Source organism: Streptantibioticus silvisoli, assembly GCF_027947535.2.
GTDB classification, from domain to species: domain Bacteria; phylum Actinomycetota; class Actinomycetes; order Streptomycetales; family Streptomycetaceae; genus Streptantibioticus_C; species Streptantibioticus_C silvisoli.
The window spans coordinates 56,850-114,218 of the sequence record NZ_JAAGKO020000002.1 but is presented as its reverse complement, the minus strand read 5'-3'; the positions used below and the strand labels follow the sequence as shown (position 1 = coordinate 114,218).

Here is a 57,369-nt window from a genome sequence, read left to right as displayed (position 1 = left end):
GCGGAACCCCCGCGAGCGGTCGTTCCGCTCGCGGGGGTCCGGCCGGGCCGATGCCGTCGCCCTGTCGTCACTGCGCCGCCGGCGGATCAGACCCCCGACGTGACCTCGGTCCGCTCCCCCGGCTCTCCGGAGTTTTCCCCGTGACGGCGGTTTCTCACCACCGACGAGAAGTAAGCGGCCGCGATCAGCACGACGCCGACCAGGCCGGTGACGACCTCGTTGACCTCGTACTTGATGGTGACCAGCAGGATGACAGCCAGCGCGCCGATCGCGTAGTGCGCGCCGTGTTCGAGGTAGACGTAGTCGTCCAGGGTGCCCTTGCGGACCAGGTAGACCGTCAGGGACCGGATGTAGAGCGCGCCGATGCCCAGGCCGAGCGCCATCTGGAAGATCTGGTTGGTGATGGCGAACGCGCCGATGACGCCGTCGAAGGAGAACGAGGCGTCGATGACCTCCAGGTAGAGGAAAACGAAGAACGCCGCCTTGCCGGCCAGGCCGACCATCGACTTGCCGTTCTTGCGGCCGCCGTCGGCGCCCGCCGCCGCTTGCGGCCCGTCCTGCCCGGCCGGCTGCTCGCCGTCGTCCCCGTCGTCCTCCTCGTCCTCCAACTGGTCCTCGAAGTAACCGGAGATGCCGCCGACGATCAGGTACGCGATCATGCCGCCGACGCCGGCCAGCAGCACCGTCGCGGTCTTGTCCACGGTGCCGTGGGCGCCGTCCAGCGGGACGGCGGTGGCCACGGTGACGGCGGCGACCAGCAGGGCGATCAGGGCGACGACCACCGAGAGCATGTCGAGCTTGCCGAGCTTGGCCAGCGGCTTCTCCAGCCAGCCGAGCCAGCGGATGTCGCGGTCCTCGAATATGAAGTCGAGGAAGATCATCAGCAGGAAGATCCCGCCGAACGCGGCGATCGCCGGGTGCGCGTTGGTGACCAGGTGCTGGTAGCGGTCCGGCTGGTCGATGGCGACCCGCACCGCCTCGACCGGGCTGATCTTCGCGGTGATCGCCACGATGACGATCGGGAAGAGCAGCCGCATGCCGAAGACCGCGATGAGCACGCCGACGGTGAGGAAGATGCGCTGCCAGAAGGCGTTCAGCTTGCGCAGGATGCCCGCGTTGATCACCGCGTTGTCGAAGGACAGGGAGACTTCGAGCACGGACAGGATCGCCACCACCGCGAGCCCGGTCCACCCCCAGACCAGTCCGGCGAAGACCAGGCCGACCACCGTGATGGCCAACGACCAGCCGAATGTACGGAACAGCACAGTCGATCCAATCCTTGAGGTTCCCCCGCGGTGCTTTCCGCGCAGTTTTGCTAACCGTTGACCCGAAGTCTAGGCCCACCTGCCCGGATGGCTACCCTGAAGGTCCCCTGATTACGTTCCCATGACCCCTGGGAAACCTCAGGGGCGCACCCCGCAGCGACCGCGCGCCGTCAGGAGACGTTGACGCCGAAGTCGAGGGCTATGCCGCGCAGTCCGGAGGCGTACCCCTGGCCCACCGCACGGAACTTCCACTCGCCGTTGTAGCGGTACAGCTCGCCGAAGATCATCGCGGTCTCGGTGGAGGCGTCCTCGGACAGGTCGTAGCGGGCGAGTTCGGACTCGTCGGCCTGGTTGACGACCCGGATGTAGGCGTTGCTGACCTGGCCGAAGGTCTGGGCGCGGGTCTCGGCGTCGTAGATGGAGACCGGGAAGACGATCTTGTCGACCCGCTCGGGGACCGCGGTGAGGTCGACGATGACCGTCTCGTCGTCGCCGCCGGTGCCGCCGACCAGCTCGTCGCCGGTGTGCTCGACCGAGCCCTCCGGGCTCTTGAGGTTGTTGTAGAAGATGAAGTACTCATCCCCCAGCACCCGCCCGGCGGCGCACAGCATGGCGCTGGCGTCCAGGTCGAACTCGGCGCCGGTGGTGGAGCGGGCCTCCCAGCCCAGGCCGATCATGACGTGCGTCAGATTCGGCGCTGCCTTGCTGAGGGAGACGTTGCCCCCCTTGGCGAGCGTGACACCCATGACTGCTTCCTCCCCGGTGGTGCGTGGAACGTGCTCGTGCCCGGCGCCACGTCCGCCTACGCCTGCGGCGCCGCACGCCAGAGACGTTACGCGGCGCCGCGGGGGCGGAGAAGGCGTCGGGCGGGGCCGGGCGCCGGCCGACTCAGACGTTGACGCCGAAGTCCTGGGCGATGCCGCGCAGGCCCGAGGCGTAGCCCTGGCCGATGGCGCGGAACTTCCACTCGGCGCCGTGCCGGTACAGCTCGCCGAAGACCATGGCGGTCTCGGTGGAGGCGTCCTCGGTCAGGTCGTAGCGGGCCAGCTCGTTGCCGTCGGCGCGGTTGACGACCCGGATGTAGGCGTTGCGGATCTGGCCGAAGCTCTGCTGGCGGGTCTCGGCCTCGTAGATCGAGACCGGGAAGACGATCTTGGCGATCTCGCCGGGGACCGAGGTGAGGTTGACGTTGATCACCTCGTCGTCGCCCTCACCCTCACCGGTGAGGTTGTCACCGGTGTGCTCGACGGAGCCGTCGGGGCTGGTGAGGTTGTTGAAGAACACGAAGTGCTGGTCGGACAGGACCTTGCCGTCCTCGCCGGTCAGCAGGGCGCTGGCGTCCAGGTCGAAGTCGCTGCCGGTGGTGGTGCGCGCGTCCCAGCCCAGGCCCACGTGGACCTCGGTGAGATTCGGCGCCTCCTTCGTCAGCGAGACGTTGCCACCCTTGCTGAGGCTGACTCCCACGGTTCCTCCCACGGTCTCGGGGAACGTCACCGGTGCGCCCCCGCGGTACGTATGACGTCTCGTGACGCCGACGCCACGATCCTAATGACCGCTTCCCCGCGAACGCGGCAGCGATGCCTCGCGCCGCGGGGAACGGCCGGGGCGGCTCAGAGGTCGCCGAGCGCCTTGACGTAGTCGTTGAGGTCGCGGGCGTCCGGGATGGCGTTGACGACGCTCCAGCGGACCACGCCCTCCTTGTCGATGACGAAGGTGCCGCGCACCGCGCAGCCCTTGTCCTCGTCGAAGACGCCGAAGGCGCGGGAGGCCGCACCGTGCGGCCAGAAGTCGGAGAGCAGCGGGTAGTCCAGGCCCTCGCGCTCGGCGAATACGCGCAGCGCGAACGGGGAGTCGTTGGAGACGGCCAGCAGCTGGACGTCGTCGTTGACGAACTTCGGCAGCTCGTCGCGCAGGGCGCACAGCTCGCCGGTGCACACCCCGGTGAAGGCGAAGGGGTAGAAGAGCAGGACGACGTGCTTCTCGCCGCGGAAGTCGGAGAGCTTGACGGTCTCGCCGTGCTGGCTCTTCAGCTCGAATTCCGGGGCCTTGGTGCCGACCTCGATGGCCATGCGGGGGTGTCCCTTCGACGGGGGCGGTCAGGTCGGTGCCAGTGTGTCACCACCCCTTGGCGCCGGGTACACGGCCCCGGGCGCGGCAGACCCCCGCCGGGCACAGGGCCCGCCGGGGGTACGCCGGAGATATCGGATGTGGGGGGTTGCCGCGTCTCAGCGCTTGCCGGACTTGGCGGTCTTCGGGGTGACGAGGCGGGTGCCCGACCAGTCCTTCGCAGCGCTGATGCTGCTGGTCTGGGCCAGGCCGGAGGTGGCCGACGCCTCACCGATGTCACTCGGTTCGACATAGCCGTCACGGCCGGTCTTCGGCGTCATCAGCCAGACGAAGGCACCGTCGTCGATCATCGTGGTGGCGTCCACCAGCGCGTCGGTCAGGTCGCCGTCCTCGTCACGGAACCACAGCAGTACCGCGTCGGCCACGTCGTCGTAGTCCTCGTCGACGAGTTCGGTACCGGTGAGCTCCTCAATGGCCTCACGCAGTTCCTCGTCGGCGTCGTCGTCGTAACCGATCTCCTGGACCACCTGTCCGGGCTGGAATCCCAACCGGCTCGCCGGGTTGGTCCGCTCCTCCGCGTGGTCCGCGGTCGCGCTCACGGATTGCCTCCTGTCTTGGGGTGTCTTCTTCGGCCCCGCGTGACGCGGGACCGTGGCCGTAGTCCACACGGACCGGGCGGATCGCGCAAGTACCGGGCTGCCGAGATCGCCGAAACGATGACTATTGGGGCGCTGCCGCCCCAACGGACCCGACAGCCTGTGACCTGGGTCACGGGCAATTTTACCCATTTGCCGCGCGCTGACCCTACCGAGGGTATCCCGGGTTGGGCCGACCGTGCCGGGCTCCCTCGGGAGCCGCCCCACAGGGGCGTAAAGTTGCCAGGTGGCCCACCCCGTCCCCGGCCCGACGTGTATCACGCAGTGGTGGTTACCGCACGGTAGAGATGACGGATCTCGGACCGGCGGTACACGATGGAGGCGGCGCGACACAAAAGAGCAAGACCTATCAGCGAAGGAACAGCGTGGCTTCCGGATCAGATCGCAACCCGATCATCATTGGCGGCCTTCCCAGCCAGGTCCCGGACTTTGATCCCGAGGAAACGGCGGAATGGCTCGACTCGCTCGACGCGGCCATCGACGAGCGCGGCCGCGAGCGCGCCCGCTACCTGATGCTCCGCCTCATCGAGCGGGCCCGCGAGAAGCGCGTCGCGGTCCCCGAAATGCGCAGCACGGACTACGTCAACACCATCGCCACCAAGGACGAGCCGTTCTTCCCCGGCAACGAGGAGATCGAGCGCAAGATCCTCAACGCGACCCGGTGGAACGCGGCGGTCATGGTCTCCCGCGCCCAGCGTCCCGGCATCGGGGTCGGCGGCCACATCGCCACCTTCGCCTCCTCGGCCTCGCTGTACGACGTGGGCTTCAACCACTTCTTCCGCGGCAAGGACGACGGCAAGGGCGGTGACCAGATCTTCTTCCAGGGTCACGCCTCCCCGGGCATCTACGCCCGCGCCTACCTGCTGGACCGGCTCAGCGAGCAGCAGCTGGACGCGTTCCGCCAGGAGAAGTCGAAGGCGCCCTACGGCCTGTCCAGCTACCCGCACCCGCGGCTGATGCCGGACTTCTGGGAGTTCCCGACCGTCTCCATGGGCCTCGGCCCGCTCGGCGCGATCTACCAGGCGCGGATGAACCGCTACCTGACCGCGCGCGGCATCGCCGACACCGAGGACAGCCACGTGTGGGCGTTCCTGGGCGACGGCGAGATGGACGAGCCGGAGTCGCTCGGCCAGCTGTCGCTGGCCTCCCGCGAGGGCCTGGACAACCTGACGTTCGTCGTCAACTGCAACCTCCAGCGGCTCGACGGCCCGGTGCGCGGCAACGGCAAGATCATCCAGGAGCTGGAGTCGCAGTTCCGCGGCGCCGGCTGGAACGTGATCAAGCTGGTGTGGGACCGCAGCTGGGACCCGCTGCTGGCCCAGGACCGCGACGGCGTGCTGGTCAACAAGCTCAACGCCACCCCGGACGGGCAGTTCCAGACGTACGCCACCGAGACCGGCTCGTACATCCGCGAGCACTTCTTCGGCGGCGACCACCGGCTGCGCGCCATGGTCGAGGGGATGTCCGACGACCAGGTGCTGCACCTGGGCCGCGGCGGCCACGACCACCGCAAGATCTTCGCGGCGTACAAGGCGGCCAAGGAGCACAAGGGCCAGCCGACGGTCATCCTGGCGCAGACGGTCAAGGGCTGGACCCTCGGGCCGAACTTCGAGGGCCGCAACGCGACCCACCAGATGAAGAAGCTCACGGTCGAGGACCTCAAGAGGTTCCGCGACCGCCTGCACCTGCCGATCGCGGACAAGGAGCTGGAGGGCGGCTCGCCGCCGTACTTCCACCCGGGCCGCGACTCGGAGGAGATCCAGTACATGCACGACCGGCGCAAGGAGCACCACGGCTACGTGCCGAGCCGGATCGTGCGGGCCAAGCCGCTGGCGCTGCCGGACGAGAAGGCCTACGCGTCGGTGAAGAAGGGCTCCGGGCACCAGTCGATCGCCACCACGATGGCGTTCGTGCGGTTGCTGAAGGACCTGATGCGGGACAAGGAGATCGGCAAGCGCTTCGTGCCGATCGCGCCGGACGAGTACCGCACGTTCGGCATGGACTCGCTCTTCCCGTCGGCGAAGATCTACAACCCGCTGGGCCAGACGTACGAGTCGGTCGACCGCGAGCTGCTGCTGGCGTACAAGGAGTCGCCGAACGGGCAGATGCTGCACGACGGCATCTCCGAGGCCGGCTGCACCGCGTCGCTGATCGCGGCGGGCTCGTCGTACGCCACGCACGGTGAGCCGCTGATCCCGGTCTACGTCTTCTACTCGATGTTCGGGTTCCAGCGCACCGGTGACCAGTTCTGGCAGATGGGTGACCAGCTGGCGCGCGGCTTCGTGCTGGGCGCCACCGCGGGCCGCACCACGCTGACCGGTGAGGGCCTGCAGCACGCGGACGGCCACTCGCAGCTGCTGGCGTCGACCAACCCGGCGTGCGTGGCCTACGACCCGGCGTTCGGGTTCGAGATCGCGCACATCGTGCAGGACGGCCTGCGCCGGATGTACGGCGAGGACAGTGAGGACGTCTTCTACTACCTCACCGTCTACAACGAGCCGATCCAGCACCCGGCCGAGCCGGAGGCGGTGGACGCCGAAGGCATCCTCAAGGGCCTGTACCGCTACCAGGAGGGCCGTGCGGGGGCGATCCCGGCGCAGATCCTGGCGTCCGGTGTCGCGGTGCCGTGGGCGCTGGAGGCGCAGCGCCTGCTCGCCGAGGAGTGGAACGTGCGGGCCGACGTGTGGTCGGCGACCTCCTGGAACGAGCTGCGCCGCGAGGCGGTCGACGTCGAGCGGCACAACCTGCTGCACCCGGAGGAGGAGCAGCGCGTGCCGTACGTGACGACGAAGCTCCAGGGCAGCGAGGGGCCGTTCGTGGCGGTCTCGGACTGGATGCGGTCGGTACCGGACCAGATCGCGCGCTGGGTGCCGGGCACCTGGCAGTCGCTGGGCGCCGACGGGTTCGGTTTCGCCGACACCCGCGGTGGCGCGCGCCGGTTCTTCCACATCGACGCGCAGTCGGTGGTGCTGGCGGTGCTGACCGAGCTGTCCAAGGAGGGCAAGGTGGACCGGTCGGTGCTCAAGCAGGCGATCGACCGCTACCAGCTGCTCGACGTCACCGCGGCCGACCCGGGCGCGGCGGGCGGCGACGCGTGACGCGTACCGCCTGCGGTGTGACCGTCTGACGGTGTCCTGCGGTATGACCGTCTGACAGTGTGACGGGCCAGGCGCCCGTACGAAGCGGCCCCCGTCCCGGGTTCTCCCGGGCGGGGGCCGCGTCGGTTCTGCGGGGGGTCGCCGCAGAAGTCCGGCGCCCGCGGCCTACAGCAGCCCGGTGCGGCCGGCTCCGGCGAGGGCCACCAAGGACAGCAGCAGGTCGAGGGCGCCCAGCACGACCGCCACCAGGGCGGCCACGTGGCGCGACCCGGTCCACCGCCGGCCCATGGCGAACCAGCCGGCCACCATGGCGACCGGGCCCAGCAGGATGCCAAAGGTGAAGAAGCCGGCGACCGCGCAGATGATCCCGATGATGCCCAGCGTGTCCGGGTCGATCCGGTCGACCGGGTTGCCGCCCGTCCCGCGTCCGCTGTGTCCAAAGCCCGCCATGTCTGCCTCCATAAGGTCGTCCAACGGCCTCGACGCGGCGTCTACCCCCGCACGGCGGTGATATGTCGGACGATCAGCCCGCCGGGTGGCGTCAGATGTGCGCGCCGCCGGGGGCCGCGTCGGCGTTGGCGCCGCGCTTGGTGAAGACGGCGACGACCGCGGCGACGGCGGCGACCGCGGCGGCGACGCCGAAGGACAGCGTCATGCCGGAGACGAAGGTGTGGTGGGCGACGCCGGTGATGAGCCGGGCGGCGGCCGGGGTGGTGTTCGGCGGCACCGGGGCGACACCGACGGAGACCGCGCCGGAGGCCTGGGCCTGCTGGGCGGCGGACATCGCGGGCAGGTGGGCGGCGGCCCAGTTGTGCGGCAGGAGGTGGTCGACCCGGGCGGCCATGATCGCGCCGAGGACGGCGGTGCCCAGGCTGCCGCCGACCTGCATGGCGGACTGCTGGAGTCCGCCGGCCACTCCGGCCAGTTCCAGCGGGGCGTTGCCGACGATGACCTCGGTGGCGCCCACCATGACCGGGGCGAGGCCGAGGCCGAGCAGCGCGAACCACAGGCAGGTGACGCCGCTGCCGGTGTCCGGGGTGAGCTGGGACATGCCGATCATGGCGACGGTGGTGAACAGCATGCCGCCGACCAGCGGGATGCGCGGGCCCCACCGGGTGATGAGCATGCCGGCGACCGGCGATCCGACGATCATCATGCCGGTGAGCGGCAGCAGGTGGACGCCGCTGGAGACCGGGCTGAAGCCGTGCACGTTCTGCAGGTAGAAGGTGACGAAGAACAGCCCGCCCATGAAGGCGAAGGCCATCAGCACCATCAGCACGGTGCCGGCGGTCAGCGGCACGGAGCGGAACAGGCCCAGCGGGATGAGCGGTTCGGCCGACCGGGTCTCCCAGAAGCCGAAGGCCGCGAAGAGCACGACCGCGCCGATGAGGAACATCAGGGTGCCGGCGTCGCCCCAGCCCCACGCGGGGGCCTTGATCAGGCCCCAGATCAGGCAGAACATCGCGCTGGACAGCAGGACGATGCCGGGGATGTCGAAGGAGCGCGGCGCGTTCGCGGCGCGCTGGTCCTTCAGCACCAGCAGGCCGAAGACCAGGGCGATCGCGCCGACGGGGACGTTGATGTAGAAGACCGACTGCCAGTTGGCGTGCTCGACCAGCAGGCCGCCGATGATCGGGCCGGCCGCGGTGGAGGCGCCGATGACCGCGCCCCAGATGCCGATGGCGGTGTTGAGCTTCTCCGCCGGGAAGGTGGCGCGCAGCAGGCCGAGGGCGGCGGGTTGCAGCAGGGCGCCGAACAGGCCCTGGAAGACGCGCAGCGCGATGACGGCGGTGACGCCGTGGGACAGTCCGATCAGGCCGGAGGTGAGCGCGAAGCCGGCGATGCCGATCAGGAACGTCTGGCGGTGGCCGAACAGGTCGCCGAGCTTGCCGGCGGTTATCAGGGTGACGGCGAGCGCGAGCAGGTAGCCGTTCGTGATCCACTGCACGTCGGCGAGCGAGGCGTGCAGGTGTTCCTGGATGGCCGGGTTCGCGACCGCGACGATGGTGGCGTCCAGCGCCACCATCATCACGCCGATCGCTACCGAGAAGAGAGTGAGCCAGGGGTGGCCGCGCAGCGGGGAGCGGGGCTTGGTCCCGTCCGGGGCGCGGTCGGCGATGGTGGAGGCTTGGGTCATGCGGGGAGTTTATGTCAGTCGCTGACAATTGACTAACATGTTCACTTGCCGGTCACTGACAGATGTGTCACACACAGCGGGTGGCGCACAGGGAGAAGAGAGGCCATGACCAACACCGTTCCAGGCGCCGGGAGACGCGCTCCGTCCTGCGTCACCGGCCTGCGCGAACGCAAGAAGCAGCGCACCCGGGGCGCACTGGCCCGCGCCGCGATGGAGCTGTTCACCACCCAGGGGTACGAGGCCACCACCGTCGACGCCATCGCGGACCGGGTCGACGTCTCGCAGCGCACGTTCTTCCGGTACTTCGCCGGCAAGGAGGACGCGGCCTTCGTGGTGGACGAGATCGTCGAGGAGCACTACGTGGCGGCGGTGCGGGACCGCCCGGCGCACGAGGCGCCGATGGAGGCGCTGCGCGGCGCGATCCGCGAGACCTGGCAGGAGTTGTTCGCGGCCGTCCACGAACTCGTACCGGCCGAACTGCACATGCGGATGTACCAGGTGGTGGAGTCCACCCCGGCGCTGCTGGCCGTCCGGCTGCGCCGCCAGGCCCAGTTGGAGCAGCGCATCACCGAGGTGGTCGCCCGCCGGGAGGGCCTCGACCCGCGCACCGACCTGCGCCCGCAGGTGCTGGTGGCCGCCTTCAGCGGGGTGGTGCGCACCGCCTCGCAGGCCTGGGGGCAGCACGCGGACGTCAGTCCGGAGACGATGCGCCGCAGTCTGGAGCGGCATCTCGCGGTTTTCGGACCCGAACTGCTCGGCGGCTGGCGGGCTTCGTGACGCGGCCTTGACAGCGGGGTAAATTACCCCACATGTTGTCAAAATTGGACAGCGAGCGGTGATTTCGCGCCAGCCAGGCACCGTTCACGAGCGAGCAAACGTGACGTACGTCACCGGATTCACGACCTCCCACGAAAGTCTCCTATCGTGGCCAGCGGTGAATCTCTTCGACGAGCGCGTTGGCGCTCCCCCCTCCCCGCGTTCCCTCGGCTGGTACTGGCTGCGCGTCATAGCGCAGGACCTGACCTCGCCGGGGCGAGCCGCGCTGGCCGTGATGGTGGTCTTCGTCCTGCTCGCCACGAGCGGCTGGACGGCCATGCGCCACCAAAGACCTCCCCAGGACCCGCGGGCCGCCGCGGTCTCCGCCTGGCTGCACGGATCGGTGGCCGGCCGCCGGCTGCCCAACCCCGACCACAGCACGGCCGGCGCCGTGGGCAGGTTCTTCGCCGGGCTGACCGCCACCCAGCGCCGCCGGCTCGCCGACCGCTACCCGCTGGTGGTCGGCAACCTGGCCGGCGCCCCGGTGACCCTGCGCTACCGGGCCAACCGCACCGCCCTGCGGCAGGCGCGGACCGACGAGCTGCACCGCTCGCACGCGGTCGACCTCACCCAGGACGGCCGGGTCAGCGCGCTGAAGCTCGCCGACCGGTACGCCGACCTGGCCGCCCCCGGACGGCAGATCCTGGCCTTCGACCCCAGCGGCCAGGGCCGGGTCGCCGAGGTCTTCGGCGACCTCGACACCGCCCGCCGCACCGCGATCGTGGTGCCGGGGGTGGACACCGACGTCATGACGTTCGAAAAGAGCGTCAAGCCGTACTCCACCCCGGACGGCATGGCCCGGGCGCTGTACGCCTCCGAGCACGACGCCGCCCCGCACGGCGGGTACGCCACCATCGCCTGGGCGGACTACACCGCGCCGGTGGGCATCGGCCTGGACGCCTCCATCGGCACGATGGCCGAGGCCGGCGCGGTCCGGCTCAACACCCTGGTGCGCTCGCTGCCGGCCCGCACCAGCGTCCAGCTGTTCTGCCACTCCTACGGCTCGGTGCTGTGCGGGGTGGGCGCCGCCCGGCTGCCGCAGCGGAAGGTCACCGACATCGCGGTCTACGGCAGCCCCGGCATGCGGGCCCGCGACGTCGCCGCGCTGCACACCAGCGCCCGGGTGTGGGCCGCCCGCGACGCCACCGACTGGATCCAGGACGTGCCGTACGTGGAGGTGGCCGGCGTCGGCCACGGCGCCGACCCGGTCTCCCCCGCCTTCGGCGCCCGGATCATCTCGGCGGCCGGCGCCCAGCAGCACACCGGCTACTTCGCCGCCGGCACCGAGAGCCTGCGCAACTTCACCCGGATAGCGCTGGGCCGGTACGCCGCGGTGCGGTGCGCGTCCGACGACGCGGACTGCGCGGCGGGCACGAGCACGGCCTGACGGAGCGTTGGAGGCAGCGACCAGTGGTGAGCTACGAGGAGTTCCTGGCGGCGGGCCTGGCGCTGCCGTCGGCCGAGGAACGCGTCACCTGGGGCAGCGACCACACCCTGCGGGTCAACGACAAGATGTTCGCGGTCGGCTCGCCCGGCTCGGCGCACGTGACGGTGAAGGCGGCCAAGGAGGAGCAGGCCGAACTCCTGGCCGCCGACCCCCTGACGTTCTCCGTGGCGCCCTACGTCGGCCGGTTCGGCTGGGTGCGCGTCGCGCTGGAGCGGATCGGCCCCGACGAGCTGCGCGAGCTGCTGACCGAGGCCTGGCGCTCCACCGCGCCCAAACGGCTGGTCCGTGCCTTCGACGCCGCCGGGCCGAAGGACGCCGGGCGGGGCTGAGCGGCGCCCGCCCGGCGTGCGGTCAGCTCTTCTCGCGGGCCGCCGAGGTGCTGGACATGTCCGGGTAGCGGTCGCCCGCCACCTGGCCGGCCAGCGGCTCCAGCAGCGCCAGTTCGGCGGCGGTCAGGGTGATCCGGCTCGCCGCGGTGTTCTCCAGCAGCCGCGAGCGCTTGCGGGTGCCCGGGATCGGCACGACCGCGCTCAGGCCGTGGACCCGGCCGCGGCTGTGCACCCAGGCCAGCGCGATCTGCGCCGCGGTGGCGTCGTGCGCGGCGGCGATGTCGCGCAGCGGCTGGAGCAGCGCGCCGTTGGCCTTGGCGTTCTCACCGGTGAACCGCGGCTGGAAGCGGCGGAAGTCGTTCGCGGCGAGTTCGGAGCCGGCATCGGCGAACGACCCGGTCAGGAAGCCGCGGCCGAGCGGGGAGTACGGCACCAGGGCGACGCCCAGCTCGGCGGCGGCGCCGACCGCGGAGATCTCCACGTCCCGGCTGAAGACCGACCACTCCGACTGGAGCGCGGCGATCGGGTGCACGGCGTGCGCCTCGCGCAGTTCCTCGCCGGTGACCTCCGACAGGCCCAGGTGGCGCACCTTGCCGGCCGCCACCAGCTCCGCCATCGCGCCGACCGCGTCGGCCAGCGGCACCGAGGGGTCGCGGCGGTGCATGTAGTACAGGTCGATGACGTCGGTGCCCAGCCGCTTCAGGCTGGCGTCGACGGCCTGGCGGATGTACGCCGGGTCGTTGCCGATGCCGCGGTAGTGCGGGTCGTCGGCCTTGCGCTTGATGCCGAACTTGGTGGCCAGCGTGATCGCGTCGCGGTGCGCGGCGACGAACGGCGCCAGGAACTCCTCGTTGGCGCCGCTGCCGTAGATGTCGGCGGTGTCGAACAGCGTGACGCCGGCCTCCAGCGCCGCTTCGAGGGTGTCGCGCGCGGCGGCCTCGTCGGTGTCCCCGTAGAACTCGCTGATGCCCATGCAGCCCAGGCCCTGCACGCCGACCGGCGGGCCGTCGGTGCCGAGCGGGACGGTGGCGATCTTCTCGGTGGTCATGAAGTGATCAGTGCCTCTCCGGCGCCGGTTCGGCACCAGCGTAGAAATCGATCTTGAAGTCGAGGACGCCCAGGGTGTCACGCAGTTCGGCGACCCGGCGCCGGACGTCCTCGCGGTGCGCGACGAGCAGTTCGAGCCGCTCGCGGTAGGTGTGCCCGCCCTCGCGGACGAGTTCGGCGTACCGGACCATGTCGGCCACCGGCATGCCGGTCAGCCGCAGCTTGGCGACGAAGTCCAGCCAGTCCAGGTCCTGGTCGCTGTAGCGGCGCTGGCCGGTGTGCGTGCGGTCGATGTGCGGCATCAGGCCGATCCGCTCGTACCAGCGCAGAGTGTGCGCGCTCAGGCCGGTGTAGGCGACGACTTCACTGATGGTGTATTGGTCCCGCGCCTGCGGCCGGGGCCGGCCGATGGTCGCCCGCACCGGCTTGGGGACCGTGCGGGCGCGGCCCGTGGCGCCCGGTGTGTCGGTGACCGTCATGCGCTACCGCCTTCCCTGCCGTCCAGCCGGCGTCTCCACGCTAAATACCTTGAGCGCACTCTAGGCAAGCCGGCCCCGCCGCCGTGGCCGGGCGGCGACCTGCGGCCCGGCCGGTGCCGATACGCTCGGCGGTCATGGAGAGCTTGCGCCTGATGCAGGAGTGGCCGGTCACCACCACCGCGGCGGCGGTGGTGCGGGCCGACGGGACGGTGGCCGGATCGCACGGCCCGGTCACCCACCGCTTCGCCCTGGCGTCGGTCACCAAGCCGCTGACCGCCTACGCGGTGCTGGTGGCCGTCGAGGAGGGCGCCGTCGAGCTCGACGAGCCGGCCGGCCCGGAGGGCTCGACGGTGCGGCACCTGCTGGCGCACGCCAGCGGGCTGTCCTTCGACGACGACCGGGTGATGGCCAAGCCCGCCGACCGGCGGCTGTACTCCAACACCGGGTTCGAGGTGCTGGCCGACCACGTGGAGCGGGCCACCGAGATACCGTTCACCGCCTACCTGCGCGAGGCGGTGCTCGAACCGCTGGGGATGCGCGACAGCGAGCTGGCCGGCTCGCCGGCCTCCGGCGCGGTCTCCACCGTCGCCGACCTGACCCGGTTCGCCGCCGAACTGCTCGCCCCCCGGCTGATCGCGCCGGCCACCCACGCCGAGGCGACCTCGGTGGCCTTCCCCGGCCTGCGCGGCGTACTGCCCGGCTACGGCAACCAGCCCACCAACGACTGGGGGCTGGGCTTCGAGATCCGCGACTCCAAGTCCCCGCACTGGACCGGCGGTTCGTCCTCCCCGGCGACCTTCGGCCACTTCGGCCAGTCCGGCACCTTCCTGTGGGCCGACCCGGTCGCCGGCGCCGCCTGCGTCTGCCTGACCGACCGCGACTTCGGCCCCTGGGCGCTGCCGCTGTGGCCGAAGCTGACCGACGCGGTGCTCGCGGAACTGCGGTAGCCGTGATCGACGTCACCCGCGCCGGCCGGCGCCACCACGGCGGCGACCCGCCGGCCGGGATCACCACCCGCCACGCGTTCTCCTTCGGCGGCCACTACGACCCCGGCAACCTGCGGCACGGCCCGCTGACCGCCTGCAACGAGGAGTGGCTCGCGCCGGGCGCCGGGTTCGCCGAGCACACCCACCGCGAGGTCGAGATCGTCACCTGGGTCCTGGAGGGCGCCCTGGAACACCGTGACGACGCCGGCCACCACACGGTCGTCCCGGCCGGCAGCGGCCAGTGGCTGAGCGCCGGCGCCGCGGTACGGCACACCGAGGCCAACGCCGACGCCGGCCGGCCGTGCCGCTTCGTGCAGATGTGGCTGGAGCCCGCCCGCACCGGCGGCCCGGCCGCGCACGGCACCTTCGGCCCGGACGGCCCGCCGGTCCGCCCGCCGCGGCTGCCCGGCGCCACGCTCACCGTCGCCCGCGAGCGGCTCGCGGTGCCGGCGGCCCCGTTCGGCTACCTGCACGTGCTGGGCGGCGCCGTCCGGCTGGGCGGCACCGGGCCGGACGGCACCCTCCCCGACGGCCCCCGGCTCGAACCCGGCGACGCCGCCCGGCTGACCGGCGCCGAGGAGCTGACGGCCGAGCCGGACGCGCCGGACACCGCCTACCTGCTGTGGTCGCTGCCCGCCGCGGCCCGGCCGTAGCGCACGGCGATCCGGTGTCCAGTCACTGGGCCGGGCGGCGCGCCGCACCGGCGATGAGGCAGGCTTGTCCTGTGCCCGAATCGACTCCGTCCAAGCCAACGCCACCCACACCGATGGCGGACGCCGCCGCACTGAAGGGGCATCCGCACAGCGCGACGCTGCGCAGGCTGGAGAAGTCCTCCGGCCGGCTGTCGGCGGCGGCGATCGCCCGGATGGACGAGCAGCTGTCCTGGTACCGGGCCATGCCGCCGGAGAACCGGTCGTGGATCGGCCTGGTGGCCCAGGCGGGCATCGCGGCGTTCACCGAGTGGTTCCGCCACCCGGAGGCGCCGCAGGCGATCAGCACCGACGTCTTCGGCACCGCGCCGCGCGAGCTGACCCGGGCGATCTCGCTGCGCCAGACGGTGGAGATGGTGCGCACCACCATCGAGGTCGTCGAGGCGGCCATCGACGAGGTCGCGGCCCCCGGCGACGAGTCGATACTGCGCGAGGCCCTGCTGGTCTACGCCCGGGAGATCGCGTTCGCCACCGCGCAGGTCTACGCGCAGGCCGCCGAGGCACGCGGCGCCTGGGACGCCCGGCTGGAGTCGCTGGTGGTCAACGCGGTGCTGTCCGGCGAGGCGGACGAGGGCGTGCTGTCCCGGGCCGCCGCGCTCGGCTGGCGGTCGCCCGACCAGGTGGCCGTGGTGCTCGGCACCGCGCCGGACGGCGACAGCGAGCTGACGGTGGAGGCGATCCGCCGGGCCGCCCGGCACGCCAGGCTCCAGGTGCTGACCGGGGTGCTCGGTACCCGGCTGGTCGTGGTGGCCGGCGGCTCCGGCGACCCGCTGCGGGCCGCGAAGGACCTCATCGGACCGTTCGCGGCCGGCCCGGTGGTGGCCGGCCCGGTGGTCGGCGACCTGCTGGCGGCCGGCCGGTCCGCGCAGGCCGCGGCGGCCGGACTGCGGGCCTGCGCGGCCTGGCCGGACGCGCCGCGCCCGGTGCTGGCGGACGACCTGCTGCCCGAACGGGCGATGGCGGGAGATCCGGCGGCCCGCGAGCAGTTGGTGGAGGAGATCTACAGACCGCTGGAAGAGGCCGGGTCGGCGCTGCTGGAGACGCTGAGCGTCTATCTGGAGCAGGCGTCCTCGCTGGAGGGCGCCGCGCGGATGCTCTTCGTCCACCCCAACACCGTGCGCTACCGGCTGCGACGTGTGACCGACGTCACCGGATGGTCGCCCTCCGACGTGCGCTCCGCCTTCACCCTGCGGATCGCCCTGATCCTCGGACGGCTCTCCCCGGGCACCTCCCCGCGCTGACCGTTCACCGCGCGCTTTGTGGGACACCGACAAAGCACCCGACCTTTCTTGGTCCCTGTCCCCGGGGGCGGTGAGCACCTCGCGCGAGAGAGAGTTGGAAGGTGCTCGTACTCGTAGCTCCCGGCCAGGGTGCCCAGGCTCCTGGCTTCCTCAACCCCTGGCTCGAACTCCCGGGCGTGGCCGACCGGTTGCACTGGTGGTCGGCGGTCGCCGGCCTGGACCTGGTCCACTACGGCACCGAGGCGACGGCGGAGGAGATCCGCGACACCGCGGTCGCCCAGCCGCTGCTGGTGGCCGCGGGACTGGTCAGCTCCGGCGTGCTCTTCCCCGACGACGGACAGGCGCGCGGCGCGATCGGCGCGGTGGCCGGCCACAGTGTCGGTGAGATCACCGCCGCCGTGGTCGCCGGCGTGCTCAGCGCCGAGTCGGCGATGGCGCTGGTGCGCCGGCGCGGCCAGGCGATGGCCGAGGCCGCCGCGGTGACCGAGACCGGCATGTCCGCGGTGCTCGGCGGGGACCCCGAGGAGGTGCTCGCCGGACTGGCCGAGCTGGGCCTGACCCCGGCCAACACCAACGGCGCCGGCCAGATCGTGGCGGCCGGCACCACCGAGCAGCTGGCGGCGCTGGCCGCCGCGCGGCCCGGCGGCGCCCGGGTGATCGCCTTGAAGGTGGCCGGCGCGTTCCACACCGAGCACATGACCCCGGCGGTCGCCGCCCTCCAGGCGCTCGTGCCGGCCGTCCCGGTGGCCGAGCCGGCGCTGCGCTACATCTCCAACGCCGACGGCCAGGTGGTCGGCGGCGGCAAGGAGATCGTGCGGCGGCTGGTCGACCAGGTCGCCAACCCGGTGCGCTGGGACCTGTGCATGGAGACGTTCGCCGAGCTGGGCGTCACCGCGATGATCGAGGTTTCGCCGGCGGGTACCCTGGTGGGACTGGCCAAGCGCGCCCTGAAGGGTGTCAGGACGCTCGCGCTCAAGACGCCGGCCGACATCGAAACGGCCCGCGAGATCGTCGCGGAGCACGGTGGTGACCTCACCGGTTCCGGGGACGGCCCGGTCGCGCCCGGTCCGTCGCAGCCCGTTCCGGCCGAATAACCTGAGGAGTCCCACCGCAATGACCGCGAAGATCAAGCCGGGCCAGGGCGCCGCGTACGCGCGGATCCTCGGTGTCGGCGGCTACCGCCCGACCCGCGTGGTGCCGAACGAGGAGATCCTCCAGCACATCGACTCCTCCGACGAGTGGATCCGGTCGCGTTCCGGCATCGCCACCCGGCACTGGGCGAACGAGGACGAGACGGTCGCCGAGATGTCGGTCGCCGCGGCCGGCAAGGCGATCGCCAACGCGGGCATCGACGCCGCCGAGGTCGGCGGCGTCATCATCGCGACCGTCTCGCACTTCAAGCAGACCCCGGCCATCGCCACCGAGATCGCCCACCGGATCGGCGCCGGCAAGCCCGCCGCGTTCGACATCTCGGCCGGCTGCGCGGGCTTCACCTACGGCCTGACGCTGGCCAAGGGCATGATCACCGAGGGTTCGGCCCGCTACGTCGTGGTCATCGGCGTCGAGCGGCTCAGCGACCTGACCGACCTGGAGGACCGGGCGACCGCGTTCCTGTTCGGCGACGGCGCCGGGGCGGTCGTGGTCGGCCCGTCCGACGAGCCGGCCATCGGCCCCACCGTGTGGGGCTCGGAGGGCGACAAGGCCGACATCATCACCCAGACCGTCTCGTGGGAGGCCTACCGCGAGCGCGGCGCCGCCACCGACGTGCGCTTCCCGGCCATCACCCAGGAGGGCCAGGCGGTCTTCCGCTGGGCCGTCTACGAGATGGCCAAGGTCGCCCAGCAGGCGCTGGACGCGGCCGGCGTCACCGCCGACCAGCTCGACGCGTTCATCCCGCACCAGGCCAACATGCGGATCATCGACTCCATGATCAAGGCGCTCGGCCTGCCGGAGCACGTCGCGGTGGCCCGGGACATCGCCACCGCCGGCAACACCTCGTCGGCGTCCATCCCGCTGGCCATGGAGCAGCTGCTCGCCTCCGGCCAGGCCAAGAGCGGCGACACCGCCCTGGTCATCGGGTTCGGCGCGGGCCTGGTCTACGCGGCCTCCGTCGTCACCCTCCCCTGATACCAACGGCCGCGCCGCCCTTACGCGGACCGGCCGTTACCGCCAACGCAACACACCGCACCATCACCGAAGGAGCGCCGTCATGGCCGCCAACACCAAGGAAGAGATCCTCACCGGTCTCGCCGAGATCGTCAACGAAATCGCGGGCATCCCGACCGAGGACGTCGAGCTGGACAAGTCCTTCACCGACGACCTGGACGTCGACTCGCTGTCCATGGTCGAGGTCGTCGTCGCGGCCGAGGAGCGCTTCAGCGTGAAGATCCCGGACGACGACGTCAAGAACCTCAAGACCGTCGGCGACGCGGTCAGCTACATCCTGGAGCACCAGGAGGACTGAGGGACCGCCATCCCTCGGTGACCTCAGGTCGACGCGTCGTCGCCACCCAGTGAGCGTGGCCCGCGTTGCCTTCACCCTCGATACGTGGAGACAAGAATTCCTGTGAACGCGACCAATCACACCGTGGTCGTCACCGGTATCGGCGCAACCACACCCCTGGGTGGCGACAGCGCATCGACCTGGGAGGGCCTGCTCGCGGGCCGCTCCGGCGTGGGACACCTCACGGAGGACTGGGCGGCCCAGCTGCCGGTCCGGATCGCGGCGCGCGTCGCCGTCGAACCCGAAGAGGTCATTCCGCGGCCGCGGGCCCGCAAGATGGACCGCTCGGCGCAGTTCGCGCTGATCGCGGCCCTGGAGGCGTGGGCCGACGCCGGCTTCACCGGCAAGGCCGGCGAGGAGGGCTCGGTGGCCCCCGAACGGCTGGGCACCGTCGTGGCCTCCGGCATCGGCGGCGTGACCACACTGCTGGGCCAGTACGACGTCCTGCGCGACCAGGGCGTCCGCAAGGTCTCGCCGCACACCGTGCCGATGCTGATGCCCAACAGCCCGTCGGCCAACGTCGGGATCGAGTTCAACGCCCGGGCCGGCGTGCACACCCCGGTGAGCGCCTGCGCCTCCGGCAACGAGGCCATCGGCTACGCGGTCGAGATGATCCGCACCGGCCGGGCCGACGTCGTGGTGGCCGGCGGCACCGAGGCGGCGATCCACCCGCTGCCGATCGCCGCGTTCGCCAACATGATGGCGATGTCGAAGAACAACGACGACCCGCAGGGCGCCTCACGGCCGTTCGACGTCGACCGCAACGGCTTCGTGCTGGGCGAGGGCGCCGGCATCGTCGTGCTGGAGTCGGCCGAGCACGCCGCCGCGCGCGGGGCCCGGGTGTACTGCGAGGCGGTCGGCCAGGGCCTGTCGGCCGACGCCCACCACATCGTGCAGCCCGAGCCGACCGGCCGGGGCATCTCCGCCGCGCTGACCAACCTGCTGGCGCTGACCGACCTCAAGCCCGCCGAGGTCGTCCACGTCAACGCGCACGCCACCTCGACCCCGCAGGGTGACGTGGCGGAGGTCAAGGCGCTGCGCGGGGTGTTCGGTGACGACGTCGACCACATGGCCATCTCGGCGACCAAGTCGATGACCGGCCACCTGCTGGGCGGCGCCGGCGGCATCGAGACGGTTGCGAGCGTCCTCGCGCTGTACCACCGCGTCGCACCGCCGACCATCAACGTCGACAACCTCGACCCGGCCATCGACGCCGACGTCGTCCTCGACAAGCCGCGCGAACTGCCCGCCGGCCCGATCGCGGCGCTGAACAACTCGTTCGGCTTCGGCGGCCACAACGTCGTGCTCGCCTTCCGCACGATCTGATCCGCCCACACGTCCCCGAGGCCCCGGCCGCCGTCACGCGGCCGGGGCCTCGGGCTTCGCGGTGCCGGCCCCGGGCGGTCGCGGTGTCAGTCGTCGAAGCTGGCGAGATACGTGGCGACGGCGTCCTTGTCGCCGTGCCCCTGCTCCACGGCCCGGGCGAACCGCCGGGCGGACGCCTCGGCCACGTCCAGCCGCACCCCGCAGCGCTCCGCCGCCCCGGCGATCAGCCGGGCGTCCTTCGCCGCGCCGGACAGCGGGAAACTGGCGGTCCAGTCCTCGGCCAGCACCGCCTTCGCCTTCATCCGCAGGTACGGCGAGTCCAGGCTGCCGCCCTCCAGCAGCCCAAGGAACTCCCCGGGATCCACGCCGAGCCCCCGGGCCAGCGCGAGCGCCTCCGCGGTGCCGTTGATGATGGACAGCACCCAGCTGTTGACGACCAGCTTCAGCCGGCTGGCGGCGGCCTCGGCCGGGTCGTCGCCCAGCCACACCGTGCGCTGCCCGATCGCGTCGAAGACCAGCTCGGCGACCGGCCTGGCCTCCCGCGGCCCGGCCGCCAGCACCTGCAACTGCCCCTGCTCGGCCGGCGCCCTGGTGCCCAGCACCGGCGCGTCGACCAGGTGGACGCCGGCCTCGGTGGCGAGCGCGGCCAGCGGCGCCAGGCCCTCCGGGCCGACCGTGCTCGACTGCACCCAGACCGCGCCCGGCCGCAGCTGGGGCGCGGCGGACCGGACCGCCTCCAGCACGGCGGGACCGTCCAGCATCATCGTGAGGACGGCATCCGCGTCCCGGACCGCGTCCGCCGGGTCCTCGGCGATCCGGGCCCCGTCGGCGACGAGCGGCTCGGCCCGCGCCCGGGTGCGGTTCCAGACGGTGACGTGGTGACCGGCCTTGAGGAGGTTGCGGGCCATCGCGGCACCCATGACTCCGGTCCCGAGGACCGCTACGGTGATCTTCTGCGTCATGCGCTCACGCTACGTGCCGTGGTGCCGGAGCGTCCGACGGCACCCGGGGTGAGAGGCCGGTCGCGCGGAGGCGTACCGATCCGGTCGGACACCGGTAGCGCGGGCGCGTACGGCCCGGGCGGCGGAACCGCCCCGCGCCTGCGGCGCGCTCCGGCGTCCGTCGCGTCCGCGTGTCGTCCGTCTGTGCGTCAGGCCACCGCGCACTCCGTGGACTTCGGCGGCTCCGGCGGCCAAGCCATCCGCTCGTGCGTCAGACCACACCCCTGAACACGTGATCTTCCTGCTCACGGACTCCGCGGACACCCTCGCTGCGCTCCGGCGGCCACTGCGCCCGCTCGTGCGTCAGACCACACCCCTGAACACGTGATCTTCCTGCTCACGGACTCCGCGGACGCCCTCGCTGCGCTCCGGCGGCCACTGCGCCCGCTCGTGCGTCAGACCACACCCCTCAACGCGTGATCTTCCTGCTCACGGACTCCGCGGACGCCCTCGCTGCGCTCCGGCGGCCACTGCGCCCGCTCGTGCGTCAGACCACTTGGTGCAGCCATCTCACCGGTGCGCCCTCGCCCGCATAGCGGAAGGACTCCAGTTCGTCGTCCCAGGGCTTGCCCAGGAGCTTGGCGACTTCGGCCTCCAGGTCGGCCTCGCCGCCGCGGGCTCTCGCGAGGGCGGCGCGCAGGCGGTCCTCGGGGATGAGGATGTCGCCGTGCAGGCCGGTGACGGCGTGGAAGATACCGAGTTCGGGGGTGCTGCTGTAGCGCTCGCCCTCGGCGTTGGCGGTGGGTTCCGAGGTCACCTCGAACCGCAGCATGTTCCAGCCGCGCAGCGCGGACGCCAGTTTGGACGCCGTGCCGGCCTCACCGTGCCAGGACACCTCCGCACGCCAGGTTCCGGGCGCGGCGGGTTGCCTGATCCAGTCGAGGCTGACGCGCACACCCAGTACGCCCGCCACCGCCCACTCGACGTGCGGGCACAGCGCGCGTGGTGCGGAGTGCACGAACAGAACTCCACGTGTCGTCACCGGGACCTCCAGTGTGGGACGAGGTTCGCCTTCCCCAGCGGCCTCGCGTCCCCTCTCGGCGATCCGGGACGTCGCTCATTCTGCACCATTTTTACCAAACGGGACAAGATCTGATCGTTCGTTGGCAACCTTCGTCCGATCACCTCCTGTCCCCTGACGGCGGGTCGAAACAGGCCCGCGCCGGTGTCCGTGGTGGGCACACCTGTCAGGGCAAAGCTACCGTGCGCGGTGCCCGGCGGGACGACGTACCGGTGGGCCCGGAGGCGGGCGATCGGCTCAACCCGGCCGGTCCGCACGGCTGGAGAAGGCCGCGAATCCCACCCGGTCGGCGGATACCGCGACCGCCGAAACGGGTTTGGGAGCCGTCCGGCGGGGCCGGCCGGGCGGTGCGCGGCGGGCCGGACCGGGTTCACCGCGGCGATGGAGTCGTTTCCGGTGCGCCCCGGCGCCGGCCCGGCCCGCGCGGTGCCGGCTCAGGCCAGCAGGTCCTTCGCCGCCTGCGGGGCCTTGGCCGGCGAGCCCGCGTCGAACGGCGGCTGGGGGTCGTACTCGATGGCCAGCTGGATCGCCTCGGCACGGGTGCGGCCGGCGATGCGGCCGACGAGCGCGAGCGCCATGTCGATGCCCGCCGAGACCCCGGCGGCGGTGACCGTACGGCCCTGGAAAACCACCCGCTCGGGGGTGTAGGTGGCGCCGTACGCCTCCAACTGGTCCACCGCGCTCCAGTGCGTGGTGGCCCGCAGGCCGGTCAGCAGACCGGCCGCCCCCAGCAGCAGCGCGCCGGTGCAGACCGAGGTGGTCCACTCGGCGCCGGCCGACAGCCGGCGCAGGGTGGCCGACAGCGCGGCGTCCCGCGTCCGGCTCCGGGCCCCGGGACCGCCGGGGACCACCAGCACGTCGCAGGCGTCGACGTCGGCCAGCAGGGCGTCCGGCAGCAGGACCGGGGTGCCGCTGTGCGCGCGGACCGGGCCGGCGGCGTCGGCGGCGAACACCACCTCGGCGCCCGGCACCATCCGCAGCACCTCGTAGGGACCGATGGCGTCCAGGACGGTGAGACCTTCGAAGACCGGGATGACGACACGCATGGGGAACTACTCCTTACGGGAGGGGGTGGGAAGTGCACTCGGGTGGACGGGAGTCGGCCCGGTGAACGGGTGGGACCGGTGGGACGGGAGTGGACGCGGGCGGGCCACCGCGGGTCGCCGTGCGGGCCGGCGGGTCAGCGGGTGAAGCGGGCCCGGTACGCGCCGGGGGTGACGCCGAGGTGGTGGCGGAAGCGGCGGTGCAGGGTCTCGGCGGCGCCGAAGCCGCAGCTGCGGGCGATGGAGTCGACGGTGGCGCCGGTGGTCTCCAGCAGGTTGCGGGCCGCCTCGACGCGGGCGGTCTCCACGTAGGCGGCCGGGGTGGCGCCGGTGCCGGCCCGGAAGGCGCGGGTGAAGTGCCGTTCGCTCATCCCGGCCCGGGCGGCCAGCGCCGGCACGGTCAGGTCGGCGCCGAGGTGGTCGGCGATCCAGTCCTGGACCCGGCGCAGCGGTTCGCGCTCCGGGCGCTGCGCGGCGAGCTGGGTGCTGAACTGCCGCTGTCCGCCCGGTCGTTGAAGGAACATCACCAGGTTTCTGGCGATGTCGCGCGCCTCCGCGACGCCCCGGTCCTCCTCGACCATGGCCAGCGCCATGTCCATCCCCGCGGTGACCCCGGCCGACGTCCACACCGGGCCGTCGGCAACGAAGACCGGGTCCGGGGTGACGGTGACCAGCGGATACTCCCGGGCCAGCGCCGCACAGCTCGCCCAGTGCGTCACCGCCCGCCGCCCGTCCAGCAGTCCGGCCCGGGCCAGCAGGAACGCGCCCGTGCACACCGACGCCACCCGGCCGGCCCGCGCCGCGGCCTCCACCAGCCACGCCATCAGCCGTTCGTCCCGCTCCGCGTCCCGCACCCCCGGCCCGCCGACCACCAGCACGGTCTCGACGTCCCCGGGGTCCGGCAGCGCGGAGGCCAGCACCGTGAGCCCGGAGGAGGCGGACACCGGCCCGGGGTCGGCGGCCACGGTCCGCACGGTGTGGCCGGCCTGGCTGAAGACCTCGTGCGGACCGGTGAGGTCGAGCTGCTGGAAGCCGGGAAAGACGACGAGGACAACGCGATGCGGGGTCACCCGTTCATCGTGCGCGGGCGCCGGCGATGGCGGCAAGGACACGCGAGTGACGATGTCGGCCATGCCCGGCGGAGGCCCGCCGGCGTCGAACGGACCGACGCACCGGGACGGCTCTGCCGGCGTAGGACGGACCAACGCACCCGGGCAACTCTGCCAACGTAGGACCGACCAACGCACCGGAGCGAGGGCGCCAACGCAGGACGGACCGACGCACCGGAGCGACGCACCGGAGCGGACCCGCCGACGCAGGATGGACCGACGCACCGAACCAGAACCCCGGCGCCGGAACGGACCCGGGCGCTCCTCAGGCCGTGGGACCGTCCTGCGGGGTCCGGTCGCCGCCGGGGGCCGGGGCGTCACCGGGGCCGGGGCGCCGGTCGGGGTCGGCGTCCGGGTCCGGGGTGAACGGGGACTGCTCCAGCAGGTCGCGGGCGAGCAGGGTCGCGCCGGCCACGGCGCCCGGCATGGCGACGACGGCGACGAACGGCACGAGGAAGAGCAGGACCAGCGGAACGCCGAAGCCCAGCGCGAGGCCGAGGCGGGAGCGCAGCAGGCGCAGCCGGTCCCGTAGGGGTATGCGGCGGCGCTGGAAGGCGACCATGGTCAGCTCGTGGGTGAGGAAGAAGCCGGAGACGCAGAAGCCGGCCACCGGCACGGCGGTCTGGCCCAGCAGCGGCACGAAGCCGAGCAGGAACAGCGGCACGCCGAAGGCCGCCATCCGCAGCAGCAGGGCCGCCGACTCCCGTACGCCGAGCAGGAGTTCACGCCACATCGGCAGGCCGGACCGCGGCGGCGGGGTGCCGGACTCGGAGGTTTCCACCCGGCCGGAGAGCGTCTCGTAGAACGGCTGGCCGACCACCAGGGTGACCGCGGTGAAGCTGACGACGGCCAGCAGCAGGACGCCGCCGAACAGCAGCACCCGCAGCGTCCAGCGCAGCAGTTCGCGCCAGAAGCCCGGCCAGGTCGAGGCGAACGGGGTGAGCCAGCCGATGAGGTGGCCGCCCCACAGCAGCAGGGCGGTCAGCGCCACCACGTAGCCGGCCAGCGTGATGAGCGCCGGGATCGCGCTCCACGCCCACAGCCGGCCGTGCCGCGCGATCCAGCGCTGGCCCTCGGCGGCGAACCGCAGGCCCGTCCAGAGATCTCGCAAACCCCGCATGCCAGGCAGCCTAACGGGCGGGTAGGACAGGGCCGGTGGGCCCGTCGTGCCGTCCGGCGGCGCGACGGGCCCGGAGCCGGCGGATCAGGGCAGGTAGTACATCGGGTTGGGCAGCTTGAAGCCCTTTTCGGCGTGGCCGCCCGACAGGTCGCTGTACTGGTCGCCGAAGTTGGCGACGATGTCGTAGCCCTCGGACTCGATGTGCGCGCGGGTGCCGGACTTGTACTGCTCGGTGGTGCAGGTCGCGCCGCAGGACAGGTAGGCCGGCGGGGTCGCGGAGTTCTTCAGGAAGAAGTGGTCGGTGTCGGCGGCCGGCTGGTAGCCGACGGCGGACAGGTTGGCCGCGCTGGCGGCGCGCTGGGCCTCGGGGCGGCCGGTCAGGTAGAAGACCGTGACGCCGTGGTCGGCCGCCCAGTCGACCAGGCCGGGCATGCCGAACACGGCCGGCATCGTCTTGCTGTCGATGTAGGCGCCGTTGCTGGCCGGGGTGTAGCCGAAGCCCTGCTCCTGCTCGTAGTTGTACGTCGACAGCGTGGTGTCGTCGACGTCGAGCACGATGGCGGGCTTGCCGTGGGTGTGGCGGTCGGCGTGCGCGATCCACGCCTTGGCGCCGGCCTCGATGCCGTACAGCTGGTGGGCGTAGTTGCTGGTGGGCGACGCGTAGTGCTCACCGTTGACGACGGTGTCGCCGTAGTACGCCTCGATCTGGTTCTCCACCAGCCCCAGGTTGGGGATCTCCTTGTCGGAGCGCGGCGTCGTGTTGTCGGCGGTGGCGACTCCGGTGGCGAAGACCGCGGCTCCGGCGACCAGGGCGGCGGTCACGGTGACGGCGACCCGGGCGCTCCTGGAACGGGGCATGATGCGGGAACGGGGCATGAAAGCTCCTTCGGGGTGGCGGCCCTCGAGGGTGTTCGATTGCGCGCAACCTAAGTGGGCTGACCCGTACCGGTCAAGCCAGGTCTACGCGAATCGTCTACGCGGATCGTCTACGCGCGTCATCCACCACCCGAACGGCCCCCGAACGGCCGGACGTTGACGGACGCACCGCTTTCCGGACGGCCGGACGTCGACAGCGACAGGGCCCGTTCCCGGCCGGACGGCGACACCCACCCCGCCCTCCGAGAGGGATGCCGCCGGGCCGTGACACGGCACCACCCCGGTACGCGGGTTGGCGCGTACCGGGGTGGTGGGCCGGGGCCGCCGGGAGTTCCGGCGGCCGGCGGGGTCAGACGACGCTGAGGGTGACCTCGATGTTGCCCCGGGTGGCGTTGGAGTACGGGCAGACCTGGTGGGCCTTCTCCAGCAGCTCCTTGGCGGTGGCGGCGTCCACGGCCGGGATGTGCGCGGACAGCTCCACGGTGAGGCCGAAGCCGCCCTCGGGGGTCTTGCCGAAGCCGACCTTGGCGGTGACGGTGGAGCCGGAGATGTCGGCCTTGGCCTGCCGGGCGACGACGCCCAGGGCGCCCTGGAAGCAGGCGCTGTAGCCGGCCGCGAACAGCTGCTCGGGGTTGGTGCCGGCGCCGGAACCGCCCAGCTCCTTGGGCGGGTTGACGACGACGTCGAGCTTGCCGTCGTCGGAGGCGACGCGGCCGTCGCGGCCGTTCTCGGCGGTGGCGACGGCGGTGTAGAGGACGTCGATGGGGGTGATGGCCATGGTGGGGTTCCCTTCCCGGTCAGGCGTTGAGCTTGATGATCATCTTGCCGGTGTTCGCACCGCTGAACAGGCCGAGGAAGCCGTCAACGGTGTGGTCGAGACCGTCGACGACGGTCTCCTCGTACGTGAGCGACCCGTCGCGCAGCCAGCCGCCGACGTCGGTGACGAAGTCCTTCTTCATGTCCGCGAAGTCCATGACGAGCAGGCCCTGGATGCGCAGGCGCTTGCCGATGACCATGGCGAGGTTGCGCGGGGCGGCGGGCGCCTCGGTGGAGTTGTAGGCGCCGATCATGCCGCAGACCGCGATGCGGCCGTGGACCCGCATCGAGCTGATGGCGGCTTCGAGGTGGTCGCCGCCGACGTTGTCGAAGTAGACGTCGATACCCTTGGGGGCGGCGGCCTTCAACTGCTCGGCGACCGGCGCGTCCTTGTAGTTGAACGCGGCGTCGAAGCCGTACTTCTCGGTGAGCAGCCGGACCTTCTCCGCCGAGCCGGCCGAGCCGACGACCCGGGCGGCGCCCTTGAGCCGGGCGATCTGGCCGACCTGGCTGCCGACCGCCCCGGAGGCGCCGGAGACGAAGACGGTGTCGCCCTCGCGGAAGGCGCCGGCCCGCAGCAGGCCGCCGTACGCGGTCAGGCCGGGCATGCCGAGGACGCCGAGGTAGGCCGACAGCGGTGCGACGTCGGCGTCCACGACGGCGGCGTGCGCGGCGTCGAGGACGGCGTGGTCGCGCCAGCCGAGGTTGTGCAGGACGTGCGTCCCGGGCTCGACGTCGTCGGCCCGTGAGTCGACGACCACGCCGACCGCGCCGCCCTCCAGCGGCTGGTCGAGTGCGAACGGCGGAACGTACGACTTCGTGTCGTTCATCCGGCCGCGCATGTAGGGGTCGACCGACAGGTACTCGTTGCGGACCAGGATCTGTCCGGGGCCGAGCTCCGGGAGCGGTGTCTCGCGCAGGGCGAAGAGGTCATGGGTGGGCAGGCCGTCCGGCCTGGCCGTCAGCTGCCAGGTGCGGGCGGCAGCCGGGGTTGCGGGTGCTGACACGGGAAGATCAACTCCTTTCCCCGGCGACAACACCACGGTCCGGCCGCTTCTTCCCGTGCGGCGCGTTGCGGGTGTCACCCCGCCGGATGGCGTACGACGGCCGTCCGGCGGGTACGGGCCTGCGCCGCGGACCCGCGAGCGGGTGCCGCCTCAGCGTCGGGAGCGCGAGTTGCCGAAGACGACGCGGTAGAGGATCAGCAGCACCAGCGAGCCGACGATCGCCGATATCCAGCTGCGGGCGTCGAAGAAGGTGTGCTGGACCGGGCGGTGCAGGAAGTGCTCCGACAGCCAGCCGCCGAGGAAGGCGCCTATGACACCGATGATCGTGGTGCCGAACACGCCGCCCGGGTCGCGGCCCGGCAGCAGGACCTTGGCTATCGTCCCGGCCAGCAGCCCGAGAATGATCCAACCGATGATGCCCACGTGACAGCCCTGCCTTTCGAGACCCGGGTCTCGTCCCCCGGGCGCGCTGAATGATCTCTCTCGTTGCGCCCGCGATGGTGCCACATCGCCGGGCGGCAACGTCTGAGTTGATGGTGCTCTTCCCTGGCTGCGGCACTTGATGCCGCCGAGTTTCCGTCTTCAGGGGTGGCTCAGGGACACGTCAGGGATCTGTCGGGGGCGTGCGGGCGTATCAACGGAACGCGCTCCCTCCCCCACCGGGGCCCTCGCCGATGCTTCGCCGGTGCCTCGCCGGTGCCTCGCTCCGGCCGGCGTCCCCGCGCCGTCGGCCACACCTGCTCCGGCCGGCGTCCTCACCCCGGCCCCGCTTCGGCGGCCACGCACGTCACGGTCGGCGCCCTCGGCGCCTCGGCGGCCACCTAGGCGTCCGTCGGCACTGCGCCGACCGCCCCGCCACCGTCAGCGCATCGGCGGCCACTCCCGCGCCCGTCGCCGCGCCGGCCACGCCCCCGCCACCGTCAGCGCCCGTCAGCGCATCGGCGCCCCGCCCCCGCCACCGTCAGAGCCAAGGCGCCCCCGCCGGCGGTCCGCCTCACGGCTTGGGGTCGAGGGCGTCGTAGCGGGCGAAGCCGGGCCAGCGCAGGGCCAGCAGGGTCACCACGACGACGCAGGCCAGGCCGCCGGCCGGGATGGTGAAGGCGGGCGAGGTGAGGTCGGCCGCCGAACCGCTGAGGAAGTCGCCGAGCCGGGGACCGCCGGCCACCACGACGATGAACACGCCCTGGAGGCGGCCGCGCATGTCGTCGGGGACGGCGGCCTGGAGCATGGTGGAGCGGAAGACCATCGAGACGCTGTCGGCCGCGCCGGCCACCGCCAGGAAGAACAGGCCGATCCACAGCTCGCGGGTGAGGCCGAAGGAGGCGACCGCGGCGCCCCAGGCGGCCACCGCGACCAGGATCGCCACGCCGTGCCGCCGCACCCGGCCGAGCCAGCCGGAGAAGGTGCCGCCGATCACCGCGCCGACGGCGGTGGCGGCCAGCAGCATGCCGACGGTGCGGGCGCCGCCGCCGAACCACAGCGCGGCCACCGCGGGGAACAGCGCGCGGGGCTGGGCCAGCACCATGGCGGACAGGTCGGCGAAGAAGGTCATGCGCAGGTTGGGCCGGGTCGCCAGGAACCGCAGGCCCTCCAGCACGGAGGCGCGCTTGCGGGGGCCGGCGGCGTCGGCGGAGCGCTGCGGGAGCATCGCGGGCAGCCGCAGCATGGCGTAGAGCGACGCGCTGAACGCGACGACGTCGACCACGTACGCGGCCTGATAACCCCACCAGCCGACGATCAGACCGCCGAGGCTGGGGCCGACCATCAGGCCGAGGTTGCTGGTCAGCGAGTTGAGGGCGTTGGCCGCCGGCAGCTGGGCGGCGGGCAGCAGGCGCGGGACCATCGAGCTGCGGGCGGTGGAGTTCATCGCGAAGCAGACCGACTGGAAGGCCACGATCGCGTAGAGCAGCCACACGTGGTGGAAGTGGGCGAACGCGGCGGCGGCCAGCACCACCGACAGCACGGCGGCACCGCTGGCGCTGAACAGGCCGAGCTTGCGGCGGTCGAAGGTGTCGGCGACCGCGCCGCCGTAGAGGCCGAAGGAGACCAGCGGGACCAGCGAGCACAGGCCGACCAGGCCGACCATGAAGCTGGAGTGCGTGATGGCGAAGACCTGGAGGGAGACCGCGAGGGCGGTCATCTGCGAGCCCATCCAGGACACGGTGTTGCCGAACCACAGGCGGCGGTAGTCGGCCGAGGAGCGCAGCGGCGTCAGGTCGGCGAACACCCGGCGCAACCGGGTTCCCAGGCCGCCGCGGGGCAGCGGCCCGGCGGGTGGCGCGACGGGGGTGGTGACGGGTGCCCCGGCCGGCTCGGCCGCCGGGGCACTGGGCTGCGGCGGGGGCGTCACGCCGTCGGCGGGCGGGCCGGCGTCGGGGGCCGGCGGGGGCGCGGGTCTGTCCGGGTCGTCGGCCCGGCTGCGTATCGGTGGCACACCGCACGCTAACAAGGGGCCCGCTGTGCTCCGTACGGGGCCGTCGCCGGGGCCTTCCCGCCGGGCAATACGTCCTTTTAACGGCTTTTGTGATCCCCTGTCAGCGTCCGACCCGCCACTGGCCGACAGGGGCAGCTGTCCCCGGAGGTGTTCATGCCGCGCAGTCAGCATCCCCCGTTCCCCCCGATGCCGCCGGGTCCTCCCGGCGGGCCGGAGCGGCGGCGCGGGCCGTCGAAGCTCGCGGTCGGCGCGGCGGTGCTCGCGCTGGTCAGCGGTGTCTGGCTGATGCGGGCCGGCACCGAGACGCACGAGCCGCCGTCGCCCAGCGCGGCCGACGCGCTCGGCGGGCGCAACGCCGGCGGGCCCGGGGCGGCCTCGGTCCCGGCGCCCGGCGCGGCCGCCCTGCCCCCGTCGCTGCCGACCCGGGTGCGCATCCCGTCGATCGCGGTGGACGCGCCGGTGATGAAACTGGGCGTCGACAGCAAGAACGAGATCCAGGTCCCGCCGGACGACAACCGCAACATGGCCGGCTGGTACGAGTACGGCGCCACGCCCGGCGCGCGGGGGGCGGCGGTGCTGCTCGGCCACGTCGACACCATGAAGGGCCCGGCCGTCTTCTACGCCATCGGCTCGCTGCACAAGGGCAACCTCATCGAGGTCACCCGCGCCGACCACAAGGTCGCCGTCTTCGCCGTCTACGGCGTCGAGGTCTACTCCAAGTCCGACTTCCCCAGTGACAAGGTCTACGACGACACGCCGACCCCGGAGATCCGGGTCATCACCTGCGGCGGCGGCTTCTCCAAGACCACCCACAGCTACCTGGGCAACGTGGTGGTCTACGCGAAGCTGACCGCGACGCGGACGGCGTCGGCCACCGCGTCCGGCTCCTCGTCGGGCTCCCCCGCCGCGTCCGCGGCCACCGCCCCGGCCACCGCCCCTGCCACGTCCCCGACCGCCTTCGTACGGGCCTCCGCCCCGGCCGCCGCGCCCAGCGCCGTACCGCCCGCCGCCGTACCGGCCGCCCCGCCCGCCGCCGCGCCCGGCTCGTCCGGCGTCCCCGGGCCGGGCGTGCCGCCCGGGTCGCCGCCGGCCACGGCCCCGGCGGCGGTGCCCGTCCCGTACCCGGCGACAGCCGCGAAGCCGAGCGCGTGAGCGATGTGGGACTGGCTGACGGACGGGTACCACACCCGGATCGTGGAGTCCGGACGGCAGCCGCTGTTCCTGCTGCTGGTCGGGCTGCTGGGCTCGTTCCTGTTCATCCGGTTCAGCGTGCGGATGATCCGGCGCGGCACGAGCTGGTGGCCGGGGAACGTCTCCTCCTCCGGCGGCCTGCACATCCACCACGTGGTCTTCGGCCAGGCGATGATGCTGATCGGCGGCATCGGGGCGTTCGCGCTGCGCGGTGACAGCTCGGCCGGGCGGGACCTGCTGGGGCTGCTGTTCGGCATCGGGTGCGGCCTGGTGCTGGACGAGTTCGCGCTGGTGCTGCACCTGAAGGACGTCTACTGGTCCGAGGAGGGCCGCCAGTCGGTCGACGCGGTGATCCTCGCGGTGGCGGTGATCGGCCTGCTGCTGCTGGGGATCACGCCGCTGGGCAACCTGAGCGGCGGTTCGGTGCTCAGCCGGGCGGTCACCGCGGCGGTGCTGCTGGCGCTGGTGGTCGTCAGCCTGCTGAAGGGCAAGGTGTGGACCGGGTTCTTCGGGCTCTTCCTGGTCTTCCTGCCGCTGATCGGCGCGGTCCGGCTGGCCCGCCCCAACAGCCCGTGGGCCCGCTGGCGCTACTACTCGCGGCCGCGCCGCCTGGCCCGCGCCGAACGCCGGGAGGCGCGCATCCGCGGCCGGCTGCGGATCACCCGCAGCGCCGTCTACAACGCGGTGGCCGGCGCACCGTACCTCGACAGCCCGGTGCCGCGCGGGAGGCCGGCGCCCGCGAAGGGCCCGCGCCGGCCGTCGACCGCCGGTCTGGGGCCGTCGCGCGCCGACCGCCTGCTGCGGCCGCTGCGGGAGCCGGCCGCCGTCGCGGTGGTGTGGTACCTGCGGCTGGCCGCGCTGGCGGACGTGGCGGCCGGCCTGGTGGAGCCGTTCCGCGCCCGGTTGCGCGGCGGCGGTACGCAGGAGGTGCTGACGCCGTTCCTGGTGACCGCCGGCTTCACCGCCGCCGCCGTGGCGGCACTGCTGGCGGTGATGGTGCGGCGGCGCAAGCGCGCGGCGTGGCTCGTGGCCTTCGCGCTGGCGGCGGTCAACGCGGCGGTGTACTGGCTGACCCTGCTGACGGCGCCCGGCTACCGGCCGCAGCCGGTCAACTGGCTGTCGGCCGCGCTGACGACGCTGGTGGCGGTGGCGCTGTGGGTGGCCGGCCCGCTCTGCCGGGTGCGCGGCGAGCACGGCAACGTGCCGCTGGGGCTGGCCTGGCTGCTGTTCGGCGGCGTGGTGGCGGTCGGGCTCGGGACCGTGCTGGTGCACGAGGCGGACACCGTGCCGACCGCGCCCTGGCCGGACTGCCTGCGGTACGCGCTGCTGCGGGTGCTGACGCTGTCGACGCTGGTCGGGCTGCCGGACATCGCGGTGCCGGGCTGGGTCGACCTGATCGTCAACGTGCTCAGCGTGGCGCTGCTGCTCCAGGTGCTGCGGGCGTTCTTCCGCTCCCCGCGCGGCCTGACCCGGCTGTCGCCGGACGACGAGCACCAACTGCGTTCACTGCTGCGGGAGTTCGGCCGGCAGGACTCGCTGGGCTACTTCGCACTGCGCCGGGACACCTCGGTCGCCTGGGCGCCGGACCGGGCCGCGGCGGTGCTGTTCCGGGTGGTCAACGGGGTCGCGCTGGCCTGCGGCGACCCGGTCGGCGACCCGGCGGCCTGGCCCCGGGCGATCAGCGGCTGGCTGCGCACCGCCCGCGCGCACGCCTGGGTGCCCGCGGTGACCTGCGCGGGCCCGCACGCGGCCGGCGTCTACGAACGGCTCGGGCTGCGGACGCTGGCGTTCGGCGACGAGGCGGTCGTGCGCACCGCGGGCTTCCGGCTGGAGGGCGACGCGATGCGCCCGGTGCGCGAGGCCCGCGACGCGCTGCGCGGGGCGGGGTACCGGGCGGTGGTGCGCCGGCAGCGCGACATCCCGCGCGCCGAGGCGGACCGGCTGGCCCGGCTGGCGGACGCCTGGCGGCGCGGCGCGGTCGACCGGGGCCCGGCGGTGTCGCTGGCCCGGCTGGGCGACCGGGACGACCCGCGGTGCGTGCTGGTCGAGTGCCGCGACCCCAACGACCGCACCTGCGCGCTGCTGTCGCTGGTGCCCTGGGACGGCACCGGCCTGTCCCTGGACCTGGTGCGGCGCGACACCGGGTCCCCCGGCGGCATGTACGGGTACCTGCTGGCGGAACTGCTGCTGCGGGCCCGCGCGGACGCCGCGCCGGTCGCCGGGGTGGAACGGGTGGCGCTCGGCGTCGCCGTCCGGCACTCCGCCCCCTACGGCGGCCACGGCCCGGGCACCGGCTGGGTCTTCCGGCTGCACCGGACGCTGTCCCGGCTGCCGGCGCACCGGCGGCGCGCGGTGGCGACGGACCGGGCGACCTCCGCGTTCGCCCCGGGATGGCAGCCGCGCTTCCTGCTCTACGAACGCGCCACCGAACTTCCCCGCATCACCCTGGCCAACGCGGGCTCCGGCGGCCTGCTGACGACCGCCCGCATGCCGAGGCTGTCCCAGGGCGAGGGGGAGGCGGGCGTCGGCGCCGGTACGGGGTGAGGGTGGCGGTGGCGGGGGCAATGGCGGTGGGGATGCGGGGGTTGCCGTTGAAGGGGGTTGCCAGGGACGGACGTTGACGCTGAGGGCGTGGGGCGGCCGCCGAACGGGGTCACCCGGGGCAGGCGTTGACTCCGAAAGCGCAGGGCGGCCGTTGAACGGGGTTGCCGGGGGCCGCCGTTGACGCTGGCGGCGCGAGTCCGCCGTCGAACGGGGTCACCCGGGCCAGGCGTTGACCCCGAAAGCGCAAGGTGGCCGTTGAACGGGGTTGTCGCAAGCGGACGTTGACGCCGACGGCTCGGGGCGGCCGTTGAAAAAGGTTGCCGGGGACGGACGTTGGCGCCGACGGTTCCCGACGGCCGTTGAAGGCGGCCACCCCCGGGCCCCGTTGCCGCCTTCATCGCCGTGCGGGCGCCGAACGGCTCGGCCGCCGAGGGCCGTTGACGGCGTCCACGTCACCCCATCGTTCCTGACGCATCGTCAGTGCTCGCTGTCGTCCAGGTGTTCGGCGAGGCGGAAGAGCGCGGGGAGGGCGGCGCGGACGGCGGCCCGGTCGGCGGTGTCGAGGCGGGTGAGGGCGGTGTCGAGGCGGCGTTCGTGGGCCCGGGTCCAGGCGGCGAGCTGGGCGTGGCCGGCGTCGGTGAGGGTGACGGCGGAGACGCGGCGGTCGCCGGGGTCGGTGGCGCGGGCGACCAGGCCGGAGGTGATCATCTGGCCGACCAGGCCGCTGACGGTGCTGGTGGCCAGGCGCTGCCGGGTGGCGAGGTCGCCGATGCGGGCCGGGGAGTGCTCGGCGAGGACCTGGAGGAGTTCGACCTGCGCCATCGGCAGGGTCTCCCAGGGGTAGTCGCTGCGGATCGAGGCACGCAGGGCGCGGCGCAACCGGGTGACCGCGTCGGTCAGCCGGCGGGCGTCCGGGGTGCCGCGGTCGGCGTTCGGCACGGTGGCCGGCCGGTCGGGGGATGCGGGCGTCGGCATGTCACGACTTTAGTGCCCCCGCCCGGACGGCCGGTGCGAGCGCGGCCACCGCCACCGCCAGCAGCGCCGCGGCCGCGCCGGCCGGGGAGGCCAGGTGCAGGGCGAGGGCCACCAGCGCCACGCCGAGCGCGGTACCGAGGCCGCGGGCCATGTTGACCAGGCCGCCGCCGGTGCCGGAGCGGCCGACCGGGAAGGCCGCCATGACGAGGGTGTTGTTGGCCGGCGTGAACACCCCCAGCCCCGACCCCAGCAGCCCGAGCGCCCCGGCGAGCAGTCCGATCGCGATGCCGGAGACCCCCGCGCCCCCGGCGGCACCGGCCGCACCGGCCGCACCGGCCCCCACCGCGCCGGCCCCCGCGGCCCCCGCCGCACCGGCCCCGCCCGCTCCCGGCAGCCCGCCGCCCGGCAGCCCCGTCAGCACCGTCAGCAGCACCGCCGTCAGCGCCGCGCAGCCGGCCGTCATCACCACGGCCCCCAGCAGGCAGCGGGCCCGGTCGGACAGCCGGCGCGGCAGGACGTGGTCGGCGCAGGTGGCCGCCAGCGCGAAGCCGGCCGGCAGCGCCGTCAGCACGGTCCCGGCGGTCAGCGCGGAACCGCCGGCGGCGGTGACCGCCTGCGGGACCAGGACCAGCGGGCCGAACAGCACCAGGTAGCCGCACAGCGCCCCGAGCAGGCCGAGGCCGACCGGCGGCAGCCGCAGCAGGGTGAGGTCGAGCAGCGGGTGCGCGGCGCGGCGCTGCCGCACGGCGAACCCGCGGCCGGCGGCGACGGCGGCCGCCGCGAGCGCGGCGACGCCCCAGCCGGGCACCGGCAGACCGGAGGCGGCGGACAGCGCGAGCAGCGCGGCGCCGGTGGCCGCCGACAGCAGGAGGATGCCGGGGGTGTCAAGGGGACCGCCCCGGCCACGCGCGCGGGTGCGGGGCAGCAGGTAGCGGCCGGCGATCCAGGCGACGGCGCCCACCGGCACGTTGACCAGGAAGACCCAGCGCCAGCCGAGGGTGGAGACCAGCAGGCCGCCGACGGTGGGGCCCAGGGCGAGGCCGAGGGCCTGGGCGGCGGCCTGGACGCCGAGGGCGCCGCGCAGCCGGCCGGGCGGCGCGCAGGTGGCGACCAGGGCGACGCTGTTGGCCTGCATCATGGCCGCGCCGACCGCCTGCACGACCCGGAAGGCGATCAGCGCGCCCAGCGCCGGGGCGAGTCCGCAGGCGGCGGAGGCGAGGCTGAAGACGGCGAATCCGTGCAGGTAGAACAGCTTGCGGCCGTGGGTGTCGGAGAGCCGGCCGACCGGGACGAGCAGCGCGACCAGGGCCAGCAGGTAGGACAGCGACACCCATTCGACGGCGGCCAGCGAGGCGTGGAACCCGGTGCGCAGCCCGCCGTAGGTGAGGGTGACGACGCTGGCGTCCAGCTGGCCCATGAAGGCGCCGAAGCAGACGGTCAGCACCGCCGGCCGCCAGGCACCCGGCTGCTCGCGTATCCGGTCCGGCCGGGCCCGTTCGCGCAGCAGCGCCCGCGGCAGTGCGCTCACACGGTCCTCCTTCAAGCGGTCGCTCATGGTCTTCGCGCGGGCCAGGGGCCGGACGGCGGCCAGGCGCCACAGGTCGGTAGGGCCAGGGGCCTTCGGGCGGCAGGTCACGGCCCCCGGACGGCGGCCCGCGATCCGATCCGGGCAGCAGCTGTCGGCCCCACGGACGGCACCCGCCTCCCCGGACGACAAGTCACGCCTTCGGACAGACAGCGGCCCACGGCCCCGGCGACGGCTCACGTCGTCGGACAGGCAGCCCGCCGCTCCCGATAGTTCGTACCCAGAATACATCGGTGTCCGAAATACCTGCCGCCCGGTATCCGGTCCCGGCCGTCCGTTGCGCGGATATGTCGGCGTCGCGGCGGCGATCAGCGCTTCCTTCCGGCAAATTCCGTTCATGTGGACCCGGTTGGTATCCGGTGGATCTGGCGTGAACACGTCTAGGCCCCGTAGGCTCCCCTGCTGGCATGGAAACGATCTCCGCACCGCGAAACCCCACGAAACGTGGCGAAGATGCGCGAATGCCGTTGAGCTTCCACAAAACAGAATCTGCGCCAACGAGGATCTGATGACACGAGACATTCCGGAGGCGGTGTTCTGGTGCCTCCTGGCCGTCGCACTGGCCGTCGTGGTCCTGCTGATACGCGAACGGCGCATCACCGCACGGCTGCGCGGCAAGGTCAAGGTGCTCGAGGACGACGTGCGCGCGCGGGACGCTGAGGTACGTCATCTGGCCGCCGTGCGGCTGCCGGCCCTGATGGAGAGCCTCACCGGCCGCCCGGTGGTCCCCGGACTGCTGCACGGCCGCCTCGCCGGCTCCGCGTTCGCGACCGGTCTGCACACCGTGCTCGACCTGTTCGCCCGCAGCACCGAGACCGCCCGCGAACGCGCCGACGTCTCGGCCAAGAGCGCGCTGAAGTCCTCGATGCGCGCCCTTCAGGGCCTGGCCAACGAACAGCAGCTCGCCATCTCCGAGATGCAGGAGCGGCACGACGACCCCTACGTCCTGGCCGACCTGCTGGAGATCGACCACACCAACTCCCAGTTCGGCCGCCGCGCGCAGGCCATCTCGGTGCTGTGCGGCTCCTGGCCCGGCCGCCAGCGGGCCGCCTCCCCGCTGGTCGACGTGGTGCGCGGCGCGACCTCGCGCATCCGTGACTACCGCCGGGTCCAGGTCCACTCGCAGGTCGACGTCGCCGTCACCAGCCGGGCCGTCGAGCCGATCGTGCTGGCCGTCGCGGAGCTGCTGGACAACGCCGCCCGCCACTCGCAGCCCAACACCTCGGTGCAGGTCAACCTCCAGCATGCGCACAACGGCGTCGCCATCGTCATCGACGACGCGGGCGTCGGCCTGCTGGAGCAGGAGATCCACCGGGCCGAGCAGCTGCTGGCCGGCCAGCAGTCGGTGGACATCCAGAAGCTGGGCGACCCGCCGCAGTTCGGCTTCGCCGTCATCGGCATCCTCGCCGACCGTTACGGCTTCCGCGTCTCGGTGGACACCCAGTCGCCCTACGGCGGGGTGCGCGCGGTGGTCTTCCTGCCCACCGCGCTGCTGACCCGCGTCCAGGACGACACCCCCCGTTCGGTCCCGGCGGCCCGGCCCGTCCCGGCGCCGCCGGCCCCGATACGCCCGCCCCTCACCCGCCGCACCGCCCCGGCTGCGGCCCCGGCCCCCGAGCCCGCGCAGGCGTCCGCCCCCGCACCGGAGCCCGCGGCCGCGCAGCCGCCCGCCCCGGCCCCGCAGCCCGCGGCACAGCCCGGGACGCAGCCCGATCCGGCCTCCGGGCCGGCAGCCGAGCCGATGACCGCCACCGCGCTGGGCCTGCCCAAGCGCCGCCGGCGTCAGCCGCTGGCCGAGAACGTCAACCCGGCCCCCGAGCCCGCCGAACCCGCCGCGCCGCAAGGGCGTTCGGCGTCGGAGGCCGCCGCCATCATGGGCGCGTTCGCCCGCGGCACCCGGTCCGGCCGCTCCTGCGCATCGGACGCCACGGACTCCACGGATTCCACGGACTCAACGGACCTCGAAGGGAACTCCCAGGCATGAACGCGAACGTGTCCGCACGGGCGAACGGCGGCACCCTCAACGACCAGTTGGGATGGATGCTCGACGACGCCCTGTCGGTACCGGAGGCACGGCACGCGATCCTGCTGTCCGCCGACGGCATGCTGCGCGCCCACTCCAAGGGCATCAGCCGCGACGAGGCCGAACGTCAGGCCGCCGCGCTCTCCGGCCTTCAGTCGATCAGCCGCAGCACCGCGGAGTTCACCGACCGGCCGTCCACCACCTGGCGCCAGACGCTGATCGAGTTCGCCGACGGCTTCGTCTTCCTGGTCGCCGCCGGACCCGGCGCCTACCTCGCCGTGTCCGCCTCGGCCGACGTCGACATGGAGGCCGTCACCTTCCGGATGCACAAGCTGGTCGACCGGCTCGGCAAGGAGCTGACCAGTCCCCCGCGTCAGGACGCCGGCAGGCCTGCGTGACGCCGCGGTCCGCGAAGCGCGGGCTGGTCCGGCCGTACGTGATCACCGACGGCCGCGCCCACCCGACCCGCAACACCTTCGACCTGGTGACGCTGGTCAGCGCCGCCCAGGGCGGCGACCTGGCCGGCCTCAGCCCGGAGAAACGCCGGGTGATGGCCTTGTGCCGGGGCGGCTCGCTGTCCGTCGCCGAGGTCGTCGGCCACCTCCAGATCCCGGTCAGCGTCACCAAGGTCCTGCTGGGCGACCTGGTCGACAGCGGCCACATCCTGACCCGTTCGCCCATACCGTCCGCCGAACTACCCGACATCAAGATCCTTCAGGAGGTCCTCGATGGGCTCCGCGCTCGCCTCTGAAGACGTGTATCTGCCCGACACCGTGCAGACGGCCGTCAAGCTGCTGGTCGTCGGGCACTTCGCCGTGGGCAAGACCACGTTCGTGGGCACCCTGTCGGAGATCCGGCCGCTGCGCACCGAAGAGACCATGTCGCAGGCCGGGGCGCACACCGACGACCTGGGCGGTGTGCCGCACAAGACGACCACCACGGTCGCGCTGGACTTCGGCCGGCTCACCCTCAACGAGCACCTGGTGCTCTACCTGTTCGGCGCCCCCGGCCAGCAGCGCTTCACCCAGCTGTGGCGGGACATGACCCAGGGGGCGCTCGGCGCCCTCGTGCTCGCCGACACCCGGCGCCTGGAGCACTCCTACGACGTGATGGGGCTGCTGGAGGAGCACGGGCTGCCCTACGCGGTCGCCGTCAACCACTTCGACGGCGCACCGGTGTTCGCCGAGGAGGACCTGCGCGAGGTCCTCGACCTGCTGCCCGAGATCCCGCTGGTCACCTGCGACGCGCGCGACACCCGCTCGTCCACCCAGGCCCTCATCTCGCTCGTCCAGTACCTGTACACCCGCAACACCCAGGAGCACGCGTGACCCACCCCGCCACCCCCGACGGCCCCGTCCCGCCGCCCGGCTGCCCCGCGCACGCCGGCGCGGCCAAGCTCTACGGGCCGCAGTTCGCCCAGGACCCGGCCGCGACGTACGAACGGCTGCGCGCCAACGGCCCGTTCGCACCGGTGGAGCTGGCACCGGGCGTCGAGGCGACCCTGGTCACCGGCTACGAGGCGGCGCTGCGGGTGCTGCGCGGCACCGACGCCTTCGGCAAGGACGCCCGGCGCTGGAAGGCGCTGAACGAGGGCAGGATCCCGGCCGACAGCCCGATCCTGCCGATGATGATCCACCGCCCCAACGCCTTCTTCGCCGAGGGCGACGAGCACCGGCGGCTGCGCGGCGCCATCGACGACAGCCTGCGCAACATCGACCCGGGCGCGCTGCGCGCCGCGATCGAGCGCAGCGCGGACGCGATCATCGACCGGTTCGCCGACAAGGGCGAGGCCGACCTGCTCGGCGACTACGCCAAGGAACTGCCGCTGCGCGTCGTCACCCAGCTGTTCGGCTCCACCCCGGACATCGGCGACCGGCTCTACACCGGTATCCGCAACATGTACGACGGCATCGAGCCGGAGGCCGCCAACGCCATGGTGGGCCAGGCGGTGATGGACCTGATCGCGCTGCGCCGCGCCGAGCCGGGCAACGACATCGTCACCTGGCTGACGCAGCACGAGTCGAAGCTGACCGAGGCCGAACTCATCGACCAGCTGGTCGTGATGATCGGCGCCAGCACCGAGCCGCAGCAGAACCTGATCACCAACGCGCTGCGGCTGCTGCTGGCCGACGACCGGTTCGGCGGCAGCCTCAACGGCGGCAGCCTGCCGGTCGAGGACGCGCTCGACGAGGTGCTGTGGACCGACCCGCCGCTGGCCAACTTCGCCCCGCACTACGCGTTCCAGGACGTGGAGATCGACGGGCACGTCCTGGCCGCCGGCACCCCGATCATCATCAGCTTCGCCGCCGCCACCACCGACCCGACCCTGATCAACGACAAGCGGGCCGGCAACCGGGCCCACCTGTCGTGGAGCGCCGGACCGCACGGCTGCCCCGCCCAGCGTGAGGCGCGCATCATCGCCTCGGTCGCCATCGAGCGGCTGCTCGACCGGCTGCCCGACGTCGAACTGGCCGTTCCCGTCGGCGCGCTGACCTGGCGGGAGGGACCGTTCCACCGGTCGCTGACCGCCCTGCCGGTACGGTTCCCGCCGGTCGCCCCGGTCCGTCCCGTACTGCCCCCCGAGACTTCCCCCGAGCATTCCGGAGACAGCAGATGGACAGCATCCTCCAGCCCGGCCACCGCACCCCGCACGTCCTCGACACCGCAGGAGCCGACGTCTCCGGCGAGGCCGTCCGGATCGCCGAGCGGGCGCCCGCGACGCCCGTGGAGCTTCCTGGCCAGGTGGTGGCGTGGTCGGTAGGCCGCCTCGACCTGCTGAAGAAGCTGCTGGTGGACCCGCGGGTCTCCAAGGACCCGCGGCAGCACTGGCGGGCCTTCGCCGCCGGTGAGGTCAAGCAGGACTGGCCGCTGTTCAGCTGGGTGGGGGTGAACAACATGTTCACCGCCTACGGCAACGACCACCGGCGGCTGCGCCGGCTGGTGTCGCAGGCGTTCACCGCCCGGCGGATCGCCGCGCTCCAGCCGCGCGTCGAGGAGTTCACCCGGGCCCTGGTGGACGGGCTGGCCGCGACACCGGCCGGCGCGACCGCCGACGTGCGGGAGGGCTTCGCCTACCCGCTGCCGATCCAGGTCATCTGCGACCTGTTCGGCGTGCCGGAGGGAGAGCTGCGCCACCGGCTGCGCCGGATCGTGGACGGGGTCTTCGACACCTCGCTCACCCCGCAGGAGGCGCTGGCCAACTTCCACGAGATGTACGCCTGCCTGGCCGACCTGCTGACCCTCAAGCGCGCCGAGCCCGGCGACGACATGACCAGCCTGCTGATCAGCACCCGCGACGAGGACGACGGCACCGGGCTCCAGGAGGACGAGCTGATCGACACCCTGCTGCTGGTCATCGGCGCGGGGCACGAGACGACCGTCAACCTCATCGACAACGCCATCCACGCCCTGCTCACCCACCCCGGCCAGCTCGCCCTGGTCCGCTCCGGGCAGGCGTCGTGGAACGACGTCATCGAGGAGGCGCTGCGCTACCGCGCGCCGATCGCCCACCTGCCGCTGCGGTACGCGGTGGAGGACATCGAGCTGGACGGGGTGACCATCCCCCGGGGCGACGCGATCCTCGCCAACTACGCCGGCGCCGGCCTGGACCGCGGCTTCCACGGCGAGACGGCCGGCGAGTTCGACGTCCTGCGGGCCGAGAAGGAACACCTGGCCTTCGGCCACGGCGTCCACTTCTGCCTGGGCGCCCCGCTGGCCCGGCTGGAGGCGGCGATCGCCCTGCCCGCGCTCTTCGACCGCTTCCCCGACATGAAGCTCGCCGTCCCGGCCGACCAGCTGGAACCGGTCGGCGGCTTCATCTCCAACGGCCACAAGCGCCTGCCGGTGCGTTTGCACGGGTGAGGGGGGTTTGGTCGGGGCCGGGCGGGGGTGTGGCGTGCGTCTGAGGGGGTTCGGCGTGGGTTCGGCCGGGGCCTGAGGGGGGCGGCTGGGGGCGGGGGCGGCGCTCCGGGGCCGGCGCTACGGGGGCCGGGCGGGTGCTCCGGAGGCGGTGTTCCGGTGGCGGGGTGCGGGGGGCGTTTTCGGTTCGTGGCGCGGGGGTCGCACACTGGGGGCATGTGCCGCAGTATCAAGACCCTCCGCCCGCCGGCGACGCCGCAGGCCACCGATGACGACATCACCGCCGCCGCGTTGCAGTACGTCCGCAAGGTCTCCGGTTTCCGCTCCCCCGCCGCGCACAACCGCGAGGCGTTCGACCGCGCGGTGACCGCCGTGGCCGACGCGACGCGTGAGCTGCTGGACGACCTCGTGGTGCGGGGAGCGTCGGCGGGGCCCGCGCGCGGGGCTGAGGGGGCGGCGGAGTAGGCGGCGGGGGCCGCGCGGGGCCGCACGGCGGGGCCGGACCGAGGCACGGAGTGCCGGGTGCCGGGGCGCTCCGGCGTACGAGGGCGCCGAAGGACATCAGGCAGGGGAACAGCCGGCCGGTGGTGTTCCGGTCGCCGGGGCGGACGAGGCGGATCGGGGCCTACGATCCCGTTGTGCCGCCCCGACCGACCCCGGTCCGGGCGTCCCGCCTGGAGGCGAACGCGTTGATCTCCCTGGACCTGCACCCGATCTTCCGCAACAACCGCGACATCGAACTCGCCCTGCGCGAGGCCCTGTTCCGCGCGGCCCGCACCGGTGAACCGGCCCTGGAGATCATCCCCGGCAAGGGCACCGGCCAGCTCCGCAAACGCGTCCTCGCCTTCCTCGGCCAGAAGCACATCCGCAAGCTCTACGACCGCCTGGAGACGGACCCGGCCAACCCGGGCCGCATCGTGGTCCACTTCACGCCGGCGTGACGGTGGACGGGCCGAAGAAGACGCCTGGCTCCGCCTGCGCCAGCTTGCGATAACGCGCGAGCGCCCTGCGGTCGGCCGGCGCGTTGATGGGGTAGTAGGGTTCGTCGCCCTCCTCCGCGAACCTGGAGAACTCACGCATGATCACGGTCCGGTCCGCCGGACAGTCCCGCTCGGGGTGCAGATGACGGAACTCGTGTATCCGGGTGAAGTCGACGTCCGCATCCGCGTAGTTCATCACCGACGTCCCCTGGTGGTCCCCGACCGGGAGAACCTCGGTCTCGAATCGGAGAGTGCGCCAGCCAAGGCGTCCCTCGCGGAAGTCGAAATACCGGTCTATCGGTCCCGTGCAGACGATCGGCACGTCCTTCAGGGGGCGCTCGTCGAAGAAGTCCGTGCCGGGACGGACCTCGATGTTCGGGTGCCCGGACATGCGCGTCATCCAAGCCGTGTAGCCGTCGAGCGGAAGTCCTTCGTAGGTATCCGAGAAAACCGGCTGTCGAAGGTGTAACGGACCGGAAGCCGCCCGATCGTCTCGCCCGGTAATTCGAGCGGGTCGGTCTGCCATTGTTTGGCGGTGTAGTTCCGGATGAACGCTTCGTAGAGCGGACGGCCGATCGAGGAGACGGCCTTCCCCTCCAGGGTGCCGGTATCCAGCCCCTCCGGCGCCTGTGTACGGATCAGCGCGCGGGCCTCGGTCGGCGACAGCGCTCTTCCGAAATAGCTGCATATGATGCCCAGGTTGATCGGCATCGAATAGATCATGCCGTCGTGGACCGAAAAGACTCGGTGCCGGTAGTCGGTGAACTCGGTGAATGCCATCGCCGGCCGGTCGGCGGCGTCGGCGGCCACCACGCGCACGTCGGCACCGAGGGTTTCGAGTTCGCAGACCAATTCGGCCGCGCCGGGTGCCTCCATGCCGTGCCGGGAGACCAGTACCAGGACCGCTGTACCGCGCGCGGCGATACGGCGTGCCACATGGCCGCCGAGGGCGCCGGTGCCCCCGGTGATGAGTACCGTGCCGCTCAGTGGCGAGGTCGCGGCGGGCGCCAGGACGGTCCTGGCCAGCCGTCGGCCGAGCAGGCTGTTGCCGCGTACCGCGATCTGGTCCTCCGGCCCGGCGGCTCCGGTGAGCACAGCAGCCAGCCGCCGCCGGGTGGTCTCGTCGGGGGACGGGGGCAGGTCGATCAGACCGGCCCACGTGGCGGGGCGTTCAAGGGCGGCGACCCGGCCCAGGCCCCACACGCCGGCCGTCGCCGCGTCGACGTCCGTGTCGTGCGGGCCGGTGGCGACAGCCCGGCTGGTGACGCACCACACCGGGACGTCCAGCCCGGCCTCGTCGATCAGCCGCAGCCAGGCCAGCAGGGTCTCGGCCCGGTCGGGGGCGGTCGGGGGCGGTCGGGGGCGGTCGGGGGCGGTCGGGGGCGGTCGGGGGCGAGTGGGGAGTCCCCCGCCCGGCCCCACCCGACCTGGCCGACCGGTCGTCAGTCCGCCGCCGCCCGCACCATGCCGATCATCAGACGGGTGTCGAGCAGGCTCTCCCGCGCGTCCGTCAGAGGCCGGGCCCCCGGTGTCGTGACGCACTCGTGGAAGTGCACCAGCTGCGCCCTGAACGCCTCCTCGTAGGACCCGGTGACGACCTCCTCGCGGGCCGCGCCCCGCGCGTCCGTCCCGGTGGCCGGCTCGTCGCGCCAGATCCGCACGGTGGAGGGGGCGTTCGGCAGGAACGGGTTGGTGACGTCCACCGTCACCGTGCGGTCCTCGCCCCAGACGGTCAGGCTCTCCTCGAAGCGGTGCACCCCGGTGGACGCGCCCTGGAAGACGCACTGGAACCCGTCGGCGTACTGGAGCGTCGCGGTCAGCGCCGTCCCGTCCGGCGAGCAGTGCGCCTTGACGGAGACCGGCTCGGCCGGGAAGGCGGCCCGGTAGAGGTTCACGTCGTGGCTCCAGACCCCGAACATGTCCATGTAGACCTCCAGGATCCGCTGCGGCGCGGCCCCGAACTCCTCGACGACCCGGGCGCGCCGCGGGTCCGGCCCCGGGTCGGCGGCGGCCGGGGAGCGCGTGACGTCGGCCAGCTCCGGGATGATCCAGTTGCCGTACCGCGGGCCCACCACGAGGTGGACCCGCGCCATGACGGGCCGGGTGATCCGGGCGATCTCCTCCAGCCCCCGGCGCACCCCGCTGTCGTACCGCTTCATGTACCCGACCATGACCGAGGCCCCGGTCCGCTCGGAGGCGGCGACGACCTGCTCGATCTCGGCCAGCGTGTAGCCGAGGGGCTTCTCGGTGAACACGTGCTTGCCCCGCTCCAGGGCGGCCAGCACCGCGGCCACGTGGTCCAGGGTCAGGACCACCACGGCGTCCAGGTCCGGCGTCCCCGCCAGCATCTCCTCGACCCCGGGGTACGTCCGCGGCACCCCGAACCGCCCGGCCACCGTGCGCGCCAGGTCCTCCTCCCGGTCGCAGACCGCCGCCACCTCGAACCGCTCGTGCAGCGCGGTGAGGTGCGGCAGGTGCACCAGCTGCGCGATCATCCCGCAGCCCACCACGCCCACTCGGACCCGTCGCATCCGTTCCCCTCCTTCAGGACCGGGCCGCGCCCCGCGGCACGGCCCGTCGTACCACCCGGCCCAGGATGTCCACGACACCCTCCAGGTCCTCCCCGGGCGAGACGTACCACGCCGCGTCCCGCACGTCGTCCGGCACCGAGTCGTCGGCCACGAACGCGCAGGCGACGCCCGGCACGCCGGGGATCCAGTCGGCCGGTGAGTTCCCCACCATCAGGACCCGCCGGCCCCGCTCCCCGGCCAGCCGGGCCAGGGTCGTGCGCTTGCCCAGCTCGGCCGGCGCGTAGGGGTGGATCCCCGCGCACGACCCGTCGGGGCTCAGGCCCACCGAGACCTCGACGCCGTCGTCCCCGCACCGCAGCGCCACGCACCGGGCGGCGTCGCGCACGAAGTCCGGCGGGCCGAACACCCCGGCGGACGCGCGCCGGTTCGCCCCGAACGCCCACGTGCCCGGCGCCGGCGGACCGCCGCCGAACTCGGGCGCCGTCACGTCCGCGGCCCGGCGCAGGCCGTGCGCGACGGCGGCCCGCTCCACCTCGGCGCGCACCTGCGGCAGCGCCGGGAAGGGGGTGACGACCCGCACCGCGGCGCCGTCGGCCACCACGTTCCCGTTCTCGGCGATCACCGGGAACCCCGGCGCCGCCTCCAGCCCGATGCCGGTCCCCAGCTCCCGCAGCTGCTCCAGCGGCGAGTCCGAGCACAGCCCGACCCGCACCCCTGCCGCGGTCAGCCGCCGCACCAGGGCGCGGAACCGGCGCAGCGCCGGCCCCTGCTCGGGCGGGCGGGCCACCGAGGGCACCAGCGTGCCGTTGACGTCGAGCAGCACGGTGTCGAAAAGTCCGGGCGCGGTCACCGGACCGCCGACGCCGTCAGCGTGCCGGTGGCGTGCGCCGCGATCCGCTCGGTCCAGGCGCCGAGCCCCGACGCGAGGTCGCCGATCAGCGGGCGGACCGGGCGGCCGGCGTCCGCCAGCCGCAGGGACTCCAGCAGCCGGCGGACCGCGGGGTGCAGGTCACCGACCAGCACCGGGCGGCCGGCCAGCCGCTCGGCCCGCTCGAAGAACCGCACGTTGGCCCCCAGCACGCGCAGGGCGAACTCCTCGTCGCGGTCCGCGGGGACGCCGGCGCGCGCCGAGGTCCGCACGAAGGGCAGCCAGTACGGGGCCCGGCCCCACGTCCCGTCCGGGAGCCGGACCACCAGCCCGGACAGCCCCAGCAGGAAGTTGCGCGGATCGGCCAGCTCCACCGCCCGCGCGCCCGGCGCGCCGCCGGTGGTGCGGTACTCCAGGACCGGGTCGAGGACGGCGCCCGGCACGGCGGGGCACGCCGCCGCGTCCAGCCGGACGCCCGGGACGACCCGGTGTACCCGGCGGCCCGCCGCCCCGAGCAGGCGGACAACGGCGGCGACGGTCTCGCCGGTGCAGATGTCGTCCTCGACGAGGGTGCAGCCCGCCCCGGCCGGGTCCCGGGGCAGCGCCGCGATCTGCTCGGCCACCGGGGCGGCACCGGGGCGCGGCACCAGGCCGATGGCCTCGCGCCCGCCGAGCAGGAAGCCGCGGGAGACCCGCAGGGGCGCCACCCCCCGCTCGACCAGTGGGTCGAGGCTGATCAGCGGCCCGTCCCCGGCCCGGCGGCGGACGGCCTCCTCCAGGCACAGCGGGTCGACGACGTGGAAGACCAGCCCGCCGGGGTACCGCGCCACGGCCCGCAGGGCGTCCCTCGTGTCGTGCTGGAAGCCGTGGTACGCCTCCGCGAGCCCGGACGCCGCCGCCGTGCCGCGGATCCCCAGGCGGTGGCCGAACTCCCGCACGCAGAGCGCGGTATCGTCCCGCATGACGACCACGAACGGGCCGCCGGCCGCCACCTCGACCACGGCCGGGGCCTCGGCCGCCGGGTCGGGCCGCACGAGGTGGTGGTCGGCGGCCCGGGTGATCACGGGGTGATCCGTTCGCGGCCCAGGAAGGCCCGGCCGCGCTCGACCTCCCGCTCGCCGTCGACCACCACTTCCAGCGGCATGGCGTGGCAGTGGAAGAGCGCCAGCGCCGAGTGCAGCCCGTAGGCGCCGACGTTGGGCACGGTGACCAGGTCGCCGACCGCCGCGCCGGGCAGGGCGCCGTCCCGGGTCCACACGTCGAGCGGGTGGCACAGCGGGCCGGCGACGATCGTCGCGCCGGACGGCTCCTGCCCGGCCGGCCGGTGCGGCGTGGGGCCGGGGAGCAGCTGCGGGTCGACCCGGTGCTCCTTGCGCAGGCCCGACATGCCGCCCAGGTCGTTGACCCCGGCGTCCAGCACGACGATGCGGCGGCCGTGCGAGCGCTTCACGTCCAGCACCCGGGTCAGCAGCCGTCCGCAGCCGGCCGTCAGGTAGCGGCCGGACTCGAACACCACCTGCCGCTCTCCCGCCCCGTACCCGGGCAGCTCCGCGGCGAGCAGCTCCTCCAGCCGCCCGCGCAGCGTCGTGAACCGTGGCAGGGCGCCCTCGACGGCGTAGGGCGCGCCGAAGCCGCCGCCGAGGTCCACCACCGGCAGCCGCACGTCCAGCGCCGCCTCGACCTGGCGGACCACCTCCAGCGCGTACCGGAAGGTGGCGAGCAGCGTCTCCTCGCTGGTGAGGTTGCTGCCCATGTAGAGGTGGATCCCGGCCACCCGCGCGTGGCGACGGCTCTTGAAGAACTGCGGCTCCTCCTCGACCCACGACAGGTCGGCGCCGAACTGCGAGGGCCCGCCGGTCATGGCGAGCCCGGCGCCCACCGGCGGGACGGGCGGGTTGACCCGCAGCAGCGCGGTGACCTCCGTCGCCGCGGCGCGGCCCAGCCGGTCCAACTGGTCCAGCGCGTAAGGGGAGTCGACGGAAAACTGCCGGACACCGGCTTCCAGGGCCCGCACGACGTCGCGGTCGCGTTTACCCGGACCGGTGTAGAGAATGCCGTCGGCGCGGAATCCGGCCGCCACGGCGGATTCCATCTCACCGGGCGAACTGACCTCGGCCCGGCAGCCGAGCGCGGCCAGTTGCCGCAGTACCGCCGGGTGCGGATTGGCCTTCAGGGAGAAGAGCAGCCCGGAGGATTCCGGAAGACAACCACGCAGTTGCCCGTACGCGCCGCGCACGGCGGCCAGATCGTAGAGATAGGCCGGGGTCTCCACCCGGTTCTGCAACGGCTCCGTCGGGTCCCCCGCTTCTCCGGTGCCGCCGTGCATCAGCCCAGAACCCCCGTCGCCTCGTGTCCACATGACATGACCACCCGTCATACTAGGCTGATCATGCTCCTGCGAGCCAGGCAATCCAGCTGATGCCAGCGGCACTTGACGCACCGTCCGACATTCCTGGGCAGCATCGATGACGGGGCGTCGACGCCGGGGTGAGCTACCGGCATACGGCACCCGTGCGCCCCACCGCCCGCTCCAGACACCGCAGTTCGTCGCCGACCAGGTCGCCCACCTCGTCCAGCGGCACCGGCAGCGCGCCGTCCCCGAGGAAGGAGAGGTCGAAGCGCCCGGCGCCGGAGCGGGCCACCACGAACAACCGCACCCCGTGGCAGACGCTGCCCAGCGGATGCAGCCCCTCGACCCGGCAGCCCGCCACGTACTCCTGCACCGCGGGACCGGGCACGTTCGAGACCACGACGTTGTACGGCGGCCGGGTCGCGCCACCCGCCCCGAGCAGGTTCTGCGCGACGAACGGCCAGGTGAACAGCGCGCCGTACAGGCCCGCCGACCCCTGCGGCAGGCCACCCAGCTCCCGCTTGGCGATCGCGCTGGAGCGCGCCACGGTCCGCAGCCGCTCCAGCGGGTCCGCGACTGCGGTGCCCAGACTCATCACCGTCAGGGCGAAGGCGTTGGCCGTCGTCGTATCACCCGGCCGGCGGGTCGAGACGGGGGTGCCGGCGGTGAGCGAGCGCTCCGGCAGCCGCCCCAGCTCCAGCAGGGAGCGCCGCAGCGCGCCGCCGCACACCGACAGCAGCACGTCGTTGACCGTCACGCCGGCCGCCTTGGCCGTCACCCGGAACCGGTCCAGGCCGTACGTCCTGGTCACCACCGACCGCGTGGTTCCGACCGCGCCGTTGACCGGGGAGCGCGGCACCACGAACGGCACGGCGCGCGCCGGGTCGCCCGCCGCGCGCAGCCCGGCCAGCATCGTCAACGCGGCCCGGCCCAGCCCGGCGGCGCTGCCCCCCGCACCGGTCGGCTCGCCCCCGGCCGGCTCCGGCGTGCCCGCTCCGCACTCCGCGCCCCACGGCGCGTCGGTGCCCTCGTCCAGCGGGTCGACGCCGATCATCCGCCGCATGCTCCGCTGGAGGCCGAGCCCGTCGGTGAGCGCATGGTGCACTTTGAAGTAGAACGCCAGCCTGCCACCGGCCAGCCCCTCGATCACCTCGCACTCCCACAGCGGCCGGCCGGGTTCGAGCGGGCGGGCGTGCACCAGCGCCACGTGGTCGAGCAGTTCGCGCTCACCGCCCGGCGCGAGCAGCAGGTGGCGGCGCACGTGGTGCGAGCGATCCACGTCCTCGTCGGCGAGCACCTGCCAGCTGCGGCTGAACCGGCCGGCACCGGCCGGGCGCAGCCGGTAGGAGAAGGGCGCCGCGACGGGCGCGCCCACCAGCCGCTCGAACAGCCGCCGGGCGTACGGACCCGGATCGGCGCCGGCCGGCGGGGCAAGCGTCATCAGCAGCCCCACGTGCTGCGGGGTGGCCGCGGACTCCAGCGCGAGGAACACCCGGTCCGACATCCGTATCCTGGTCACCGCACCCCGTCTCCCGCCCCGGCGGCCGGCTCGCGTGGTGCACGCGCCACCGCCCGGGCCGTCATCCGCCCGCGCTCCACCGGCCGCGGGAGGGGGCCCAGTCTGCTGGACGACCCGGCCGTCCTACAAACCGGCGCCGTGCCGGGGAGGTTGCTCCGACACCCGGTCCCCGTGCTCCCGTACCCGGCGCGCTGCGGCCGGTGCCCGGTGACCGGGACCCGCGGTTCCCACTGCGCCGGCGACCGGCATCTGCAGGCCACACGTGTTGCCGCTGCGGTCCCGGCGAACGCTTGACGCTCCGTCGCGGCCGTAGGTGACTCGCCATCACCGATGGCGAAACCGGTGCGGTCGACGGTTCTCCGGCCGCGATCCGAGGAGGGCGAAGACCCGCGCTCGCTCCCGGCCCGCGCGTGCCCCTCGGGACAATGCAGATGCCGCCATGATGCCCCCCTGGTGATCAGTAGGTATCACAGTGACGCCAGAGGTGTATCACCTCATTGCGGCAGCGCTTTTTCGGATCGCAAAGTGTTTCCATGACACCTGATCAATGGCCGACCGCCCTCACGGCCCGCATCGCCCAGGGGATCCGCGAAGCACGACGGGCCGCCGACCTCACCATGGCGGAGGTGGCCCACGGCTGCGCCGACGAGCCGGTCTCTTCGGGAAGGCCAACCCTTTACGCGCCCTTGCCCCGATACCTCGCCGACGAGGCCGGTGGCCGGACGGACCAACCACAGATCACGTCAAAGAGAAGCGGACAAGACATGAAGGGCTCGACGTTCCGGCGGTGTGCCTGCCGGAACCCCGAATCAGGGAAGCAGTACGGCCGATCATGCCCCTAGTTCAAACAGAAGCGCCACGGCACCTGGGGGCTGCGCCAGGAGCTGCCTCCGAAGGTCGAGGACGGCAAGGAGGTCCGGCGGACGTTCCGGCGGAGCGGCTACGACTCCGCCGGTGACGCTCAGGCGGATGTGGACAAGGTGCGCGCGCTCCTCGCGATTCCGCCCAAGGGGGAGGACGGCGACTACGACCGCGCCCGCATCGGCGACCTCCTGGAGCAGGTCACCTCGAAGAAGCTGGACATCCCGCCTGCGGACGAGGTACGACGCGAGCTCAACGGCGGCGTCGACCTGCGGTCGGACATGACCGTGGCGGAGTGGCTGGAGGTGTTCCTGACCAACAACCCGCCGCCAGGAAGCCGCACATCGGTGACGGCAAGCGCCCAAAGGGCGTCCTGTGGACACCGGAGCGCGTCCGGCGCTGGCGGGAGACCGGCGAAGTTCCGAGCCCGATCATGGTGTGGAGTCCGGAACCGAACCCGACAGAACGAGCTGCGGCTGACGTGCGGCGACGCCTGGAAGAACACTGGCAAGGTGTTCACGCAGGAGGACGGGCCTGGCTGAAGCCGGACGGGGTGTCAGCCGCCTTCCGTCGCATCGTACGCGCCGCCGGCCTGCCTCCGATCGGCTTCCGAGATCTCCGCCATGTGGCGGCCACGCTCATGCACGCGGGCGGCGCCGACCTCCACACGATCAAGGAGGTCCTGCGTCACACCACCATCCAGCTCACGTCGGACACGTACACAAACCTGCTTCCGAACATCGACCGCGAGGTAGCGGAACGGGCCGCACGTATCGTGCCGAGGGCGCTGGGAACCACCGGGCTCACCTCGGGCTCACCGTCGGTCACGCGAGCCTGTCGGCCATCAGGGGCGGCCTTCGGCGTGGCGTCCGATCCTGACGCCTGCGCAGGTCATAACGTCTCAGCTGACGCAGTGTGCGGTGGGGCGGGTGGGACTCGAACCCACGACCGACGGATTATGAGTCCGCTGCTCTAACCGGCTGAGCTACCGCCCCGTACTGGCGTGTCGTGCACTGAGCGGCAGCATAGCCGCTCATACGATCTGTCGCCCTCAGGGGTCACGCATGCGTGCGGTGACGAGGTTCACCCCCGCGGGGAGGGTGTTCGAGCGGCCCGGGGCGGGTGGGGCGCGGGCATGAAAAAGGACCCCGGGTGGGGTCCTGGCGTCGTGCTCCCCCGACTGGACTCGAACCAGTAACCTGCCGGTTAACAGCCGGCTGCTCTGCCAATTGAGCTACAGGGGACCGAAGCTCCCCCGACTGGACTCGAACCAGTAACCTGCCGGTTAACAGCCGGCTGCTCTGCCAATTGAGCTACAGGGGAACGCATCGGATGCCTCGAATGCACCCACCGCCGGTCTCCCGGGCGGCGTGTGGTCGCTGCGCCACATACATTAGCGCAAGGTGGGGGGTGCTCCGCCAACCCGTATCGCCGGGGTTGTCCGCCGGTCACCGCGGGTAGGCGCCAAGCATCACGACGAGCGAAGAAAGGGTGGAGCCATGCGCTACCGGCTGACGTTCATCACCGGAGCAGCCGTCGGCTACGTGCTGGGCGCACGGGCCGGACGGGAGCGGTACGAGCAGCTGCGTAAGGCCGCCCGGGGGATCGCGCAGAACCCGGCGGTACGCAACACCGTGGAGTCCGCGGGGCAGAACGGGCTGGCGCTGGCGTCGAAGGCGGCGGACCGGGTGACCACGCGGTTCGGCGACAAGCTGCCGGAATCGGTCACCGGACGGGTGAAGTACCTGCGCGAGCGGACCGGCGGGGCCGAGGACGACTGGGGCACCAGCAGCCGCTGACCCGTTTCGTACGGCATGATGCGGCCCCATGGGGATCGTGGCCGGAATCGACAGCTCAGCCGAAGGCACCACCGTCATCGTGTGCGACACGGACAGTGGTGCCGTGCTCAAGCAGGGGTACGCACCGCACCCCGCCGACGGCGACGAGGGCGGCGAGTCGACCCGGCGCCGCACCGAGGCCGACCCGCAGTCCTGGCTGCTGTCGCTGGGCGAGGCGGCCAAGGGCGGCGTGCTGGAGGGCGTGCGGGCCATCGGCGTCTCCGGCCAGCAGCACGGCCTGATCGCGCTGGACGCGGGCGGGGTGCTGGTGCGCCCGGCCATGCTGTGGAACGACAAACGGGCCCAGCTGGCGGCCGCCGACCTCACCGAGTCGCTCGGCGGCCCGGCCGGCTGGGCCGAGGCGGTCGGCTCGGTGCCGCAGGCCGCCTACCCGATCGCCAAGCTGCGCTGGCTGGCGCAGCACGAACCGGCCTCCGCGCACCGGATCGCCGAGGTGCTCCAGCCGCACGACTGGCTGGTGTGGCAGCTGCTGGACCGGCCCGCCCGCCGCGTCACCGACCGCGGTGACGCCTCCGGCACCGGCTACTGGTCGGCGGCGACCGGCGGGTACCGCGAGGAACTGATCGAAATGGCGCTGGGCCACCGGGTCCGGCTGCCGGAGGTGCTCAGCCCCGCCGAGCCGGCCGGCCGGACCCCGGAGGGCCTGCTGATCTCGGCCGGCACCGGCGACAACATGGCCGCCGCCCTGGGCCTGGGCCTGGGTCCGGGCGACGCCGCGGTCTCGCTGGGCGCCTCCGGCACCGTGTTCGCCGTGCACGAGCAGGCGCTGACCGACCCCACCGGTGCCATCACCTCGTTCGCCGACGCCACCGGCCGCCATCTGCCGGTGGTGCGGCTGCGCAACGCGGTGCGGGTGCTGCGCGGCACCGCGGAGCTGCTGGGCACCGACCTGGCGGGCCTGTCCGAACTGGCGCTGCGGTCCACGCCGGGGGCGCACGGGCTGGTGATGCTGCCGTACCTGGAGGGCGAACGCGTTCCCGACCTGCCGCACACCGCCGGCACGCTGGCCGGCCTGCGGCGCGAGAGCATGAAGCGCGAGCACCTGGCCCGCGCCGCCTTCGAGGGCATGCTGTGCGGCCTGGCCGACGCGCTGGACCTGCTGCGTGGCCGGGGCGTTCAGGTGCGCCGGGTCTTCCTGCTGGGCCCGTCCGGCGAGCTGCCAGCGGTGCAGGCGATGGCGCCGCTGCTGTTCGGCGTGCCGGTGGTGGTGCCGCCGCCGGCCGACTACACGGCGCTGGGCGCGGCCCGGCAGGCGGCCTGGGCGCTGGGCGTGCAGGAGGGCACCGCCTCGCCGCAGGAGCCGCCGCACTGGGAGTCCGCGGTGCTGTCCGGCAGCCGGGTGACGGAACCCGGGGACGACCTGGTGCTGGGCAACGCGGTACGGCAGCAGTACGCCGCGGTGCGCGAGCAGACCCATCCGGGTGCCCTGCCGCCGATGTGACCGCCCGACGGTAAGACTGTCGCAGAAACGGATCACCACCGGCGCTCCGGCAGGCATCACCGGCTTCCGGTCAGGCGCTCTCGGGTGCCCGTCGGCCACCACCGGAGCCTCCACCCGCTCCCCCGTCAGGGCACCATCCGCTCCCCGGCACGACCGGCGGGCGGGCCTGCGCACGCTGGCGGCGGCCCTCGCCACGGCCGGCGGCAGCCTTCAGCACCACTGGCAGCGGCTGCACACGGCTCCCCGCCACACCCGCCTGCGGCTCCCCTCACCGCCCGCAGCCCCGCCCCCACCGGTCGGCACCCCCGCCACCGCTGGCGGCACCCCTCAGCACCCCCGACCACGGCCGACGGCGGCCCCGCCACGCCCGACGGCGGACCTCGCCACGCCCGGCGGCGGCCCCCGCCACGCCCGACGGCGGCCCCCGCCACGCCCGGCGGCAACCCCCCTCAGTCCAGATACCCCCGCAGCTGTTCGACGCAGGCGTGCTCGCGGAGTTTGCGCAGGGTGCGGGACTCGATCTGCCGGACGCGTTCGCGGGTGACGCCGAAGATCCGGCCGATCTCCTCCAGGGTGCGGGGGCGGCCGTCGCGCAGGCCGTAGCGCAGCTGGACGACCTCGCGTTCGCGCGGGCCGAGGGTGGACAGCACCGCGGCCAGGTGCTCGCGCAGCAGCAGGAACGCGGCGGAGTCCGGCGGCGAGGCGGCCTCGGTGTCCTCGATGAGGTCGGCGAGCTGGAGGCTGTCGCGCTCGCCGACGGGGGTGTGCAGGGAGACCGGTTCCTGGGCCAGCCGCAGCAGTTCGGCGACGCGTTCGGCGGACTGGCCGACCAGGACGGCGACTTCGGCGTTGCCGGGCGGCAGGCCGCGTTCCTGGTGCAGCGTCCGGCGCAGCCGCAGGACCCGGTTCATCTGGTCGACGACGTGTGCCGGGACGCGGATGGTGCGGGCCTGGTCGGCCAGCGCGCGGCTGATGGACTGCCGGATCCACCAGGTCGCGTAGGTGGAGAACTTGTAGCCGCGGGTGTGGTCGAACTTCTCCACCGCGCGGATCAGGCCGAGGTTGCCCTCCTGGACCAGGTCGAGCAGGGTCAGGCCGCGGCCGGCGTGGCGTTTGGCGATGGAGACCACCAGCCGCAGGTTGGCCTCGATCAGCCGGCGTTTGGCGAGCCGGCCGCGGACCACCAGCCGGTCGAGGTCGTCGGCGAGCCGCGGGTCGGCGGGGTCGGCGGGGTCGAGGGGGACGGACCCGGCGGCCAGCCGCTCCTGCGCGAACAGCCCGGCCTCGACGGCGCGGGCGAGTTCCACCTCGTCGTCGCCGGTCAGCAGCGGAACGCGGCCTATCTCGCGCAGGTAGACGCGCAGCAGGTCGGAGGAGGGGCCGGCGTCGGGGCGGTCCGGCCGGGCGGCGGCACGGCGCTGGACCGGTACCTGGACCTGGACCGGTCCCTGGACCTGGACCGGTGGGGCGTCGGGGGTGGTGAGTTGGGGTTCCGGAGCCTTGATCTGCACGACGCCTCCCGTTGAGCGCGGTCGCCGACTCGGAGGGCGGGGCGCCCCGCCAGGGCCCGGCGGCCGCACGGGCCACCGGGACCGGCGGCGCGGTCCTCAGGGTTCCAGTGTGCGCCGCGGCACTGCGCGTGACGAGGGGTGTGCGGGCGGTTTTCGTCGCGCGGCCGGCCGGCGGGCAGCCGTCAGAGTGCTTCGACGCCCTGGTCGCGCAGGCGTTTGCCGTACTGCTGGAGCGCCCACAGTTCACCGTGCACGGCGGTGTGCCGCTCGGGGTCCGGGCTCATGCCCAACCGGGCGGCCTCGGACCGCAGTTCGGCCTCGCGGCGCTTGACCGCCTGGAGCCTGACGTCCACCAGGATGCGGCCCGCGTAGACGTCGGGGGACTTGCTCTGAACGGCCTCGACGGCCAGTTCGGTGATCATCGAACGGGTCATGTTGTCCGGGGCCGCGTCGCTGACGCGCCGGAGGTAGTCGGCGTCGGCGCCCTCGGTGCCGCCCGCCTCGGCGATGGCCCGGCGCACGGCCGCGTAGGGCGGGCCGGTGAACTCGTCCTCGCCGTAGGCGTCGAACGCCGGGGCGACCAACTGCGGGTATTGCAGGGCGAGTTTGAGCAGTTCGCGTTCGACGCGGTGGTGCGGGGCGCGCAGGTTCAGCGGGGGGCCGGTCAGGCCGCGCGCGGCCTGCGGGGGGGCCTCCGCAGCGGCCTGGCCACGGGTGTGCCGGGCCTCGGGCTGCTGCT

Annotated in this window: 50 protein-coding genes, 3 tRNA genes and 3 pseudogenes (1 of these 56 cut by a window edge); 24 read left to right on the top strand and 32 right to left on the bottom strand. The window is 73.2% G+C overall.

Annotation, left to right across the window (positions count from 1 at the left end; genetic code table 11):
- Nucleotides 1-86: 86 nt before the first annotated feature.
- The 5 genes from POF43_RS02080 to POF43_RS02060 all read right to left on the bottom strand — a co-directional run bounded on the left by POF43_RS02080 (nt 87) and on the right by POF43_RS02060 (nt 3,931).
- The gene (locus tag POF43_RS02080) at nt 87-1,265 is read right to left on the bottom strand and encodes a DUF475 domain-containing protein (protein ID WP_271321996.1); all 1,179 of its coding nucleotides are present in this window, start codon (nt 1,263-1,265) and stop codon (nt 87-89) included.
- Nucleotides 1,266-1,435: 170 nt separating this feature from the next.
- Nucleotides 1,436-2,011, bottom strand: coding sequence for a TerD family protein (locus tag POF43_RS02075; protein ID WP_271321995.1), 576 nt, complete (start codon nt 2,009-2,011; stop codon nt 1,436-1,438).
- A gap of 142 nt (nt 2,012-2,153) precedes the next feature.
- Entirely contained in the window at nt 2,154-2,729 is a 576-nt protein-coding gene (locus tag POF43_RS02070) for a TerD family protein (RefSeq protein WP_271312644.1), read from the bottom strand.
- Between the two features lie 146 nt (nt 2,730-2,875).
- The gene (locus tag POF43_RS02065; protein ID WP_271321994.1) at nt 2,876-3,334 is read right to left on the bottom strand and encodes a peroxiredoxin; all 459 of its coding nucleotides are present in this window, start codon (nt 3,332-3,334) and stop codon (nt 2,876-2,878) included.
- A 156-nt stretch (nt 3,335-3,490) separates the two neighbouring features.
- Nucleotides 3,491-3,931: a DUF3052 domain-containing protein gene (locus tag POF43_RS02060; RefSeq protein ID WP_271312646.1), complete on the bottom strand. Its 441-nt coding sequence runs from the start codon at nt 3,929-3,931 to the stop codon at nt 3,491-3,493.
- Nucleotides 3,932-4,353: 422 nt separating this feature from the next.
- Between POF43_RS02060 and aceE the strand changes: the two genes are divergently transcribed.
- Nucleotides 4,354-7,086, top strand: coding sequence for a pyruvate dehydrogenase (acetyl-transferring), homodimeric type (gene aceE, locus POF43_RS02055; RefSeq protein ID WP_271321993.1), 2,733 nt, complete (start codon nt 4,354-4,356; stop codon nt 7,084-7,086).
- Nucleotides 7,087-7,251: 165 nt separating this feature from the next.
- Here aceE and POF43_RS02050 read toward each other — a convergent pair whose 3' ends face one another.
- The gene (locus POF43_RS02050) at nt 7,252-7,536 is read right to left on the bottom strand and encodes a small hydrophobic protein (protein WP_271312648.1); all 285 of its coding nucleotides are present in this window, start codon (nt 7,534-7,536) and stop codon (nt 7,252-7,254) included.
- Nucleotides 7,537-7,627: 91 nt separating this feature from the next.
- Nucleotides 7,628-9,223 (bottom strand): MFS transporter, encoded by a 1,596-nt coding sequence (locus tag POF43_RS02045; RefSeq protein WP_271321992.1) that lies wholly within the window; start codon nt 9,221-9,223, stop codon nt 7,628-7,630.
- Between the two features lie 105 nt (nt 9,224-9,328).
- On the opposite strand from POF43_RS02045, the gene POF43_RS02040 reads away from it, so the two are divergent.
- The 3 genes from POF43_RS02040 to POF43_RS02030 all read left to right on the top strand — a co-directional run bounded on the left by POF43_RS02040 (nt 9,329) and on the right by POF43_RS02030 (nt 11,815).
- Nucleotides 9,329-10,000 (top strand): TetR family transcriptional regulator, encoded by a 672-nt coding sequence (locus tag POF43_RS02040; protein WP_271312650.1) that lies wholly within the window; start codon nt 9,329-9,331, stop codon nt 9,998-10,000.
- 157 nt (nt 10,001-10,157) lie between these two features.
- Entirely contained in the window at nt 10,158-11,426 is a 1,269-nt protein-coding gene (locus POF43_RS02035) for an alpha/beta hydrolase (protein WP_271321991.1), read from the top strand.
- A 26-nt stretch (nt 11,427-11,452) separates the two neighbouring features.
- Complete coding sequence (locus POF43_RS02030) at nt 11,453-11,815, top strand: MmcQ/YjbR family DNA-binding protein (protein ID WP_282698453.1); 363 nt, start codon at nt 11,453-11,455, stop codon at nt 11,813-11,815.
- 22 nt (nt 11,816-11,837) lie between these two features.
- Here the strand turns inward: POF43_RS02030 and POF43_RS02025 are convergent, their stop codons facing one another.
- Complete coding sequence (locus POF43_RS02025; protein ID WP_271312653.1) at nt 11,838-12,863, bottom strand: aldo/keto reductase; 1,026 nt, start codon at nt 12,861-12,863, stop codon at nt 11,838-11,840.
- A gap of 7 nt (nt 12,864-12,870) precedes the next feature.
- A complete protein-coding gene (locus POF43_RS02020) occupies nt 12,871-13,341 on the bottom strand; it encodes a MerR family transcriptional regulator (protein ID WP_271312654.1) in 471 nt (156 codons plus the stop codon).
- A gap of 134 nt (nt 13,342-13,475) precedes the next feature.
- Here POF43_RS02020 and POF43_RS02015 point away from each other — a divergent pair, with 134 nt between their 5' ends.
- From POF43_RS02015 to fabF, 7 genes are all read left to right on the top strand, one after another.
- The gene (locus tag POF43_RS02015; RefSeq protein ID WP_271312655.1) at nt 13,476-14,288 is read left to right on the top strand and encodes a serine hydrolase domain-containing protein; all 813 of its coding nucleotides are present in this window, start codon (nt 13,476-13,478) and stop codon (nt 14,286-14,288) included.
- Nucleotides 14,289-14,290: 2 nt separating this feature from the next.
- Complete coding sequence (locus tag POF43_RS02010; protein WP_271321990.1) at nt 14,291-14,980, top strand: pirin family protein; 690 nt, start codon at nt 14,291-14,293, stop codon at nt 14,978-14,980.
- 113 nt (nt 14,981-15,093) lie between these two features.
- Nucleotides 15,094-16,278, top strand: coding sequence for a PucR family transcriptional regulator (locus tag POF43_RS02005; protein WP_271312657.1), 1,185 nt, complete (start codon nt 15,094-15,096; stop codon nt 16,276-16,278).
- Nucleotides 16,279-16,379: 101 nt separating this feature from the next.
- Complete coding sequence (locus POF43_RS02000) at nt 16,380-17,372, top strand: ACP S-malonyltransferase (RefSeq protein ID WP_271321989.1); 993 nt, start codon at nt 16,380-16,382, stop codon at nt 17,370-17,372.
- 19 nt (nt 17,373-17,391) lie between these two features.
- Nucleotides 17,392-18,405, top strand: coding sequence for a ketoacyl-ACP synthase III (locus POF43_RS01995; RefSeq protein ID WP_271312659.1), 1,014 nt, complete (start codon nt 17,392-17,394; stop codon nt 18,403-18,405).
- 82 nt (nt 18,406-18,487) lie between these two features.
- Entirely contained in the window at nt 18,488-18,742 is a 255-nt protein-coding gene (locus tag POF43_RS01990) for an acyl carrier protein (protein ID WP_271312660.1), read from the top strand.
- A 102-nt stretch (nt 18,743-18,844) separates the two neighbouring features.
- Complete coding sequence (gene fabF, locus POF43_RS01985) at nt 18,845-20,107, top strand: beta-ketoacyl-ACP synthase II (protein ID WP_271312661.1); 1,263 nt, start codon at nt 18,845-18,847, stop codon at nt 20,105-20,107.
- An 86-nt stretch (nt 20,108-20,193) separates the two neighbouring features.
- Here fabF and POF43_RS01980 read toward each other — a convergent pair whose 3' ends face one another.
- The 10 genes from POF43_RS01980 to POF43_RS01935 form a co-directional block, all read right to left on the bottom strand.
- Nucleotides 20,194-21,069: an NAD(P)-dependent oxidoreductase gene (locus POF43_RS01980; RefSeq protein WP_271312662.1), complete on the bottom strand. Its 876-nt coding sequence runs from the start codon at nt 21,067-21,069 to the stop codon at nt 20,194-20,196.
- Nucleotides 21,070-21,595: 526 nt separating this feature from the next.
- Nucleotides 21,596-22,090: a DUF3145 domain-containing protein gene (locus tag POF43_RS01975; protein ID WP_271312663.1), complete on the bottom strand. Its 495-nt coding sequence runs from the start codon at nt 22,088-22,090 to the stop codon at nt 21,596-21,598.
- Nucleotides 22,091-22,563: 473 nt separating this feature from the next.
- Nucleotides 22,564-23,175 (bottom strand): DJ-1/PfpI family protein, encoded by a 612-nt coding sequence (locus POF43_RS01970; RefSeq protein WP_271321988.1) that lies wholly within the window; start codon nt 23,173-23,175, stop codon nt 22,564-22,566.
- A 134-nt stretch (nt 23,176-23,309) separates the two neighbouring features.
- Nucleotides 23,310-24,242: a GlxA family transcriptional regulator gene (locus tag POF43_RS01965; protein WP_271321987.1), complete on the bottom strand. Its 933-nt coding sequence runs from the start codon at nt 24,240-24,242 to the stop codon at nt 23,310-23,312.
- Between the two features lie 304 nt (nt 24,243-24,546).
- The gene (locus POF43_RS01960; RefSeq protein WP_271321986.1) at nt 24,547-25,401 is read right to left on the bottom strand and encodes an EI24 domain-containing protein; all 855 of its coding nucleotides are present in this window, start codon (nt 25,399-25,401) and stop codon (nt 24,547-24,549) included.
- Nucleotides 25,402-25,485: 84 nt separating this feature from the next.
- The gene (locus POF43_RS01955; RefSeq protein WP_271317038.1) at nt 25,486-26,277 is read right to left on the bottom strand and encodes an HAD family acid phosphatase; all 792 of its coding nucleotides are present in this window, start codon (nt 26,275-26,277) and stop codon (nt 25,486-25,488) included.
- Between the two features lie 349 nt (nt 26,278-26,626).
- Entirely contained in the window at nt 26,627-27,055 is a 429-nt protein-coding gene (locus POF43_RS01950) for an organic hydroperoxide resistance protein (RefSeq protein ID WP_271317037.1), read from the bottom strand.
- Between the two features lie 19 nt (nt 27,056-27,074).
- Nucleotides 27,075-28,100, bottom strand: a complete 1,026-nt coding sequence (locus POF43_RS01945) for an NADP-dependent oxidoreductase (protein ID WP_271321985.1) — start codon at nt 28,098-28,100, stop codon at nt 27,075-27,077.
- Nucleotides 28,101-28,250: 150 nt separating this feature from the next.
- Nucleotides 28,251-28,523 (bottom strand): GlsB/YeaQ/YmgE family stress response membrane protein, encoded by a 273-nt coding sequence (locus POF43_RS01940; protein WP_271317035.1) that lies wholly within the window; start codon nt 28,521-28,523, stop codon nt 28,251-28,253.
- 571 nt (nt 28,524-29,094) lie between these two features.
- Nucleotides 29,095-30,363: an MFS transporter gene (locus POF43_RS01935; protein ID WP_271317040.1), complete on the bottom strand. Its 1,269-nt coding sequence runs from the start codon at nt 30,361-30,363 to the stop codon at nt 29,095-29,097.
- A gap of 357 nt (nt 30,364-30,720) precedes the next feature.
- On the opposite strand from POF43_RS01935, the pseudogene POF43_RS01930 reads away from it, so the two are divergent.
- Together POF43_RS01930 and POF43_RS01925 are read left to right on the top strand one after the other, a co-directional pair.
- Nucleotides 30,721-31,395, top strand: a pseudogene (locus tag POF43_RS01930) (class F sortase); the annotation flags it as partial.
- Nucleotides 31,396-31,689: 294 nt separating this feature from the next.
- Nucleotides 31,690-34,269, top strand: coding sequence for a phosphatidylglycerol lysyltransferase domain-containing protein (locus POF43_RS01925; protein WP_271325610.1), 2,580 nt, complete (start codon nt 31,690-31,692; stop codon nt 34,267-34,269).
- A gap of 477 nt (nt 34,270-34,746) precedes the next feature.
- On the opposite strand, the gene POF43_RS01920 is transcribed toward POF43_RS01925, so the two are convergent.
- Both POF43_RS01920 and POF43_RS01915 read right to left on the bottom strand, forming a co-directional pair.
- Nucleotides 34,747-35,244, bottom strand: coding sequence for a MarR family winged helix-turn-helix transcriptional regulator (locus POF43_RS01920; RefSeq protein WP_271318755.1), 498 nt, complete (start codon nt 35,242-35,244; stop codon nt 34,747-34,749).
- Nucleotide 35,245: 1 nt separating this feature from the next.
- Entirely contained in the window at nt 35,246-36,799 is a 1,554-nt protein-coding gene (locus POF43_RS01915; protein ID WP_372515763.1) for an MFS transporter, read from the bottom strand.
- 538 nt (nt 36,800-37,337) lie between these two features.
- On the opposite strand from POF43_RS01915, the gene POF43_RS01910 reads away from it, so the two are divergent.
- The 8 genes from POF43_RS01910 to POF43_RS01875 all read left to right on the top strand — a co-directional run bounded on the left by POF43_RS01910 (nt 37,338) and on the right by POF43_RS01875 (nt 43,651).
- Nucleotides 37,338-38,813: an ATP-binding protein gene (locus POF43_RS01910; RefSeq protein WP_282698449.1), complete on the top strand. Its 1,476-nt coding sequence runs from the start codon at nt 37,338-37,340 to the stop codon at nt 38,811-38,813.
- Nucleotides 38,810-39,250 (top strand): roadblock/LC7 domain-containing protein, encoded by a 441-nt coding sequence (locus POF43_RS01905; protein WP_271318603.1) that lies wholly within the window; start codon nt 38,810-38,812, stop codon nt 39,248-39,250. Before POF43_RS01910 ends, POF43_RS01905 begins: the two co-directional genes overlap by 4 nt.
- Nucleotides 39,247-39,603 carry a DUF742 domain-containing protein gene (locus POF43_RS01900; protein WP_271325870.1) on the top strand — a complete coding sequence of 119 codons (357 nt, stop codon included), beginning with the start codon at nt 39,247-39,249 and terminating at the stop codon, nt 39,601-39,603. The genes POF43_RS01905 and POF43_RS01900 overlap by 4 nt, the downstream gene beginning before the upstream one ends.
- Complete coding sequence (locus POF43_RS01895; protein WP_271325869.1) at nt 39,581-40,180, top strand: GTP-binding protein; 600 nt, start codon at nt 39,581-39,583, stop codon at nt 40,178-40,180. The genes POF43_RS01900 and POF43_RS01895 overlap by 23 nt, the downstream gene beginning before the upstream one ends.
- Entirely contained in the window at nt 40,177-41,613 is a 1,437-nt protein-coding gene (locus tag POF43_RS01890) for a cytochrome P450 (protein WP_282704365.1), read from the top strand. Before POF43_RS01895 ends, POF43_RS01890 begins: the two co-directional genes overlap by 4 nt.
- Nucleotides 41,595-42,713: a cytochrome P450 family protein gene (locus tag POF43_RS01885; RefSeq protein ID WP_271318332.1), complete on the top strand. Its 1,119-nt coding sequence runs from the start codon at nt 41,595-41,597 to the stop codon at nt 42,711-42,713. Before POF43_RS01890 ends, POF43_RS01885 begins: the two co-directional genes overlap by 19 nt.
- A 213-nt stretch (nt 42,714-42,926) precedes the next feature.
- Nucleotides 42,927-43,175, top strand: a complete 249-nt coding sequence (locus tag POF43_RS01880; protein WP_282698447.1) for a DUF2277 domain-containing protein — start codon at nt 42,927-42,929, stop codon at nt 43,173-43,175.
- A gap of 173 nt (nt 43,176-43,348) precedes the next feature.
- The gene (locus POF43_RS01875) at nt 43,349-43,651 is read left to right on the top strand and encodes a Smr/MutS family protein (RefSeq protein ID WP_271318560.1); all 303 of its coding nucleotides are present in this window, start codon (nt 43,349-43,351) and stop codon (nt 43,649-43,651) included.
- Here the strand turns inward: POF43_RS01875 and POF43_RS01870 are convergent.
- From POF43_RS01870 to POF43_RS01845, 6 genes and pseudogenes are all read right to left on the bottom strand, one after another.
- Nucleotides 43,638-45,112: pseudogene (locus tag POF43_RS01870) on the bottom strand (UDP-galactopyranose mutase). The gene POF43_RS01875 and the pseudogene POF43_RS01870 overlap by 14 nt on opposite strands.
- A gap of 20 nt (nt 45,113-45,132) precedes the next feature.
- Nucleotides 45,133-46,221, bottom strand: a complete 1,089-nt coding sequence (locus POF43_RS01865) for a Gfo/Idh/MocA family oxidoreductase (protein WP_271315854.1) — start codon at nt 46,219-46,221, stop codon at nt 45,133-45,135.
- A 13-nt stretch (nt 46,222-46,234) separates the two neighbouring features.
- Complete coding sequence (locus POF43_RS01860; RefSeq protein WP_271324408.1) at nt 46,235-47,071, bottom strand: HAD family hydrolase; 837 nt, start codon at nt 47,069-47,071, stop codon at nt 46,235-46,237.
- Nucleotides 47,068-48,153: a hypothetical protein gene (locus POF43_RS01855; RefSeq protein WP_271324407.1), complete on the bottom strand. Its 1,086-nt coding sequence runs from the start codon at nt 48,151-48,153 to the stop codon at nt 47,068-47,070. Before POF43_RS01855 ends, POF43_RS01860 begins: the two co-directional genes overlap by 4 nt.
- Nucleotides 48,150-49,415 (bottom strand): type III PLP-dependent enzyme domain-containing protein, encoded by a 1,266-nt coding sequence (locus POF43_RS01850; RefSeq protein WP_271315857.1) that lies wholly within the window; start codon nt 49,413-49,415, stop codon nt 48,150-48,152. Before POF43_RS01850 ends, POF43_RS01855 begins: the two co-directional genes overlap by 4 nt.
- Before the next feature lie 166 nt (nt 49,416-49,581).
- Nucleotides 49,582-50,958 carry a wax ester/triacylglycerol synthase family O-acyltransferase gene (locus POF43_RS01845; protein WP_271324406.1) on the bottom strand — a complete coding sequence of 459 codons (1,377 nt, stop codon included), beginning with the start codon at nt 50,956-50,958 and terminating at the stop codon, nt 49,582-49,584.
- A 1,349-nt stretch (nt 50,959-52,307) separates the two neighbouring features.
- Between POF43_RS01845 and POF43_RS35375 the strand changes: the two are divergent.
- Nucleotides 52,308-52,606, top strand: a pseudogene (locus POF43_RS35375) (tyrosine-type recombinase/integrase); the annotation flags it as partial.
- Between the two features lie 134 nt (nt 52,607-52,740).
- Here the strand turns inward: POF43_RS35375 and POF43_RS01830 are convergent.
- From POF43_RS01830 to POF43_RS01820, 3 genes are all read right to left on the bottom strand, one after another.
- A tRNA-Ile gene (locus POF43_RS01830) sits at nt 52,741-52,814 on the bottom strand.
- A 176-nt stretch (nt 52,815-52,990) separates the two neighbouring features.
- Nucleotides 52,991-53,063 (bottom strand) — tRNA-Asn (locus POF43_RS01825).
- 6 nt (nt 53,064-53,069) lie between these two features.
- Nucleotides 53,070-53,142, bottom strand: a tRNA-Asn gene (locus POF43_RS01820).
- 176 nt (nt 53,143-53,318) lie between these two features.
- Between POF43_RS01820 and POF43_RS01815 the strand changes: the two genes are divergently transcribed.
- Nucleotides 53,319-53,618 carry a YtxH domain-containing protein gene (locus tag POF43_RS01815; protein WP_271318354.1) on the top strand — a complete coding sequence of 100 codons (300 nt, stop codon included), beginning with the start codon at nt 53,319-53,321 and terminating at the stop codon, nt 53,616-53,618.
- A 28-nt stretch (nt 53,619-53,646) separates the two neighbouring features.
- Nucleotides 53,647-55,119, top strand: coding sequence for an FGGY family carbohydrate kinase (locus POF43_RS01810; RefSeq protein ID WP_271318355.1), 1,473 nt, complete (start codon nt 53,647-53,649; stop codon nt 55,117-55,119).
- 449 nt (nt 55,120-55,568) lie between these two features.
- Here POF43_RS01810 and POF43_RS01805 read toward each other — a convergent pair whose 3' ends face one another.
- Nucleotides 55,569-56,699 (bottom strand): sigma-70 family RNA polymerase sigma factor, encoded by a 1,131-nt coding sequence (locus POF43_RS01805; protein WP_372515761.1) that lies wholly within the window; start codon nt 56,697-56,699, stop codon nt 55,569-55,571.
- Nucleotides 56,700-56,812: 113 nt separating this feature from the next.
- Nucleotides 56,813-57,369, bottom strand: partial view of a DNA primase gene (dnaG, locus tag POF43_RS01800; protein ID WP_271325479.1) — the 3' end only. Its footprint extends 1,339 nt past the window's final position; the window shows 557 of its 1,896 coding nt (coding positions 1,340-1,896); the start codon falls outside the window, past its right edge; it ends in the stop codon at nt 56,813-56,815.

Excerpts from the sequence above, each read along its gene's own strand:
- POF43_RS02075 (WP_271321995.1), bottom strand. The coding sequence starts at position 2,011 with ATGGGTGTCACGCTCGCCAAGGGGGGCAACGTCTCCCTCAGCAAGGCA.
- POF43_RS02065 (WP_271321994.1), bottom strand. The coding sequence starts at position 3,334 with ATGGCCATCGAGGTCGGCACCAAGGCCCCGGAATTCGAGCTGAAGAGC.
- POF43_RS02050 (WP_271312648.1), bottom strand. The coding sequence starts at position 7,536 with ATGGCGGGCTTTGGACACAGCGGACGCGGGACGGGCGGCAACCCGGTC.
- POF43_RS02045 (WP_271321992.1), bottom strand. The coding sequence starts at position 9,223 with ATGACCCAAGCCTCCACCATCGCCGACCGCGCCCCGGACGGGACCAAG.
- POF43_RS02040 (WP_271312650.1), top strand. The coding sequence starts at position 9,329 with ATGACCAACACCGTTCCAGGCGCCGGGAGACGCGCTCCGTCCTGCGTC.
- POF43_RS02025 (WP_271312653.1), bottom strand. The coding sequence starts at position 12,863 with ATGACCACCGAGAAGATCGCCACCGTCCCGCTCGGCACCGACGGCCCG.
- POF43_RS02020 (WP_271312654.1), bottom strand. The coding sequence starts at position 13,341 with ATGACGGTCACCGACACACCGGGCGCCACGGGCCGCGCCCGCACGGTC.
- POF43_RS02015 (WP_271312655.1), top strand. The coding sequence starts at position 13,476 with ATGGAGAGCTTGCGCCTGATGCAGGAGTGGCCGGTCACCACCACCGCG.
- POF43_RS02005 (WP_271312657.1), top strand. The coding sequence starts at position 15,094 with ATGGCGGACGCCGCCGCACTGAAGGGGCATCCGCACAGCGCGACGCTG.
- POF43_RS01995 (WP_271312659.1), top strand. The coding sequence starts at position 17,392 with ATGACCGCGAAGATCAAGCCGGGCCAGGGCGCCGCGTACGCGCGGATC.
- POF43_RS01990 (WP_271312660.1), top strand. The coding sequence starts at position 18,488 with ATGGCCGCCAACACCAAGGAAGAGATCCTCACCGGTCTCGCCGAGATC.
- POF43_RS01980 (WP_271312662.1), bottom strand. The coding sequence starts at position 21,069 with ATGACGCAGAAGATCACCGTAGCGGTCCTCGGGACCGGAGTCATGGGT.
- POF43_RS01970 (WP_271321988.1), bottom strand. The coding sequence starts at position 23,175 with ATGCGTGTCGTCATCCCGGTCTTCGAAGGTCTCACCGTCCTGGACGCC.
- POF43_RS01960 (WP_271321986.1), bottom strand. The coding sequence starts at position 25,401 with ATGCGGGGTTTGCGAGATCTCTGGACGGGCCTGCGGTTCGCCGCCGAG.
- POF43_RS01955 (WP_271317038.1), bottom strand. The coding sequence starts at position 26,277 with ATGCCCCGTTCCCGCATCATGCCCCGTTCCAGGAGCGCCCGGGTCGCC.
- POF43_RS01950 (WP_271317037.1), bottom strand. The coding sequence starts at position 27,055 with ATGGCCATCACCCCCATCGACGTCCTCTACACCGCCGTCGCCACCGCC.
- POF43_RS01925 (WP_271325610.1), top strand. The coding sequence starts at position 31,690 with ATGTGGGACTGGCTGACGGACGGGTACCACACCCGGATCGTGGAGTCC.
- POF43_RS01920 (WP_271318755.1), bottom strand. The coding sequence starts at position 35,244 with ATGCCGACGCCCGCATCCCCCGACCGGCCGGCCACCGTGCCGAACGCC.
- POF43_RS01915 (WP_372515763.1), bottom strand. The coding sequence starts at position 36,799 with ATGAGCGACCGCTTGAAGGAGGACCGTGTGAGCGCACTGCCGCGGGCG.
- POF43_RS01910 (WP_282698449.1), top strand. The coding sequence starts at position 37,338 with ATGACACGAGACATTCCGGAGGCGGTGTTCTGGTGCCTCCTGGCCGTC.
- POF43_RS01905 (WP_271318603.1), top strand. The coding sequence starts at position 38,810 with ATGAACGCGAACGTGTCCGCACGGGCGAACGGCGGCACCCTCAACGAC.
- POF43_RS01895 (WP_271325869.1), top strand. The coding sequence starts at position 39,581 with ATGGGCTCCGCGCTCGCCTCTGAAGACGTGTATCTGCCCGACACCGTG.
- POF43_RS01880 (WP_282698447.1), top strand. The coding sequence starts at position 42,927 with ATGTGCCGCAGTATCAAGACCCTCCGCCCGCCGGCGACGCCGCAGGCC.
- POF43_RS01865 (WP_271315854.1), bottom strand. The coding sequence starts at position 46,221 with ATGCGACGGGTCCGAGTGGGCGTGGTGGGCTGCGGGATGATCGCGCAG.
- POF43_RS01850 (WP_271315857.1), bottom strand. The coding sequence starts at position 49,415 with ATGCACGGCGGCACCGGAGAAGCGGGGGACCCGACGGAGCCGTTGCAG.
- POF43_RS01815 (WP_271318354.1), top strand. The coding sequence starts at position 53,319 with ATGCGCTACCGGCTGACGTTCATCACCGGAGCAGCCGTCGGCTACGTG.
- POF43_RS01810 (WP_271318355.1), top strand. The coding sequence starts at position 53,647 with ATGGGGATCGTGGCCGGAATCGACAGCTCAGCCGAAGGCACCACCGTC.